At 47.8% G+C, this 44,900-nt stretch carries 40 protein-coding genes (1 of these 40 only partly in view); 24 read left to right on the top strand and 16 right to left on the bottom strand.

Annotation, left to right across the window (positions count from 1 at the left end; all coding sequences use genetic code 11):
* Positions 1–190 precede the first annotated feature (190 nt).
* From tsaC to aroE, 3 genes are read left to right on the top strand one after another with little or no spacing between them, the layout of a single operon-like run.
* Positions 191–751 (top strand): L-threonylcarbamoyladenylate synthase type 1 TsaC, encoded by a 561-nt coding sequence (gene tsaC, locus B067_RS0103405; protein ID WP_019528650.1) that lies wholly within the window; start codon positions 191–193, stop codon positions 749–751.
* An 18-nt stretch (positions 752–769) separates the two neighbouring features.
* Positions 770–1,675, top strand: a complete 906-nt coding sequence (gene hemF / locus B067_RS0103400; RefSeq protein ID WP_019528649.1) for an oxygen-dependent coproporphyrinogen oxidase — start codon at positions 770–772, stop codon at positions 1,673–1,675.
* 16 nt (positions 1,676–1,691) lie between these two features.
* A complete protein-coding gene (gene aroE / locus B067_RS0103395) occupies positions 1,692–2,525 on the top strand; it encodes a shikimate dehydrogenase (RefSeq protein ID WP_019528648.1) in 834 nt (277 codons plus the stop codon).
* A gap of 147 nt (positions 2,526–2,672) precedes the next feature.
* Here the strand turns inward: aroE and B067_RS19575 are convergent, their stop codons facing one another.
* Positions 2,673–4,259, bottom strand: a complete 1,587-nt coding sequence (locus B067_RS19575) for a methyl-accepting chemotaxis protein (protein WP_083921349.1) — start codon at positions 4,257–4,259, stop codon at positions 2,673–2,675.
* Positions 4,260–4,313: 54 nt separating this feature from the next.
* Positions 4,314–6,104: a hybrid sensor histidine kinase/response regulator gene (locus B067_RS0103385; RefSeq protein ID WP_019528646.1), complete on the bottom strand. Its 1,791-nt coding sequence runs from the start codon at positions 6,102–6,104 to the stop codon at positions 4,314–4,316.
* 347 nt (positions 6,105–6,451) lie between these two features.
* On the opposite strand from B067_RS0103385, the gene B067_RS0103380 reads away from it, so the two are divergent.
* The gene (locus B067_RS0103380; protein WP_019528645.1) at positions 6,452–7,423 is read left to right on the top strand and encodes a helix-turn-helix domain-containing protein; all 972 of its coding nucleotides are present in this window, start codon (positions 6,452–6,454) and stop codon (positions 7,421–7,423) included.
* A gap of 209 nt (positions 7,424–7,632) precedes the next feature.
* On the opposite strand, the gene B067_RS0103375 is transcribed toward B067_RS0103380, so the two are convergent.
* Positions 7,633–8,163: a gamma carbonic anhydrase family protein gene (locus tag B067_RS0103375; RefSeq protein WP_019528644.1), complete on the bottom strand. Its 531-nt coding sequence runs from the start codon at positions 8,161–8,163 to the stop codon at positions 7,633–7,635.
* Between the two features lie 197 nt (positions 8,164–8,360).
* Here B067_RS0103375 and prlC point away from each other — a divergent pair, with 197 nt between their 5' ends.
* The 3 genes from prlC to B067_RS0103360 all read left to right on the top strand — a co-directional run bounded on the left by prlC (position 8,361) and on the right by B067_RS0103360 (position 11,960).
* Positions 8,361–10,427: an oligopeptidase A gene (gene prlC / locus B067_RS0103370; protein WP_019528643.1), complete on the top strand. Its 2,067-nt coding sequence runs from the start codon at positions 8,361–8,363 to the stop codon at positions 10,425–10,427.
* Between the two features lie 373 nt (positions 10,428–10,800).
* Positions 10,801–11,067, top strand: a complete 267-nt coding sequence (locus B067_RS0103365) for a YheV family putative zinc ribbon protein (protein WP_019528642.1) — start codon at positions 10,801–10,803, stop codon at positions 11,065–11,067.
* A gap of 14 nt (positions 11,068–11,081) precedes the next feature.
* Positions 11,082–11,960, top strand: coding sequence for an urea transporter (locus B067_RS0103360; RefSeq protein ID WP_019528641.1), 879 nt, complete (start codon positions 11,082–11,084; stop codon positions 11,958–11,960).
* Between the two features lie 25 nt (positions 11,961–11,985).
* On the opposite strand, the gene B067_RS0103355 is transcribed toward B067_RS0103360, so the two are convergent.
* Together B067_RS0103355 and B067_RS0103350 are read right to left on the bottom strand one after the other, a co-directional pair.
* Positions 11,986–12,636, bottom strand: coding sequence for a hypothetical protein (locus B067_RS0103355; protein ID WP_019528640.1), 651 nt, complete (start codon positions 12,634–12,636; stop codon positions 11,986–11,988).
* A 168-nt stretch (positions 12,637–12,804) separates the two neighbouring features.
* Complete coding sequence (locus B067_RS0103350) at positions 12,805–14,133, bottom strand: MATE family efflux transporter (RefSeq protein ID WP_019528639.1); 1,329 nt, start codon at positions 14,131–14,133, stop codon at positions 12,805–12,807.
* 375 nt (positions 14,134–14,508) lie between these two features.
* Here B067_RS0103350 and coxB point away from each other — a divergent pair, with 375 nt between their 5' ends.
* The 4 genes from coxB to B067_RS0103330 all read left to right on the top strand — a co-directional run bounded on the left by coxB (position 14,509) and on the right by B067_RS0103330 (position 18,858).
* Complete coding sequence (gene coxB / locus B067_RS0103345; protein WP_019528638.1) at positions 14,509–15,666, top strand: cytochrome c oxidase subunit II; 1,158 nt, start codon at positions 14,509–14,511, stop codon at positions 15,664–15,666.
* 9 nt (positions 15,667–15,675) lie between these two features.
* Complete coding sequence (gene ctaD / locus B067_RS0103340) at positions 15,676–17,235, top strand: cytochrome c oxidase subunit I (RefSeq protein WP_019528637.1); 1,560 nt, start codon at positions 15,676–15,678, stop codon at positions 17,233–17,235.
* 19 nt (positions 17,236–17,254) lie between these two features.
* Positions 17,255–17,815: a cytochrome c oxidase assembly protein gene (locus B067_RS0103335; RefSeq protein ID WP_019528636.1), complete on the top strand. Its 561-nt coding sequence runs from the start codon at positions 17,255–17,257 to the stop codon at positions 17,813–17,815.
* Positions 17,816–17,907: 92 nt separating this feature from the next.
* On the top strand, positions 17,908–18,858 hold the full coding sequence (locus B067_RS0103330; protein WP_019528635.1) for a cytochrome c oxidase subunit 3: 951 nt from the start codon (positions 17,908–17,910) through the stop codon (positions 18,856–18,858).
* A 596-nt stretch (positions 18,859–19,454) separates the two neighbouring features.
* On the opposite strand, the gene B067_RS0103325 is transcribed toward B067_RS0103330, so the two are convergent.
* Complete coding sequence (locus tag B067_RS0103325) at positions 19,455–19,709, bottom strand: DUF2909 domain-containing protein (protein WP_026244376.1); 255 nt, start codon at positions 19,707–19,709, stop codon at positions 19,455–19,457.
* 46 nt (positions 19,710–19,755) lie between these two features.
* On the opposite strand from B067_RS0103325, the gene B067_RS0103320 reads away from it, so the two are divergent.
* From B067_RS0103320 to B067_RS0103300, 5 genes are all read left to right on the top strand, one after another.
* Positions 19,756–20,511, top strand: a complete 756-nt coding sequence (locus tag B067_RS0103320; RefSeq protein ID WP_019528633.1) for an SURF1 family protein — start codon at positions 19,756–19,758, stop codon at positions 20,509–20,511.
* A gap of 34 nt (positions 20,512–20,545) precedes the next feature.
* Positions 20,546–21,181, top strand: coding sequence for a hypothetical protein (locus B067_RS0103315; protein WP_019528632.1), 636 nt, complete (start codon positions 20,546–20,548; stop codon positions 21,179–21,181).
* A gap of 143 nt (positions 21,182–21,324) precedes the next feature.
* Positions 21,325–22,380, top strand: coding sequence for a COX15/CtaA family protein (locus tag B067_RS0103310; protein WP_019528631.1), 1,056 nt, complete (start codon positions 21,325–21,327; stop codon positions 22,378–22,380).
* 29 nt (positions 22,381–22,409) lie between these two features.
* Positions 22,410–23,330 (top strand): heme o synthase, encoded by a 921-nt coding sequence (gene cyoE / locus B067_RS0103305; RefSeq protein WP_020700269.1) that lies wholly within the window; start codon positions 22,410–22,412, stop codon positions 23,328–23,330.
* A complete protein-coding gene (locus tag B067_RS0103300; protein ID WP_019528629.1) occupies positions 23,330–23,998 on the top strand; it encodes an SCO family protein in 669 nt (222 codons plus the stop codon). The genes cyoE and B067_RS0103300 overlap by 1 nt, the downstream gene beginning before the upstream one ends.
* A 61-nt stretch (positions 23,999–24,059) precedes the next feature.
* Here B067_RS0103300 and B067_RS0103295 read toward each other — a convergent pair whose 3' ends face one another.
* The 5 genes from B067_RS0103295 to B067_RS0103275 form a co-directional block, all read right to left on the bottom strand.
* A complete protein-coding gene (locus tag B067_RS0103295) occupies positions 24,060–25,421 on the bottom strand; it encodes a Na+/H+ antiporter NhaC family protein (protein ID WP_019528628.1) in 1,362 nt (453 codons plus the stop codon).
* A gap of 321 nt (positions 25,422–25,742) precedes the next feature.
* Complete coding sequence (locus B067_RS19570; protein ID WP_019528627.1) at positions 25,743–26,795, bottom strand: ketoacyl-ACP synthase III; 1,053 nt, start codon at positions 26,793–26,795, stop codon at positions 25,743–25,745.
* 160 nt (positions 26,796–26,955) lie between these two features.
* On the bottom strand, positions 26,956–29,295 hold the full coding sequence (locus B067_RS0103285; RefSeq protein ID WP_019528626.1) for a DUF748 domain-containing protein: 2,340 nt from the start codon (positions 29,293–29,295) through the stop codon (positions 26,956–26,958).
* 104 nt (positions 29,296–29,399) lie between these two features.
* Positions 29,400–29,846: a GFA family protein gene (locus tag B067_RS0103280; RefSeq protein WP_156820732.1), complete on the bottom strand. Its 447-nt coding sequence runs from the start codon at positions 29,844–29,846 to the stop codon at positions 29,400–29,402.
* A 57-nt stretch (positions 29,847–29,903) separates the two neighbouring features.
* Positions 29,904–30,782: a LysR family transcriptional regulator gene (locus tag B067_RS0103275; RefSeq protein ID WP_019528624.1), complete on the bottom strand. Its 879-nt coding sequence runs from the start codon at positions 30,780–30,782 to the stop codon at positions 29,904–29,906.
* 119 nt (positions 30,783–30,901) lie between these two features.
* Between B067_RS0103275 and B067_RS0103270 the strand changes: the two genes are divergently transcribed.
* On the top strand, positions 30,902–31,402 hold the full coding sequence (locus B067_RS0103270; protein ID WP_019528623.1) for a lactoylglutathione lyase family protein: 501 nt from the start codon (positions 30,902–30,904) through the stop codon (positions 31,400–31,402).
* Positions 31,403–31,516: 114 nt separating this feature from the next.
* On the opposite strand, the gene B067_RS19565 is transcribed toward B067_RS0103270, so the two are convergent.
* Together B067_RS19565 and B067_RS0103260 are read right to left on the bottom strand one after the other, a co-directional pair.
* A complete protein-coding gene (locus tag B067_RS19565) occupies positions 31,517–32,635 on the bottom strand; it encodes an arginase family protein (protein ID WP_019528622.1) in 1,119 nt (372 codons plus the stop codon).
* Positions 32,636–32,659: 24 nt separating this feature from the next.
* Positions 32,660–33,808: a M24 family metallopeptidase gene (locus tag B067_RS0103260; protein WP_476695839.1), complete on the bottom strand. Its 1,149-nt coding sequence runs from the start codon at positions 33,806–33,808 to the stop codon at positions 32,660–32,662.
* Between the two features lie 189 nt (positions 33,809–33,997).
* Here B067_RS0103260 and B067_RS0103255 point away from each other — a divergent pair, with 189 nt between their 5' ends.
* Positions 33,998–34,903 (top strand): LysR substrate-binding domain-containing protein, encoded by a 906-nt coding sequence (locus B067_RS0103255; RefSeq protein ID WP_019528620.1) that lies wholly within the window; start codon positions 33,998–34,000, stop codon positions 34,901–34,903.
* Between the two features lie 123 nt (positions 34,904–35,026).
* Here the strand turns inward: B067_RS0103255 and B067_RS0103250 are convergent, their stop codons facing one another.
* Both B067_RS0103250 and B067_RS0103245 read right to left on the bottom strand, forming a co-directional pair.
* Positions 35,027–35,617, bottom strand: coding sequence for an outer membrane beta-barrel protein (locus B067_RS0103250; protein ID WP_019528619.1), 591 nt, complete (start codon positions 35,615–35,617; stop codon positions 35,027–35,029).
* Between the two features lie 286 nt (positions 35,618–35,903).
* Complete coding sequence (locus B067_RS0103245; protein WP_019528618.1) at positions 35,904–36,821, bottom strand: LysR family transcriptional regulator; 918 nt, start codon at positions 36,819–36,821, stop codon at positions 35,904–35,906.
* Between the two features lie 153 nt (positions 36,822–36,974).
* On the opposite strand from B067_RS0103245, the gene B067_RS0103240 reads away from it, so the two are divergent.
* From B067_RS0103240 to B067_RS0103230, 3 genes are all read left to right on the top strand, one after another.
* Positions 36,975–38,000, top strand: a complete 1,026-nt coding sequence (locus B067_RS0103240) for a zinc-binding alcohol dehydrogenase family protein (protein WP_019528617.1) — start codon at positions 36,975–36,977, stop codon at positions 37,998–38,000.
* 111 nt (positions 38,001–38,111) lie between these two features.
* A complete protein-coding gene (locus B067_RS0103235) occupies positions 38,112–38,402 on the top strand; it encodes a putative quinol monooxygenase (protein WP_019528616.1) in 291 nt (96 codons plus the stop codon).
* A 251-nt stretch (positions 38,403–38,653) separates the two neighbouring features.
* On the top strand, positions 38,654–39,679 hold the full coding sequence (locus tag B067_RS0103230) for a zinc-binding alcohol dehydrogenase family protein (protein ID WP_019528615.1): 1,026 nt from the start codon (positions 38,654–38,656) through the stop codon (positions 39,677–39,679).
* A 137-nt stretch (positions 39,680–39,816) separates the two neighbouring features.
* On the opposite strand, the gene B067_RS0103225 is transcribed toward B067_RS0103230, so the two are convergent.
* A complete protein-coding gene (locus tag B067_RS0103225) occupies positions 39,817–40,764 on the bottom strand; it encodes a LysR family transcriptional regulator (RefSeq protein ID WP_019528614.1) in 948 nt (315 codons plus the stop codon).
* 137 nt (positions 40,765–40,901) lie between these two features.
* Here B067_RS0103225 and B067_RS0103220 point away from each other — a divergent pair, with 137 nt between their 5' ends.
* The 3 genes from B067_RS0103220 to B067_RS0103210 all read left to right on the top strand — a co-directional run.
* Positions 40,902–42,317, top strand: a complete 1,416-nt coding sequence (locus B067_RS0103220) for an acetyl-CoA carboxylase biotin carboxylase subunit (RefSeq protein WP_020700268.1) — start codon at positions 40,902–40,904, stop codon at positions 42,315–42,317.
* Between the two features lie 52 nt (positions 42,318–42,369).
* The gene (gene oadA / locus B067_RS0103215) at positions 42,370–44,175 is read left to right on the top strand and encodes a sodium-extruding oxaloacetate decarboxylase subunit alpha (RefSeq protein WP_019528612.1); all 1,806 of its coding nucleotides are present in this window, start codon (positions 42,370–42,372) and stop codon (positions 44,173–44,175) included.
* Positions 44,176–44,248: 73 nt separating this feature from the next.
* On the top strand, positions 44,249–44,900 hold the 5' portion of the coding sequence (locus B067_RS0103210) for a carbonic anhydrase (RefSeq protein ID WP_019528611.1). The gene runs 5 nt beyond the window's last position; only the first 652 of its 657 coding nucleotides appear in the window; it begins with the start codon at positions 44,249–44,251; its stop codon lies beyond the right edge, outside the window.

Raw genomic sequence — 44,900 nt, 5'->3', positions numbered from 1 at the left:
ACTATCGACTATCGACTATCGACTATCGACTATCGACTATCGACTATCGACTATCGACTATCGACTATCGACTATCGTTTTCTTATAACTTGAAGCTTACGGCTTGCAGCTGCCCCAAAGGGGCAGCCCCCCCTTGCATTCCCCCCCCAACTTGGGTAGTTTCGCGCTTTATTTTAGCTAAGGTTGTTCCGTGCCCTATACCCTGCAACTACAAACAGCGGTTGATGTTTTACATCGCGGTGGCGTGGTGGCTTATCCTACCGAGGCGGTATGGGGGCTGGGCTGCAATCCGTTTAATGCGCAAGCTGTTGAGCGCCTATTGCAGCTTAAGCAGCGCGACCCCGCCAAGGGCTTGATTTTGGTAGCGGCGTCTATCAAGCAATTTGAGCCTTTTTTAGAGGGCCTATCTGCGCAGCACCGCGAGACCTTAAATCAACATTGGCCCGGCCCTTATACCTATTTAGTACCTGCGAATAAGCATGTGCCTGCATTTATTAAGGGCCAGCATAGCTCCGTTGCACTAAGAGTTAGCGCTCACAAACAGGTGGTGGAGCTATGCCAGGCCTTTGGCGGCCCGGTTGTTTCTAGCTCGGCTAATATCACCGGCCAACCGGCGCCGATACATGCCTGGCAAGTGCAGGAACAACTGGGCGATGCTTTAGATTATTTGTTACCTGGGCAGGTAGGCGACGCCAGCCGCCCTAGTGAAATTAGAGACTTAATTAGCGGCCAGGTATTGCGCCAAGGCTAAGCTGCTACAGGATAAACTATGAACCCCGTCGATATCAATGCCGTAAAAACCTACCTGCTAGACCTGCAAGATAGCATCTGCCAAAGCCTAGAGGCCGTAGATGGCGGTGCGAGTTTTGTTGAAGACAGTTGGCAGCGTGAGCTGGGCAGTGGCCGCTCGCGGGTGCTTACCGACGGTCTAGTGTTTGAAAAAGGTGGGGTTAACTTCTCCCATGTGCAGGGCAGTAAAATGCCCGCCTCGGCCACTGCTAATCGCCCCGAACTGGCAGGCCGCAGCTATCAGGCCATGGGGGTATCGCTGGTGATGCATCCCAACAACCCCATGGTGCCTACCAGCCACGCCAACGTACGCTTTTTTATCGCCGAAAAAGAAGGTGAAGAGCCAGTGTGGTGGTTTGGTGGCGGCTATGACCTTACCCCCTATTACGGTTTTGATGAGGACTGCCAGCACTGGCACCAAACCGCCAAAGCCGCCTGCCAGCCCTTTGGCGAAGCGCTATACCCCAAGTATAAAAAGTGGTGTGATGACTACTTTTACCTGCCCCACCGCGACGAGCAGCGCGGCATAGGAGGCTTGTTTTTTGACGACCTCAACGATGGCGATTTCGCCCATAACTTTGCTTTTATGCAGGCCGTGGGCAACTCCTATGTAGCGGCTTACCAGCCCATAGTCGAGCGCCGGCAAGCACTACCTTTTAACGAGCAGCAGCGCGCGTTTCAACTGTATCGCCGTGGCCGCTATGTCGAATTTAATCTAGTCTACGATCGCGGCACCATCTTTGGTTTACAAAGTGGCGGCCGCACCGAGTCTATACTCATGTCGCTACCGCCCTTAGTACGCTGGGAATATCAGTGGCAGCCAGAGCCTGGCAGCCCGGAAGAGCAACTAACTAGCCACTACCTGCGCCCACATGATTGGGCCTAAATAATTAGACGATTTTATGGATATTACGGATAAGTACGCCGTTTACGGCAACCCGATTAAACACAGCAAATCACCGCAAATACACAAACTGTTCGCCGAGCAAACCGGTGAGCACATGGTGTATCGCAGCCATCAGGTCGAGCTGGGTAAATTTTCCGACGCGGCGCAAAGTTTTTTTGATAATGGCGGCAAAGGTTTAAACATCACCCTGCCCTTTAAGCTGGATGCTTACGAATTTGCTCAACAGCTTAGCGACAGAGCGCGTTTGGCGGGTGCGGTAAACACATTGGCATTGCAAGGCGATGGTAAAATCTATGGCGACAACACCGACGGCGCCGGCATGGTGCGCGACATGCAGCACAACCTAGGTTGGCAAATAGAAGGTAAGCGCATTTTATTATTAGGTGCCGGTGGTGCCGTGCGCGGCGTGATAGAGCCACTCGCCAAACAAAAACCGTCGTTAATAGTTGTTGCCAATCGCACCGTAGGCAAAGCTCAAAAACTGGCCCAAGACTTTGCCGAATACGGCGACATACGCGGTTGCAGTTACGAAGCCCTGCACGGCAATCAATTCGATTTAATTATCAACGGCACTAGCGCCAGCTTAGCGGGCGAGTTACCGCCCTTAGAAACCAACGTACTCAGCGACGGGGCCTGCTGCTACGACATGATGTACAGCGCCGAGCCCACCACCTTCATGCACTGGGCCGCCGAAAATATGGCCTGGGCTGTGGCCGATGGTTTAGGCATGCTGGTAGAGCAAGCCGCGGAGTCGTTTTGCATCTGGCGCGGAGTGAGGCCTAAAACGCGGGAAGTGATAGACGCTATACGGGCGCAGTTGGAGGGCTAAAAGTCGCTAGGCATTAGTGGTTAGTCGCTAGAAAGGTAGGAGTCACTGTTTACAATGCGCATACTGCAGAGAGCATCGTCGGCAATTTTATTTTGTCAACTGTCTACGATTAAAATGTTCCCAACAAAGTTTAAACTGGTGGGTGATTCAGCCCCGCCGATTAGACCAAAATTGATCGCCTAAGCGAATGAGTTGATCGATATAAGCGCCGGTAGTACAGCATAGTCGGTCACTATTTTTTGAACTTTCCATCACTGCGTCGGCGTAATCTTTAACCCTGACAATATTTTGGTTGATATCTTCAGATACCATCCCTTGCTCTTCAACAGCAGCGGCGATTTGTGTGCTCATATCACTAATTTGGGTAATCTTGCCATTAATTTTTTCAATGGCATCGGCGGCTTGTTGTGCATGGTCAGATCCGGTAACCGCTCGGTCAGAAGCCTTTTGCATGCAGCTAACGGCTTTTCTTGCTCCGCTTTGCAGAGCTTCGATGGTATTCATGATCTCCTCGGTCGATTCATGAGTGCGGTTAGCTAAAGAGCGCACCTCATCAGCTACCACGGCAAAACCGCGACCTTGCTCACCAGCACGGGCCGCTTCAATGGCTGCATTAAGCGCCAGTAAGTTGGTTTGTTCGGCCACAGAGCGAATCACATCAATAACGCCGGTGATGGCTTCGCTGCTGGCCTCAACTTGCTGAATAACAGCGCTGGCATTGGCAACCTCCTCAGATAAATCGGCAATGACCTCGGCGGTGGTATTGACGATCGCCTTGCTGTGATCGGCCCCTTCCTTTGCTTCATTGGCCGCATCAGACGTATTTTGCGCATTTCGTGCAACCTCCATTATTGTTGCCGACATTTCGTGCACCGCCGTCGCGACTTGGTCAGTTTCGTTATACATTTTTTGTATTTCAGTAACATTATTGCGCACAGCTTTGATCATTTCGCAGGTGTTGCCGGAGAGCTGCTGTGAATAGTTGGCGATTCGGCCAATAACGGCACCTGCTTCTGATTCTAAGGATTTCATTGCTAGCAATACCTGACCGGCCTCGTCGTGCCTACCGGTGTAAATATGCATAGCAAGAGGATCATCGGTAATAGCGCGAGCACGAGCGAAAACTTGTTGCAAAGGAGATAACAAGCAAAGTAAACCTGCACTGGTCAGCGTAGAGGCTACAGTGGCTATTACTAACGATAAAATCATGCCGCTTTCAAAAAATAGAATTAATACCGCCGCACTTAAAAAATAGCTGGAAAATATAGCCAGTATTACCTTGATGCGTAAATCCAGATACTTTCGCTTTAGAAACGAAGGGGCTTGGTTGCTGTTGATTTTATCATAGAGTTTTGAGGCCCTATCGACATAGGCTCGGTCAGGAAGTGTTCTTACTGATTGATACTCAATGGCAACACCCTGTTCCATAATAGGGGTAGCATATGCATCCACCCAATAATGATCTCCATTTTTGCAACGGTTTTTAACCAAGCCCATCCAGGATCTGCCTTTAGTTAGATTGACCCAGAGGTCACTAAATGCAGCAGAGGGCATAGAAGGATGGCGGATAATATTATGGGGTTTGGTTAGTAGTTCGTCTTCAGGAAATCCACTGATATCAACAAAATCTTCACTAATATAAGAGATATTACTTTTGATGTCTGTCGTTGAAAGAATGTTGGCACTTGCACCAAACCGTCTTTCAATATTAGTGATCGTTGGATTTCTCGGCATTGATAGCTCCTGATTTTTTAATGATAAAATTGATGGCTAGGGTTTTTATTATGCTTAAGCGTTTTGTTTTTGTATGGCAGAGTCACTAGCTTTTTGTAGTGCTAGGTATAACTCTTCAGATTTAAATGGCTTTCCAATTACATCGAAAAAAATGTCTCTGGCATTGTTCATTTCATCAATTGAAGCACTGACGGCTAGAATCGGTGTATGAGTAAAATCACTCATTGCTAGAATTTTTTTAGCCGCAGTATGTCCGCAATCACCTGGCAGATTAATGTCCATTAAAATAATATTGGGTTTATGTGATTCTAAGTATTGGTAGGCAAGTTCAGCACTTTGAACCGCGTTAATATTGACACCGATACGGGACAACATCCTCTCCATAAGCCTAATGTTGACGTTATTGTCTTCAATATAGAGGACGTCTAGATGATCCCATTCAATTTTCCTGAGGGATTGTTTTAGCGGAATTTCAATGATGGGGTTTTTGGCAAGAGGTATCTTAATATAAAATATTGAGCCGCCTAGTGGGTTGTTTTGATAGCTGATTTCGCCGTTCATTTTTTCGATCAAATTCTTACTTAAAGATAGCCCGATACCGCTACCATCAATGTGAATATTAAGGTCATGTAGGCGGCTGAAGGGTTCGAACAAATCAGTAATCCTATTTTCAGAAATCCCCATTCCGGTATCAGCAATACTGATAATCACGTATTGTTTGTTTTCTATACTTACATCAACAGTGACTAGTCCACGTTCTTTATTAAATTTAATAGCATTGGAAATAATATTTATTATGACCTGTTTAAGTCTGACTCGGTCCGCATAAGCCCATAGAGAGTCTTTACAGCACAATTTTAATTTGAGCTTATGTTCGCTGATAGCAGCAGAATGCATACGCAGGCATTCTTGGAGTACTTCTCTAACCTCAACTTTATCAATTATAAGTTTCATTTTTTTACTATCGATCTTGGCATAGTCCAGTACATCATTAACTAACTGTAGTAACAGTTTAGCGCTGCTATAAATATCTTGAACGTAGCTGAAATGATCATCATCTGAAATAATTTTCTTATCTTTTGATAGTATCTCAGAAAATCCCAAAATTGCATTCAAGGGTGTGCGTAACTCGTGACTCGCTGAAGAAAGCAGACGATTTTTGGCTTCGTTAGCCAGCTCCGCATCTTGTAAGGCAGTAACTAAATTATTTCGTTCAACTGCTAAATGTGAAATGTCACGAACAACGCCAACATACTTTTTTTTATTATTTTCTTCATAGCTATTGAGTGTTACTTCTAGGGGTATTGGGGCTCCTGACTTGTGTCTTCCGTAGAGTTGACGGGATCTATGTAAATATTTAATGCCTGTTAAGGAGGCCTTTTTTAAGTACGTTTTATGCTGGTTTTTTTCTTCATCAAGGATGATTACACTAATATCTTTGCCTATAACTTCGCAGCTATCATAACCAAATATTTTACTCGCTCCTAGACTGAAGCTTTCGATGACGCCGTGATTATCAATGCTGATAATACCGTCATGACTACCATCAAGAATAGCCTGTAAATGGCGCTCACTTTTTTTAAGTAAATCGCCAATGTGGCCTTCTTCGGAGTCTCTTAAAATTAAACGACGCTTAGTTTTAGTGTGGTTATAAATTAAAAATAAAATCAGCAGTGTATAAATAATAATAAAAATACTTCCAAAAATAATGGTACTTTTTATTTGTAGAGCAAGCTCTGGGGGAGGGTTAAATCCTTGCTTATCTAAAGCTTGTGCAGTCTTATAAAATTGATGAGATGAATATCCTGCAAAAATAACCAAGACGATGAATGAAATTAAAATCATGCTTTTTCTCATAAATTAGACATCAATCGGATGGGGTCTAGCAAGTAAGTTTCTGGATATAACATGATGATTTAATTCCACTTTGTAAAAAACCTCTCGCTATGTTAGCGAATAAGTAAGTTGTCGCTATCAAAAAGACGAACTTAAAACTTATTAATGGCGTTTAATTGCTAAGCCGAAGAGAACTTGGTGGAAGTTCGCTTTTTTGATAGGAGGGGCTCAATAGTTTTGTTATGATCAAATACACGCATAAAATGTAGGGATTTAACGGTGAGTGCTTAATTGTTCATTATTTGTTGCTATAAAATTTATTTTTCCGAGTAGTAATTGGTATTATGTGCAAGCTTATGGAAGATGACGGCCTGTTTAGCAGCGACCAAAAGTTCGTAGATATTGATCAGTACATGGAAACCCTCAAAGGCTGGGATCTCGAAGTAGGACAATTGTCGGCTGGGCAGTGGCGGGGGCGACAACAGGTGATCTCTACAGATGATTATGAGTATTTATTTTTTTCGCACTCACTTAAATGTTTGCATCATGCAGTGCTATGCAAGCCTGGGTTTTCATTTTTTATTCCGTTGACGCCTGAGCACGTAACCTACTTATTCTACAAGACAGATAGGGCGGCTATTTCTTCGACTCCTTTTGGGGAAACGCTCAGCCTGATTACCCCTGATGAATTTGAAGGGGTAACTCTAACTATCAGTTATGAGCGATATCATTATTTGCTTGAACATCGTTATAACAGCCCGGTATGCTGCCCTACTCGGCATAAGACTACGATCTATTACCCTTCGGAAGAACAGTTACACACTTTGCAAAAAGAACTTCTTCAAATTAGAAGTGCGTTTTCTAAAGAAACGATTATACAATTACAGCCTATGCAATGGCTGCAGTATATAAGCGATACGGTAGTCGCTCCTTTGCTGGTATCAATCATGGCCAATGAGACTAATACCCTATTACAAGGAAGGATCTCACCGTTATTACAAGCCTTGGATATTATTGCTGAGAATTTGGACTCACCACCGACTGTGCTGGAATTATCGGAGCGTTTAAATTTGACGCCACGTTATTTACAGCTACTGTTTAAGAAAAACCTGAATTTATCACCGAAACAATTTATTCGTTTTTGCCGATTAAATCGTGCCCGATCTTATTTATATAAATCCAAGCTCCAAAAGGGAAGTATTTCTGATGTGGCAAATGAGCTGGGTTACTGGCATATGAGTAATTTTTCTCAAGAGTTTAAGTTGGTGTTTGGTGCAACTCCAACGGAGTTTGTAAAAAATAACAGGAAAGTGGATTTGATTAGCTAATTGAAATTTCTGTCTATGGCAAGAGTACTTATAGATTGGGAAAATAATTAAAAATCTCATCTGGATATAGAGAAGAAATGGCCATCAAAATAAGATGGCTTTATAGTCGCTATACACAGCAGTTACACAAAAATAGTTACAGGCTAGCTCGTAGAGCCCTATGAGCAGAACAGGTGCTCAGCGTGGCCCACAACGCGTATGGCCAGCACCTAAGACGCATACTCCCCCTTCAGCGCCACATAATCCCCTGCCGTGCGGGTAAACAATTCCCTCTCGCCATCTTTTAACGGCCGTATTTTTTTCGCCGGTGTGCCCATATACAAATAACCACTCTCTAAGCGCTTACCCTGGGTAACCATGCTGCCCGCGCCTACTAGCACTTCATCTTCTATCACCGCGCCATCTAAAATAATCGCGCCCATGCCGATTAACACGTTGTTGCCTATGGTGCAGCCGTGCAGCATCACTTTGTGGCCTATGCTGACGTTATTACCCAAAATAGTGGGGTAGCCATTGGGGTTGCTGGGGCGGGTGCGGGACAGGTGTATGACGCTGCCGTCTTGTATATTGCAGCGCTCGCCTATACGGCAGTGGTTGACGTCGCCGCGTATCACGGTAAGTGGCCATACAGAGCTGTCTTTGCCTATGTGCACATCGCCAATAATCACGGCGCTTTCGTCTATGTATACGCCTTCAGCTAAAACCGGGTGTATACCTTTATAGGGGCGTATGTTGCTCATAGTTAACCTGCGTATGTTAGAGGGTGCTTGCTGGATGGCTTGTGTTAGTGGCTCAGTCTATCAGTCATTAAACGACTCACATAGCGCTGCTGCGGGGGTCTAGTCAGCTTGCTAGTGTGAGCAATTTGCCCCTATAGTAATTGCGGTGGCTGGCGTAGAATAGCGGCCTTAGTTTTAGCAATCAATGAGAGTGAACCGTGCCCCAGTCTACACCTGCCTATCATGCCCTATTAGCGCAAAGCGCCCTACCTAGCTTTTCTGATTTTGCCGTTGAGCTGATAGAGCCTGCCTTGGATGAGTTGCTAAGCCGCAACCGCAAAAACATTGCTGAACTACTGGCAAACTTTGAACAGCAAACGCCAACCTGGCAAACGTTAATTGCACCTATGGAAGAGTGGGATGATGCGCTGAATAACTTTTGGTCACCGGTTAGCCACTTAAACGGCGTTAAAAACTCCGATGCCTTGCGCGATGTGTATAACGCCTGCCTGCCCAAGCTCACCGAATACAGCACCGAGATGGGGCAAAACCAAGCCTTGTTTGCAGCCTACCAGCAACTGGCCAACAGCGAGCAGTTTGCCAGCCTTAACACCGCCCAACAAAAAACCATCAACAACGCCCTGCGCGACTTTACCTTGTCGGGCATAGCACTAGAGGGCGAGGCCAAGCAACGCTTTGCCGCGATTAAAAAACGCCAGGCTGACTTGGGCACCCAGTTTTCCAATAATGTGTTGGACGCCACTCATGGTTGGTACAAACACATAGAAGATGTCAGCGAGCTAGCGGGTGTACCTGATACCGCTTTGGCTATGTATCAACAACTGGCTGAGGCAAAAGAGCTAAGCGGTTATGTGATTAGCTTGGATATACCCGCCTATTTACCCGCCATGCAATACGCCGACAATGCCGCATTGCGCGAAGAGCTATATCGCGCTTACAACACCCGCGCCTCCGAGTTAGGCATGGCTTTAACGGGCGATGGTAAGCAGTGGGATAATAGCGCTTTAATCGACGAAACCTTAAAGCTGCGGCAAGAGCTGGCGCAGCTATTAGGTTTTAATAACTATGCCGAACGCTCACTGGCCACCAAAATGGCCGAGAGCTGTGAGCAAGTGTTAGGTTTTTTAAACGACTTAGCCGAACACTCTTTTGGCGTTGCACAACAGGATTTTGCCGAGCTACAGGCCTTTGCTAAGCAGCAAGGTGCGGCACAAGTTAATGCTTGGGATGTACCCTACTACAGCGAAAAACTGCGTTTAGCCAAATACGATTTATCGCAAGAGCAGCTGCGCCCTTACTTTCCCGCCGATAAAGTGATCGCCGGTATGTTTGCCACAGTTAAACGCTTATTCGCCATAGATATAGAAGAGCAGCAAAGTTTTGATAGCTGGCACGACGATGCGCGTTTATTTAGCATTAAAAAAGATGGCCAGTTAATCGCCCAATTTTATTTAGATATTTTTGCCCGTCAGCACAAACGCGGCGGTGCCTGGATGGCCGACTGCCGAGTACGTAGAATTAAACAAAATGGCGAGCTGCAATTGCCGGTGGCGTTTTTAACTTGCAACTTTAGCCAGCCCACCGCCGATACTCCTTCGCTATTAACCCATAACGAAGTCACTACCTTATTCCACGAGTTTGGCCACGGCTTGCACCATATGCTCACCCAAATTGATTGCGCCAGTGTGTCAGGTATAAATGGCGTAGCTTGGGATGCGGTAGAACTACCCAGCCAATTTTTAGAAAACTGGTGTTGGGAAAAAGAAGCCATAGCGATTATCTCTGGCCATTACCAAACGGGTGATACGCTACCCGATGAATTGTTAGAAAAAATGCTAGCAGCTAGAAATTTTCAATCCGGTATGCAAATGATGCGGCAAATAGAGTTCTCGCTATTTGATTTTAGCCTGCACATGCAAAGCGATAATAGCCAATCGGCGCAAGAAGTGTTGAGCCAAGTGCGTAAAAAAACGGCGGTATACCCTACTCCCGAATTCAATCGCTTCCAAAACGGCTTTAGCCACATCTTTGCCGGTGGTTATGCCGCGGGTTATTACAGCTACAAATGGGCAGAAGTATTATCGGCCGATGCCTTTTCGCGTTTTGAAGAAGAAGGTATTTTTAATACCGAAACGGGTGAGTCCTTTTTGGCGAATATTTTGACTATGGGTGGCTCTAAAGAACCCATGGAGTTGTTCGAGGCTTTTCGTGGACGTAAACCTACAACCGATGCCTTGTTGCGACACAGTGGCATAGTAGCGTAGCTGGTTTGTCGTACCCAATGGCCAAAGCACTGCGTGGGCCACGCTGAGCACTCGCGATGCTCGCGGGGTAGGCTCTGCCGGCCTTGAGCCGGCACCAAAAATCTACGGAGTCAGTGGTTGCCAGCAAAGAAAGACCGAAATAATACGGCTTTATAGTGCGATTAATTCCTTAACTAAAAATTGGACCAGTAGCAGTTTTAATCGGGCGCCATTAAGGGTTTAAGTTGGCATCTAAGTAGTTATTAGTTGTGTACCATAGTTTTATTTTTGATACGAAATTTCTATATACATGAGAGTGAGGAAAAAAGTAGCTCGCCTAGCAATGCGAAATAAATGCTGCAAAGTACTTCGATAATTAATCATAGAGAACCCCATGACAGAAAAAACCATAAAACGCTTCATTGCTGGCGCTGTCTGCCCCCGCTGTGCAGAGCTAGATAAGTTAATGATGTTTCGCAATGAAAAAGATCAACAGGTTCGCGAATGTGTACGCTGTGGTTATAGCGATGCGATGAATGAGAACGGTCAGCCGGAAGAAATATCTACCCGGGTTAATCAACCCAGAATAGGCGAGCAACCTTTATCACATGAAGATGAAATATCGGTGGTAAATATTATGGATCCTAAAAAGAAACCTTAGGCTAGTAAGCATTAATGATAAAGCTGCCGAGTTTTCGTCAAAGTACCGATGTGCTGTTAACAGGCTTTGGTCAAATCATGCTGCAGCAAAACCGCTTAACGGGTTTGTTTTTTCTTGCGGGCATTTTAGTTAATTCCCTTACCTTATTTTTAGCGGCAGTGAGTGCATCTATTATCGCCGTAGTTACCGCTTATAGTTGTGGCTTTAATCATCAGCATATTGCAAAAGGCTACTACGGTTTTAATGGCGCTTTGGTGGGCTTGGCGGTGTTTAGTTTTTTCCCGCTAACACCATTAGCGTTGGCTATGTTAGCTATAGGTAGCCTGTTAGCTACCCTACTCATGCGTTTGATGTTAGCCAGCAAAACCCTGCCCCCTTTTACCGCCCCTTTTGTGATTAGTACTTGGTTACTGTTAATTATTGCTCAGTTTGTGGGGTTGCCCTTGCTGGAGGCCAGGCCCGTAGCTAACGAGTTGGTGATTTATAAGGCGATTATTAATGGTGTGGGCCAGGTGATGTTTCAAGATCAATGGCTAGTGGGTTTGCTATTTATTTTGGGACTGGCGTTTAGCTCTCGCTTGATGGTTGTTTGGGCTTTGGTGGCGGCAATGTTGGGGGTGTTATTGGCTATGTTGTTGGGCCTTTCCCAGGAGTTAGCGGGGGCGGGGGTTTATGGTTTTAACTCGGTGCTGGCCGCTATGGCCTTAGCGGGTAGTTATAATAAAAGTATCGTGCTGCCCTTGTTAGCGGCGGTATTGGCCTTTGCCATTATGCAGTTGTTTCACGTTATGGCTGCGCCGGCATTAACGGCACCTTTTGTGTTAGCGGTGTGGCTGGTGATGGTTGGTAAAAAAATAGTCGATAAATTTTTTCATCTGCCTTATGTGGCTTAAGCTTAATCGTTTTTAAACCTCAGCTTTACGTGCCGCCAAACTGTAAACCTATAGCGAGGTTGTCGGTTAAACAGGGCCATTGTTCGCGTTCAATCAACCAGTGGTCAGCTTTGTGTTTTTTAGCATAGGTAATAAATTCAATGCTTTTATATAGGTGCTCGTTGGCCATGGATTTTTGCACCGTGTAGTCAACAGCTTCGTCTAGCTCGTTGGCAAAAGGTTCGCCTATTAAGCTGTGAATAATTAAATTAGAAGTCGTCATATCCATGGGTACTAAGGGAATCCCAGCCTTAACCATAAAGCGATCATTCACTTCTTCAATTAGCCTATGGGCTAAATACGCCTCATCCATTAACTCATCTAAGCCTATGTGGCCAGCCACAATTTCGGGGGGTTTTAAAAAGAAATTTTCAGCTACTTTAAAATAAGGCTCTGCGTATTGCCCTATATTGGCTTGCTGGGTAATGGCGCGCGCCGCCTCTAAAAAACGGGGGACATGCTCTATATAAGCGCTCACAAAGTCTAGCAAGCTTTGTTCGGGATTTTGCTGGGGTAATTTAATCGCTAGGTGTACACGTTGATGTATTTTTTCAGCTAACAGTTTTGCTAGGTGGCCGGTTTTCGCTTCGTGAGCTTTAGCCATAGCGATGGTTTCGTGTATAGCCTTAATGCTCACGGGCCCCTCTCTATGGTAATGGGAAAATTAATGAATGATATTTTAGTGCTATGGTTAAGGACTATGGTTAGGCACTATGATTTAGTTCTACGGTTTAATCCACTAAGGCTAGTACAAAACGTGGGTATGACTAGTGAAAAACGTTAGTGAATACCAAACTTTTTCATTTTAGTGCGCTGGGTACCAATAATGCTGTTTGTTATAGCGATAAAAATAGTAGCCCAGGCTTATGCCGCGAGTGAGGTTGAATGCCGCAAAGGCAAACCATAGGCCGTGGTTGCCCCAGTGTTGGCTGAAATACCAACAGGGGATATAAACGAGAAAACAAGAAAATAGCATGGAGTATTGCATGGCTTGCGATTGCGAGGCACCGATAAAAATACCGTCTAAGCAATAGCTGGCTACAGCAAGCAGGGGCAGGGCTATGACCCAGGGGAAATATTGCTTTGCACTATGGACCACGGCATCTATGTTGCTAAACAGCGGCAGTAAGTGTTCACCCAAGAAGTAAAACGCGAGGCTGAATAACAGCGCCGATAACGCCGCCCAGAAAGCACAGCCCCGGCAGCTGGCGATAAATTGGCGATGGTTGCGCTGGCCTACGGCATCACCCACTAGTGCCTCTGAGGCGTGCGCAAAACCATCCATGCCATAGGAAGATAACATCACCAGCTGCATTAAGATGGCATTGGCCGCCAGAATAATTTCACCCTGTTGTGCGCCTTGGGCGGTAAAAAAAGCAAAGCTGGCCAGCAGCGCTAAGGTGCGCACAAACAGGTGACGGTTAACCTTAAGCAGCGCTTGGTAGTTATGCCACTGCAGTAGGGGTGGCCACTGTAATGCGCCGCTCATAGGGCCTAGTTGCCGCTTAAGCGCATAGAGGGCCAAGCCGCACCCTAGATACTCAGCGATGAGGGTGGCCCAAGCAGCGCCGTCACTGTTGAGTTTTAGGCCTATAACAAACCACAGGTCTAACAGGATATTGCTGGCATTGGTTAGCAGCATAATCAGCAGCGGCCAGCGGGTGTTTTGATGGCCTATCAGCCAGCCGATTATGCCGTAGTTAATCAACACGGCGGGGGCACTGAAAATACGAATTTGGGTGTAGCTTAGCGCCAAGGCTTGTGCGTTGGCGGGGGCCTCTATTAACGATAAGCCCAGCTGTAATAGCCAGGGGCTGGTGAGAAGCAGGGCAATGCCGATAACCGCGCCCATCAATAAGCTTTGTGCGGCCAGTTGGCGGCTAGCTTGGTGGTTTTTTGTGCCATAGGCTTGCGCGGCAAAACCGGTAGTGCCCATGCGTAAAAACCCAAAACCCCAATATAAGAATGTTAAAACGCTGCTGCCTACCGCCACAGCGGCTAAATAGTGAGCAGAATCTAGGTGGCCCAAGATGGCGGTATCAACTAAACCCAATAACGGGATAGAAAGATTAGAAATAATTATTGGCCAAGCTAAAGCCCATATCTTGTGGTTTAGTGTTTTGTTATATGGCATATCTGTCTATTTTTAAGCCCGTTTGAATAAATATTTATCGCTTTGCATGTACTTTAATCAGATATTTGCTAGGTTTGACTTGGCCTAAGCTAAAGAAGGTCGTTATAATCGCGGCGTTTTGTCGCATTTCGGTTACTCGTGGAGCTAAGCTTCCGCGGTTACTACAGTGGTTTTTTAGTCGTCCAATAACAACAAGAAGACACTAATTTCACAAGCGATTGCAGTTTAATCTCTTAATTGGTGGTTAGTGATGCGCATAGCGTTTAGCTAACAAAGTAGCAAGGCCTAGTGTGTTTAGTGCCATAGCTATTATTTTATTGCCTATTGGTTTGGCGAGTACCGAACAATATTAACAATAAAATGGAGACACGGGAGATGCATTTACAAGCGAAGCGGCTCTCAAAGCTGGCGCTTAGTCCTGTGCTGATGATACTCAGCATGCTGGGTACAGCTGCGTGGGCTGAAGAAGCTCAGCGCTGGCAGACTAACCTCACGCCAGGCGTTACCGAACTCGGTGCAAAAATTTACGACTTACACATGACGGTTTTTTGGATCTGTGTGTGGATAGGCGTAGTGGTTTTTGGGCTGATGTTGTATTCAATACTTACTCATCGTAAATCACTGGGCGCCAAGCCTGCGGATTTCCATGAAAGCACCACGGTTGAGATAGCGTGGACCATAGTGCCTTTCATCATCCTGATAGTGATTGCCTTCCCCGCTACTACAACGTTGTTAGAGGTGTATGACACCGACGATGCCGATTTAGATGTGATGATTACAGGCTATCAGTGGAAATGGAAATACGAGTACATGGACCCTAACGGTGATAATGTCTCCTTTTTCAGTAACCTCCGCACCGGCAAAAATGAAATTTATAACGAAGATGCCAAAGGTCAGCACTACTTATTAGAAGTAGATGAGCCTATGGTGCTTCCGGTCAACAAAAAAGTGCGTTTTTTGGTGACGGCTAACGATGTTATCCACTCCTGGTGGGTACCGGCGCTAGCGGTTAAGCGCGATGCCATCCCCGGTTTTATTAACGAAACGTGGTCTAAACCTATTAAAACCGGTGTTTACCGCGGCCAGTGTGCTGAGCTATGTGGTAAAGATCACGGCTTTATGCCCATCGTGGTAAACGTGGTGGAAGAGGCCGAATACCAAACCTGGCTGAGCGAGAAAAAAGCCCAGTCCGCCGAAATCAAAGCGCTGATGAGCAAAAATTTTAGCCTGGATGAACAAATGGCAACGGGCAAAGCGGTATACGATAAAAGCTGCGCAGCTTGCCACGGTACTAATGGTGAAGGCGGTGTGGGTAAAGCCATTGCCGGCAGTGCCATAGCCACAGGCGCCTTAGCGGGTCACTTTGATGTTGCTATTAACGGCGTGCCGGGTACAGCGATGCAAGCCTTCGGCGGTCAAATAAATGATGTTGATATGGCGGCGGTTATTACCTACCAGCGTAATGCCTTCGGTAACAATATGGGCGATGTGGTACAACCCATAGACGTCTACAACTTCAAACTAGGTAAATAGGAGGCCACTATGAGTGCACATCACGGGCCTGCTAAAGGCTTTACACGTTGGATCACCACCACCAATCATAAAGACATAGGGACGATGTACCTATGGTTTAGTTTTTCCATGTTTATTCTTGGCGGTGCTTTCGCTATGATTATTCGTGCTGAGCTATTCCAGCCGGGTATACAAATTGTCGACCCTGCCTTTTTTAACCAAATGACCACCATGCACGGCTTGGTAATGGTGTTTGGCGCCATTATGCCGGCCTTTGTGGGCTTGGCTAACTGGCTAATCCCCATGATGATAGGTGCGCCTGATATGGCGCTGCCACGCATGAACAACTGGAGCTTCTGGATTTTACCGCCTACGTTCCTGATGCTGGCCTCGACCTTGTTTATGGAAGGTGGCGCGCCCAACTTCGGTTGGACCTTTTACGCACCACTATCAACCACCTATGCGCCACCTAGCGTGACCTTCTTCATTTTTGGTGTTCACTTAATGGGGCTATCTTCCATTATGGGTTCTATCAACATCATCGCAACAGTGGTGAATATGCGTGCCCCCGGCATGACCTATATGAAGATGCCATTGTTTGTGTGGACTTGGTTGATCACGGCCTTTTTATTGGTAGCAGTTATGCCAGTACTGGCGGCCTGTGTCACCATGATGCTAATGGATATACACTTCGGCACCTCGTTCTTTAGTGCGGCGGGTGGCGGTGATCCGGTATTGTTCCAGCACGTGTTCTGGTTCTTCGGTCACCCTGAGGTATACATTATTATCCTGCCGGCCTTTGGTGTGGTATCGCAAATTATCCCCACCTTTGCGCGCAAGCCGTTGTTTGGCTACGACTCCATGGTGTACGCCACCGCGTCTATCGCCTTCCTATCGTTTATCGTATGGGTACACCATATGTACACGGTGGGCGTGCCTGTAGCTGGTGAGCTATTCTTTATGTACGCCACCATGCTGATTGCGGTGCCTACGGGGGTGAAGGTGTTTAACTGGATTACCACCATGTGGCAGGGGTCTATGACCTTTGAAACGCCGATGTTGTTCTGCCTGGGTTTTGTGTTCCTGTTTACCATAGGCGGTTTCACCGGCGTTATGTTGTCTATCGCGCCAGTGGATTTCCAATACCACGACAGCTATTTCGTGGTCGCTCACTTTCACTACGTGATGGTAGCGGGTGCGGTATTTAGTATGTCGGCAGCGGTGTACTACTGGTTGCCCAAGTGGACCGGCAAAATGTATGACGAAGGCATGGGTAAAGCCCATTTCTGGATCTCATTTATAGGCTTTAACTTAACCTTCTTCCCTCAGCACTTCCTAGGGTTGGCAGGTATGCCGCGTCGTATCCCCGACTATGCTTTACAGTTTTCTGACTTCAACATGATGTCGTCTATAGGCGCCTTTATTTACGGTGCCTCGCAGATACTGTTTTTGTTTAACGTGCTGCGTACGATATTAGCGGGTAAGCCAGCGCCAGAAGAGAAAGCATGGGAAGGTGCTGAAGGTTTAGAGTGGACGCTGCCCTCGCCTGCGCCCTACCACACCTTTACCACACCACCCAATGTGAAATAAGGCAAAAGGTAAAACGAAAATGGCCGAAAAAGAGCAAACATCTATCAAAAAAACCGTTATCAAATTGGTAGCTACGGTAGTGGTTATGCTCTTTTTTGTGCCCTTTGTGATGGTGCCCTTGTATGACGTGCTGTGCGAGCAGCTAGGCATCAATGGCAAAACAGGTGGTCGTTATGAAGTGGTGGATGCCGGTATTGATACCAGCCGCACGATAACCGTGCAGTTTGTCGCCACTATTAACGACCAAATGCCCTGGCAGTTTCGCCCCTCGGTAACCGAACTTAAAGTTCACCCCGGGGCGATAAACAGTACCGTGTTTTATGCGAAAAACCCGCGCGACTACCGCATGGTGGCACAAGCTATACCTAGCCTAAGTCCCGGTAGAGCAACTGAGTATTTTCATAAAACCGAATGTTTTTGCTTTAACCAACAGCCTTTGGCTGCCGGTGCCGAAGCAGACATGCCCTTGCAGTTTATCGTCGATAGGGATTTACCCGCCGACATTAAAACCATCACTTTGTCGTACACCATATTTGATGTTACCGAGATGGCAAAACAATCGCCGGTGGCATCGCGATAGTTTTATTAATGACAATAATAAGGGTCTTTTTTGTTAGCGGCTTCTAAATAGTAAAAAAGCGGTAACGAGAAAAGAAAAAACGGAGAAATAAAATGGCAGGTCAAAGCAATAACGGTCACGAGGCCTATTACGTGCCAGAGAGCAGCCCACTGGCATTTCTCGCCAGTATCAGTTTGTTCCTGACTTTGTTCGGCGCAGCCAGCATGATCAACGACATGACATGGGGCGATCCGGAGGTAGCAACTCATTCTACAACCTACTTTACCGTGGGGCTGATTGCATTTGCGGCGGTATTATTTTGGTGGTTTCGCACTACCATCATAGAAAACCGCGCGGGCATGAACAGCGCACAGCTAAAGCGCTCCTATGCTATAGGTATGCAATGGTTTATTTTTTCAGAAGTCATGTTCTTCTTTGTGTTGTTCGGCACCTTGTTTTACGTGCGCAACTTGGTCGGCCCATGGCTGGGTGGTGAAGGTGAAGGCGGTCGCATGAACGGTTTATTGTGGCCGGGCTTTGAATACAACTGGCCCATGAACACCACGCCACAAGATGCAGTAGGTATAGGCAGCCAAGTTATCGCTAACAACGGTACCTTTAAGGGCGCTACTGGCACCGTTGATTGGACACACATACCCTTAATCAACACGATTCTACTATTAAGCTCATCGGTAACTTTGCATTTTGCGCATCACGCGTTAAAAGAAGAGCAGCGCGGCAAATTTAACCTATGGCTAGGTATTACCTTAGTGTTGGGTTTTGTGTTTGTTGGTTTCCAAGTACTGGAATATAAAGAAGCGATGCATGAGCTAGGCCTCACTTTGGGCGCAGGCATATACGGCACCACCTTCTTCTTCCTCACCGGCTTTCACGGTTTCCACGTTTGTATGGGGGCCTTTATGCTTACCGTGCAATGGTTACGTTCTATGAAGTCTGGCCACTTTACCAAAGACGATCACTTCGGTTTTGAAGCCTCGGCGTGGTATTGGCACTTTGTTGATGTGGTGTGGATATTCTTGATGTTGTTTGTTTATATTCTTTAGGGGCTTAGCTGTAAGTTACAAGCGATAAGCCACAAGAGAAAAGAAAAACGGCTGTGATGAAAATTACAGCCGTTTTTTTATGGCTGCTCTGTATCAATGGGGGGATTAGTGGGTATTTGGATTCCGGCTTTCGCCGGAATGACAGTGGCTAGGTCTAGGCCAGCTGCTCATGTTGATTGAGCTTGGCTCACCTATAATATTTGTCATACCCAAGACGCTCCTGACAGTCGCGGGGTAGGCTCTGCCGGGATTGATCTGGCATCCAAAGGTTATTTTTAATTATCGATTGATATTGGTGTGATGATTTCGCCCCTCTGGGCGAGTTCATTTTCTTTGCTTGCACAAAGAAAACAGAACCAAAAGAAATGCACCCCTGTCGGCCGTTTGCTACGCAAATTCCCTGCGCTACTCAGAAAATAGCGGCCGGTCGGGAACTCGCATTTTGAAGATATTTAATCTTCAAAATACTCAGACATCCCTCCCTGCTGCGCGCCGCTATTTTCTTCCGTTGCTCGGCGGCCTCTAAGGGGAAATTGGGTGCTTCGTAGATGGATATCAAAGATTTAGATGCCAGCAAAGCTTAAATAACAATAGAGTTATTCAACAACAGGCTGAGCCGCCTGCGGCACTGGCATCTTACCCCATGGCGCTTGCGACTTTAATTGCCCGGTAGTCACGCCATAAGTGACAAAACCCATCAATAAAACCGCAATTATTAGTCTAACACTGATAGAATTCCACAGGCCGTCTTGCTGTTTGTCGCCCTTGTCTTTAACTAGAAAGCCAAGGCCGGTAAACAGGCTAATGACTAGAGCAATAAATAAAATAATTATGACAACTTTTAACCACATTTTTTGTTCTCCGTTATAAGTTTGTCCAGAGTATACCGCATCTCCCATGGCTACAGCTGAACCTAAGCAGACATTTAACGTAACAATAAACTGGCCGGCAACGCTGCTGGCTTTGATGTTGTTGCCTGCTTTGTTGTGGCTGGGTTTTTGGCAGCTGGATAGAGCCGAGCAAAAGCGAGAGCTAAACGCCTTATACAGCCAGCGTGCGGCCAGCGCCCCTATCCCCATCGCGCAACTAGGCCCGCCAGAGCAGAGTCGTTACCAGCCCCTGAGCATCACGGGGACCTACCTGCCGCAATGGACCCTGTTATTGGATAATAGAGTTTACCGTGGCCGTTTTGGTTATGAAGTGATCACTGCTTTCGAACGCAGTGACAAGGCGCAATGGTTGTGGGTCAATCGCGGCTGGATTAAGGGCGATGCAGCGCGTTTAACACTGCCAGCGATACCACCACCACCCAGCGGCCAGCAACAGCTAATAGCCGAGCTCTATATCCCGCAGGGGGCCATGTTACAGCTAGGGCAGGATAACAACAGGCAGTGGCCCAGAGTGATACAGGCTTTAGATATTAAGCCCTTGCAACAAGAATTACAGCAGGCTATGTTTCCCTACTCAGTGCGCTTAGCCGCCGACTCAGCCGGCTTGTTAGAGCGCAATTGGCTGGTAGTGAATATAGAACCCAGCAAGCATACCGGCTATGCTGTGCAGTGGTTTAGCCTAGCGGCCATGGCGGTGATTATTCTGCTCTTGGCTAATACCAATATTTGGGCTTTGTATAAGCAACGTAAAGTACAACCTTAATAACATTAAGCAAGACAATAAAAGAGATAGCAGCGTGACAGAATCAACAGTAGCCCCACAAAGCAAATCAGGCGGCGGCCGGAAAGTACTCTATGCAATCGTCGCCATACCCGTGGCAGTGTTGCTGTTCTCAACCGTGCTGTACTACATGGCCGACAATAAAGTGTTAAACCTAGGCACGGTTAATAACGGCACCTTAATTACGCCACCAATACAGCTGGCCGATCTGCCTTTAACGCACAGCAATGGTGAGGCCTATGATTACCATCAGCCTGAATCGAAGTGGAGCTTTGTGGTTATAGGCGGCGGTGAATGTAATGCCCGCTGCGAACGTATGCTCTACCTTAGCCGCCAAGCCCATCACTCTCTAGAGCGCCGCATGTTACAAGTGCAACGTTTATATTTAAATTACGATCAAACGATAAGCGAACCCTTGCAAGCATTGTTTGCCGAAGACTATGCCACCACCGAAATGCTCTATGTCGATAAAACAAAGCTACAGAAATTAATAGCAGGCTCAGCGGCTGCAGATTTAGCCGATAACCGTTTCTACGTGGTAGACCACAACGGCTGGCTAATGATGTATTACAGCGCTGAAGATCTTGAGCAAACCACCCTTAATGACTTGGGTAAAGCCGTCATTAAAGATATGAAGCGGTTAATAAAATAAGGCAGCAGTCGCTAGTTTATAGTCGCTAGTCTCTAGAGAAAATCAGTTGACAGTAGTGTGTGCGAGAGAAAAATTTTTAGCGACTGACAACTGTCATACCGGCGCAGGCCGGTAGAATAATAATTAAAAATTAAGTTGAGCCCATGAACCTATTTGATCATGCAGAAAAAAGAAAACCCGGATTTAAGCTGGCCTTAATAGGCACGGTGTTGGCTGTTTTTGTTTTAGGCTTAGGGGCGTTTACCCGCTTGGCGGATGCCGGTTTAGGCTGCCCGGATTGGCCGGGCTGTTATGGCCATATGTTTTGGCCCGATAGCGCTAGCGATGTAGAAAAAGCCAATCAGCTATTCCCCGACACGCCAGTAGAGCACGACAAAACCTGGCCCGAAATGGTGCACCGCTATTTTGCCATGACCCTAGGTTTTATTAGCGTTATGTTAGTGGCGCTAGCTGTTAAATATCGCAGCCCTACTCAGCCATTAAAACTGCCAATATTTATGTTGGGGTTTATTATTTTACAGGGCATGTTTGGCATGTGGACGGTAACACTTAAGCTGTGGCCGCAAATTGTTACCGCGCATTTGCTGGGGGGCTTTGCCACCTTTAGTTTATATTGGTTACTCACGTTGCGCTTAAGTAATCAACACTGGCAGCTACCCGCCGATATTTTTGAAAAAGTCAGCGCCTTAAAAAAATGGGCACTATTAGGCTTAGTGATAGTCGCTGGCCAAGTGGCGTTGGGTGGTTGGACTACATCGAATTACGCAGCGGTGGCTTGCCCCGACTTGCCTACCTGCCAAAACCAATGGTTGCCTGTCATGAACTTTGCCCAAGGCTTCGATATTTTTCAGGCCATAGGCCCCAATTATTTGGGTGGCACTATGGAAAATGAATCGCGTATTGCCATACACTTTAGCCATCGCATAGGGGCAATCATCACCACGATTTATATGGTGCTGTTAGCCTTTATGCTATTGCGTGTTGGGCCACACAGCGCTACCCAGCGCATGGCAAAAATATTGCTAATTATGTTAAGCCTGCAAGTGTTACTAGGCTTGGGTAATATTCTTTTAAAATTCCCCTTGGCCATTGCGGTGGCACATAACTTGGGCGGCGCCTTTTTATTGTTAGTGTTAGTCACTTTAAACTACAAGCTGCAAACCAGTCGCTGCTTAGCTACTAGCCCTACTAGCCACTAGCTCGTAATAGAGATAATAAAACCAACACGATGACAAATACTATGCAACCAACCGATAACAGCAAACATTGCTGGGCCGATTATTACGAGTTAACCAAACCCAATGTGGTCTATTTAATGCTACTTACCTCGGTAATCGGCATGTTTATGGCTACCCCCGGCAGTGTGCCTTGGCAGATATTATTGTGGGGTAATATTGGTATAGGTTTGTGCGCGGCAGCCGGCGCAGTGATAAATCACTTAGTCGACCAGCGTATCGATATTATTATGGCGCGCACCCACAATCGGCCTGTGGCGCAGGGCCGGGTTAGCCGTAACGGGGCCGCTATTTTTGCCGCAGTGTTGGCCGTAACGGGCATGGGCATATTATTAACCCAAATCAATCAGCTTACCGCCTGGTTAACTTTTTTCTCACTGGTAGGTTATGCCGGCGTTTATACCCTGTGGTTAAAACGGGCCACGCCACAAAATATTGTGATAGGGGGCTTGCCCGGTGCGGCACCACCACTGCTAGGTTGGGTGGCAGTAACCAATAGTGTGGATGGCCACGGTTTATTATTAATGTTAATTGTTTTTGCTTGGACGCCGCCGCACTTTTGGGCGCTGGCCATACATAGGCGTGATGATTATGCTAAAGCAGGCATACCCATGTTGCCGGTTACCCACGGTATCAAATACACCGCCTATCATATTATGTTGTATACCCTGGTATTAATTGCGGCCACATTATTGCCCTTTGCTACCGGCATGTGCGGGCCATTATATTTACTAGGGGCGAGCGTGTTAGGGCTAATATTTTTATATTGGGCTATACAAATTATGCGCGAAAAACCTAATGCGCCCATGGCAACCTTTAAGTTTTCTATTTTGTATTTAATGATGCTGTATCTGATTATGCTGGCTGATCATTATTTGTTTCCGGTAACGAGAGTGGTAGAGGTGGTATTGTAATGTCGGATAATAATATAAATCGCCAACAACTGCGTGGCATCCAAATAACCATAGCGGCAGTGATAGGTTTTATTGCCATTGTGTTATTTGTTTTTATCCAAGGCTTGTCTCGCACGCCAATATTAAGCAAAGAAGAAATAAAAAATAACGGCGCTTACCTCTTTGAAAAAGCACGTGCCTTAGAGGATTTTAGTTTAATCAAAGGCGACAACAGCCCTTTTACCCCAGCGGATTTGCAAGGTAAGTGGTCACTGGTGTTTTTTGGTTTTACCTTCTGCCCGGATATTTGCCCCACCACTATGGCGCAGCTAAAGCAGTTTTACGATAAACAAGAAGGTAGCGAATTTGCCGACGATACCCAGGTGATACTGGTGTCGGTAGACCCAGGCCGCGATACCCCCGAAAAAATGCAGCAATACGTAAAATTCTTTCACTCGGATTTTACTGGCGTCACCGGTGAGTTTTTAGATATACACCGCTTTGCTACCCAGCTAAATATTCCCTTTGCAAAAGTGCCTGGCGGTGGTGAAAACTACATGGTAGATCACAGTGGTAATGTGGCGATTATTAATCCGGCGGGGCATTACGTGGGCTTCTTCCGTTCACCCTTAAACGTCACTATGATGAACAAGGCTTACGGTTCTATACGTTATTGGTTTGAAGATTAATAAATCTTTAAACCTACGGCCTCAATTACCGGGAGGCCGTAGGCTAAAGCTAAGCGCTGTTTCAGAGCATGAGCAGTATATAACCTAGCGAGGTAATGGCTGCGGCAATTAAGGCATAAGGCAGCTGCGTATAGGCATGTTGAAACGGTGTACAACCACTGGCCTGAGCGGTTAACACGGTGGCATCAGAGTAGAAACAGGCATGGCTACCAAAGGTACTGGCAGATAAGGTGGCACCTATCACCAACGCCATATCAGCGTTTAAAGAATTACCCAGAGCCGCGACTATAGGCAGAATAATAACAAAAACGCCCCAGTTGGAACCGGTAGCAAAAGAAACTAAACCCATAGTTAGAAAAATAGCCAAGGGTAATATCTGGGCAGTCATATAGGGCTGCAAGCTCTCAATAATGTATTGGGTTAAACCCAAGCCATCATTCACTTCTTTCAACAAAAACGCAGCAACTAATACCGCCAGTGGCTCTATCATCGTTTTGAAACCATCGATGATGGTATCAAAGGCCTCATGGGCGGTTAGCGTGCGTTGGATAACAATGAGTATCACCGTCAGCGCTAAGGTAACGTATATGCCTTTTAGCAGGTCTATATCGTAATGCCAGGTGAAAGCCACTAACGCCACCATGGGTAAAACAAACTGCCAAAGGTTGGCTTTTACACCCGGCTTTTCGGTAATGGATTGGTTGGCCAGCTCTATGTGCTCGGCACCGGGTGGCACACATACTCCCGTTTGTTCGGCACGCATTTCGGCTTTTTTCATGGCGCCGAATAAAGGAATCTTACCCCAAATAACTAGCGGCACAATGATGGCGGCTATCCAAGCATAAAGCATATAAGGTATGGATTGAATATAAACCCATACGCCTTGGCCGTTTGCGGCCAGGCCATTATCTTCTAGCAATGCACCAAAAAAAACGGCCCAGGTTGATATAGGAATTAAGACACTAATCGGCGCGGCGGTGGAGTCAACAACGTAAGAAAGCATCTCGCGGGACGTTTTATAATGGTCGGTGACCTTGCGCATGGCAGAGCCTACCGCCAAAGAATTTAAATAGTCATCCACAAAAAGAAAGAGGCCCAAAATCCAAGTGACAAAGAGGGCGGATTTTTTGCCTTTAATAAGATGGGTCAGGCTGTTGGTAAAGGCGGTGGCGGCACCGGTTTTAATTAACAGCGCAATCAAGCTCCCCATTAAGCCACAGACCAGTATTACCCATGCGACATCTTCATCGGTTACTACGGCTATGGATTTGTCGCGCAGTAAGCCTATCGGGTCGCTGGGCGAGATCATCAGTATGCCTACAACAGAGCCCGCTATTAGCGCTTCAATACTGCGCTTGGTGTAAATGGCAAGTACCAGTACGACGAGGGTGGGGATAAGGGTAAGTGCACCTAAATGCTCCATAATAATATCCTGAACTGAATTGTTATTAGTCTAAAACTGCAAACATTGGGGCGTTAGCGCCACCAGGGCAGTGCTTATTATTTGTGTAGTTGACGCTGTAGTCTACACCTATTTAATTTATGGGTGAGCAATATAGCATTAGCTGTTTAGCAAAAGATATGGGGAAAATACGAGGGGAAATTACCAATACGAGCCGAAAAAGCTGTGTAATTGTCAGAAAGGCCGCTCTACTTTTTATAGTAGATTGCGGCGCCTTGGCTTATGGATAATGGCTTTGAATAATATTTTTAAGCTACAAGCTACAAGCTACAAGGCGAAAGCTTAGTCTGGGGTAATCAGTTCTAAAGCGGTTTTATCACAGGGCGGCAGCTGCATCTCGGATTCACCTAGGCTGTGCGTGCGCTCACCCCAGCGTAGTAGATGAGCCGACCAGGTAAGTCCACCGCCAAAGGCGGGCATAAGCACTAACTTGCCGGGGCTAACTCTGCCCTCTTCTATGGCTTCTACTAGTGCCACCGGTGCAGTAGCGGCCGACATATTGCCGTAGCGCTGTATATTGATAAACACTTTGTCGCGATCTAACTTCAAGCGTTTTGTTAAGGTGTCGATAATGCGTAAGTTAGCTTGATGCGGCACCACTAAGCTAATATCCGCCGCGTCCACACCCGATTTAGCCAGCACTTTTTGGCAAGCTTGATCCATGCCACTAACCGCTTTCTTAAAAATTTCTTGGCCTTCAAAAGCCCAATGTATGTCGCTGTGTAATAGTCCATTACTAGCATTTTTTAGGCCCCAGCCATTCACCGCTAGTATCTCGCGGGATTCGCCATAGCAGCCCAATGATTCAGCGATAACGCCGGATTCTTGTTCCTCGGCCTGTAAATAAAACGCCCCGGCGCCATCGCCAAATAGCACCGCCACATTACGGTTGTTCCAATCCATTACCGTAGAGATAACCTCAGCGCCGATCACGATGGCGTTATTAACCACCCCGCTTTTAATCATGGCGGTAGCCACACTTAGCGCATACATGCCGCTGGTGCAGGCGGTGTTTACATCCATGCAGGCGGCGTTGGTCGCGCCTAACTGCTTTTGCACGTTAGAGGACGCATTGGGGCACATCTCATCAAAAGTGGTGCTGCCAAAAATAATCAACTCTACATCTAGAGCCTGCTTGCCGGCACAAGCCAGCGCACGGGCGGCCGCTACAGTGGCGAGGCTGCTTACGGGTACATGGGAAATACGGCGCTCTTTCATGCCGGTGCGGGAGGTAATCCACTCATCATTGGTATCCAGCAGGCTAGATAGGTCGTTGTTACTGAGTATGGCGGGAGGTAGGCATTTGCCCCAGCCACTGATATCGGCATAACGCATAATCGTCTCAAAATGTTAGCAATAACAGGCTATGGTATGGGTTAACAGTAGACTAAAAAATGGCAATAAGCGCCATCCTGCTGGGCTTATACGTTAGCTTGGTGGCCCTCCGTTATTATCCGAAGCGAGGCCTTAGCGATAGCTAGGCGCATTACCTAGGCTACAGGCTAAGCAATACGGCGTTCTTCCCTTTGGCTTTAAAGCCCGACTGGCAAACATATAAGCGCTTGCTGGCTATGCCCTGGGCAATAAAAATACTTTTTATCGCCCTACTGCGTTGCTCGGCTAATTGTATAAGTTGAGCCTCTGCGATGTTGCTTTCATCTTTGCTGTCGCTGGCGGCTGCCAGTGCGGTTTTATCGCTGGCATTAGCACTGCCGCACAGGCTTAAACTGAGCTGGGGACGCTGCTGCATTAAGCCCACAATTTTTTGGCTATAGTCCTGCATAGTGTCTGGCAGTTGTGCTGAGCCAGGCTCAAAAACTACCGGCTGTAAGCTAATGCTGGTGGCTTTATCACCTAGGTATTCGGCCGCCATTAATATACCGCCATAGGGTTGCAGGGCATATTTCAAATAGTGGGTAGCGCCGCTCATGAGCGAGTTGCTCAGCGCATTATTAATAATATCGCTAAGGCCTACGCCTAGTTTATCCACTGGCCCTTTAATGGGGATGTTTAGCTCAATATTATTATTGCTGTCGCGCAATACATTGAGTGCCATGTCTAAGGGGATGTTGAGCTTGCGCTCTATGCCGGGGGTGCTTTGTTTTTTGGCGGCGCGTAATTCTAGCTGTCTAATATTGACTTTGTTGGTGGCCTGCACGTTATTGTCGGCTAGCGTAATATCAAACTTATGGTCTAGCTGGCCTTTACTAAAGTAGTAGCCTAAATAGGATTCGGCATAGGGCGATATGTCAGTGAGATCTACGGCTTCTATAGTCCCTTTTAAGTGTAGGCCTAAGGGTTGGGCGAAGGGCGTTAGCTGGCCATTAATCGTAATTTGTGAAAACTCACCCATAGCGGCTTGCAGCTCTACGAGCATTTTTTCACTGCTGCTGCGATTAGTCACATGCTCAACCGCTAGATTTTTTATGTACAGTTTTTGTTTAACACTGGGCTGAAAACGTTGGTCTTCAAATAATAAAAAACTATCACCGGCAAGCGTGAGCTGCTCTATGGCAAACACAAAAGGCGTTGGCTGGTCATTGCTATTTTTTGGTTTAGGGGCAGTCGTTGTTTGCTCAGCTGAACTGTCAGCCAGCTCCGCCATGAGTTCTTCGCTAAAGGCATGAATGGCTAATTCACCTTTATTGGTAATCAGGGCGTAATATTGCGTGTCATTAATCACTATCTGTTTAATGGCTAACCCTTGCGCGGGGCTGTAGTTAAAGTCTGCAAGCTTTAATAAGCCGTTAGTTAACTTGGCCGGTTCTTTATCCGGCTTAGGCAATAATACCAATTGCTCAAGGCTTAAGGCTTTGCCGCTAATAGCTAGGGTTTCATCGACGTGTAAATCATCTAGTTGTAAGTGTTGTAACTGCACTAAGCGCTGTTGGATTTTGTTGCTATCGAGTTGTAGAGCGGTAAGGCTAAGCTGGTTGCTGGCGCTATAGCGTAGGGTTTCACCCTGTTGGGAAAACGTGGTGCTGCCCTGCCATTGCAACTGCTCAGCGTTGAGCGCCAAGGTTTTATAGGTGGCCTGTATTTGCTCTAGGTTTAGGCTGCCGTTTAGCTCGCCACTGATTGCGCCTTGCTGGTTACGTTTGCCGTTAAAGGTAAGTTGTAACTGGCTAAGGGCGGCCATGTCTTGGCCTAGTAATGGGGCAAAGTCGCTGGCCTGAAACTGTTGCACGTTTAGCGTGCCGGCGAGGTTTTGTTGCTGCTCTAGTAGCTGGCCCTGCAAGGCAAGAGTGATAGTAGCTTTATTCCAGTTGGCCTCTAGCTGCAGTTGTAAGGGCTGTTGTTGCACCGTGCTAAAGTGTTGCAACTGTAACTGCGCTATCTGTAGCTCGCCGTTTAAGGCGGGGCTGCGTATCAGTAAGCGGCTATTGCTAAGGGTGAATTGGTTTAGGGTAAATGCAGGCAAGAAGCCGTCAGTGGTTTTATCGGCTGGCTGCTCATCAGGGTTGCTGCTGGGTAATGCCATCAGCAACTGCCATTGGCCGTTGGCGTTTTGCACTATGGGTAGTTGCAGGCCATCAATATCTATGTTTTCTACGGTGGGCTCATCGTTAAGGCTACGCCACCAAGTTACGTCTATACGCAGCCCTGCTACGTCTAAAACCGGCTCACCTTGTTGCTTAAGAACAAGTTGCTCAAACTCCAGCTGGCCGTTAAACAGGTTAAGGTTAATATCGGCCAGGCTCAGCTCACCAAAGCCCATGCGAGGGCTAGCTTGTATTAGGGCAAAGCGCAGCACCTCAGGTAACAGCGCTAACAAGATAATGAAAGCGGCGGTAAATTTAACAAGCTTGCTACGTAGCGCGGCAGATAAAGTCATAAACTCAGCAAATAATGTGGGGGTTTAAAGTGTTAGTACAGATAAAAAATAGTTGCTGGCTATGATAAAGCAATTAATGCGGGCTAGGGCAATAAATGTGTTGGCTAGCCTAGGCCGGTAATTTCAACGGGGCTGCACCAGCTTTGCTGCCAGCGCTGTTGTTTTTGCTGTGGGGTTTGCGCACTAAAATCGAGTTTAACGGGCTGAGCTAAATACGCTTTTTGCGTAATCAACATGGCATTAACCGCGCCGTAAAGTCTGCCGGCTATCTCGGCGGTAACAAACACCACTTGATCACAATAACTGCATTCATGAAAGTGGGCGCTATTAGAGCCATGTTGTACAACGCTATGCAGCGCGCTGTTATTAATGCTTACCGTTAGCCTAGTGTTTGTTTGAGTGGCATAAGCAGCCCCTTTGCTGAGGCAGTAATGACACTGACAGGCCCTGGGGATAATGGTGTCATCGGGCTTATGCCAAATGTAGCTAATGTTATGGCAGTTACAGCTACCTGTGATAGTGATGGTTGAGTGATCGGTTTTTTTATTCACGACGCTGTTCATCTTCTTCGTGTAGTTTATTTATTTGCTTACAGCCATTAGTTACATTTAGCTAATGCCAAGGCTCTTTTCTATTTCAGCAATAACGGTTTTTACTCTATTAGCCGTAAATGTATGGGCATAGCTACCGATATACAGCGTTTCACTGACTTTATTCGCCAGCTTGTGAATTTTTACTTTTGCAGACGCTTTAAACGCGGCAGCAGCGTGGCTAGGTAAAACGGTAAAGCCCAGCCCCATACTTACGGGTTCTAAAATTAAATTAATTTGGTTTGAAAATCCCGAGCGTTTAAATTGCTGACTATTTTGAAACTCTGGAAAATTAACACTCAGTAACTGGCCCGCATGATAAGCACCGTCGGGGTGGTCAATAAATCCTAGCGCCGTTAATTGCTCCCAGCTAGGTTTTGCAATGCCCGCCGGTGTAATCAATAACAGCTCTTCTTCGGCTATAGGCTTAACATTTACTTCACGCATGGTTGCTGGGCAGGTCATCAGGCCTATATCCACTTTATGCTCGGCAATTAATCGCTCTACGTCACTATTCGGGGCAAATCGGTATTCGATCACTAGCTTGGGGTAATGTTTTTGCAGCGCCAATAAATGCGGGTAAAGCTTAAGGCCTATGCTGCCTGGTGAGGCTAGCTTCACTATGCCCTCATGGGCTGGGTCTAGGCCCACCCGATTTTCAAGGTCGGTAAATGAAACAATGAGCTGCTGGCCCTCTTGATATAAGCGCTCGCCGGCACCGGTCAGGGTGAAGCCCTTGCCCTGCCGAATAAGCAGCTGTTGGCCTAGATACTCCTCCAGCTTACGCACCTGCTGGCTCACGCCAGACTGGGTCATGTGTAGGGTTTCAGCCGTACGGGTGAAATGGCCCACCTCAACAAGGGTGCAAAAGCTGCGTAGCCAAACAGGATTTATCATTACGTTTTGTACTCATCTATGTATTAAATGATACTTTCACTTAATACTGCCTGTTTTGTAAGCTACTAACAATATCAACATAAACGTCAACAACAACATCAACAACAGGGCAATAAATTATGAGCACCACATACCCACGTAATTTCTCACATATAGGCATATCCGTGCCCGACCTAGAGGCCGCCGTTAAATTTTACACAGAGGTGATGGGTTGGTATTTGATTATGAAACCCACCGAAGTGGTAGAAGACGACAGCCCCATAGGTGAAATGTGTACCGATGTCTTTGGCAGTAACTGGGATAAGTTTCGAATTGCCCACCTATCAACCGGTGATCGCATAGGCGTTGAGCTATTCGAGTTTAAAGGCCAGGTTAACCCCGAGAACAATTTTGAATACTGGAAAACCGGCGTGTTTCACTTTTGTGTGCAAGATCCAAACGTCGAAGAATTAGCCGAAAAAATAGTGGCTGCCGGCGGTAAAAAGCGTATGGCCAAACCTCGCTATTACTACCCAGGTAAAAAGCCCTACCGCATGATCTATATGGAAGATCCCTTTGGTAATATTTTAGAAATTTACAGCCATAGTTACGAACTTACCTATAGCGAAGGTGCGTATTAGTGTGTAATTAAGCCCTGTAACGAAGGACAGAGAAAATTTTTGTAAGCCTATCGTCGAAAGCGCAACGAAAATTTCTCTGACCTCCCTTTGTTTTTTTGCTCTTACTCACGTAATTCAGCTATCTAATGACCACAAGCCTTTTTCATTCAACAACGGGTGCCGCGTAATCAGCTCGGCAACAATCTGTTGGGCGCGCTCTAGGTTATCCGGGTAATACGCCAGCGGGTCATCCAAATCTAAAGCTTTACTCGCAAAACCTAAAGCTGAGCCGTAAGCGCAAAAGCCAACATAAGCGACGTTGTAACCGCCCTCTTGTACGATGAGTAATTTACCCTCACAAAGCGTGTCTGCCGCTTCAGCAATCGTTTTTGCCATGGCGTGAAAACCGGCCATGGTAATGGCTTGTCTACCATTAGGGTCAAACTGGCTGGCATCGTGGCCGTTGCTAACGATGATGAGTTCGGGGGAAAATTGGCTGAGGGTGGGCAGCACAATTTGCTTAAGGGTTTCTATATAGGTGGCATCACCCACGCCCATGGGTAAAGGCAAGTTTACGTTATAGCCTGTGCCCGGCCCTTCCCCTATTTCATCCACGCCGCCGGTCTCGGGGTGGCTTGGCCCCCAGGCGCCGTGATCCATATGCATGGAGATGGTGAGTACATCCTCGCAATGATAAAAACCGGTTTGGGTACCGTTGCCGTGGTGCACATCCCAATCCAATATGGCGATGCGTTTAACGCCCTGCGCTTTGGCGGCTTGCACGGCCATGCCAACGTTGTTAAGCAAACAGTAGCCATCGACCACATCGGGTGCGGCATGGTGGGACGGTGGGCGAACCAGTGCGTAAGCTTTTGTAACGTCACCGCTTATTATGGCCTCTAGCGCTTTCAATGTAGTGCCTGCGCCTGCGCGCACGCCTTGCAAGCCACCCTTAGGTAAATAGGTGGTGCCGGTGGCCCAGTGGCCTAGTTGATCCCACGCTTTTAAGCGCGATAAATAAGCAGGCGTGTGAAAACGCAAAATTTCTTCATCGCTAGCGTGGCGGCCATCATGCCAGCTAAATTGATTCGCCGAGGGCGCACGTTCTAAAACCGATTTAATATTTTCTATGCGCTCTGGCCCTTCGGTAAACATGACTTGGTGCTTGAGTAAGGGTGACGCTGGGCGCTCAAATAAACCATCGGGGGTTTTAAAAGCAACCACGTCGGGATGAAAATAAATAGGCAAGGTCATTAACAAATCCTTAAATAGCGGCCATTAAATGGTAACCAGTGTGCGGGGTAATGTAGACATCACTTCCAAACCGGTTTCCGTCACGATGAGGGAGTCGATATAGGCAAAACCAGAGCCACCTGCCCAGCAGTCTTTATCATCAAACTGGCCTTCAAAATTAAACACCATGCCGGGTTTAAGCTCGCGGTCGTCTACCCCTTGGCGCGGATCTATCCAATATTCGCCTACCCAATCGGGCGGCATGGCTATGCCCTGCGCATAGCCACCCACAAACCACACGTTGTTGCGCAAGCCATTGGCATCGGTGTATTGGTCGCCTACTTGCTGCACCTTGGTCCAGGCATCACCGGGTTTTACTTGGGCGATGATGGCCTCAATAGTGCCGTTGGCGCGAGCCGACAAATCGTGCCAACGCGGGTCTACTTCGCCCAGTGCGTAAGTGCGGTTGAGGTTAACGTGGTAACGATGCAGCGAAGAGCAAAAATCGATAAACACCATCTCATTAGTTTGAATGGCGCGATGCTGTGCGGGGCTGTGATGCGTACCAGCCCTTGGGCCGCTGCCTATCATGCAGCGTATGGCGGGGNCGCCGCCGCCAGCCATTAACATGCTGTGCATAATAGTGGCGTGCAGCTCGGTTTCCATTACGCCGGGGGCAATAAGATCGCGGCCGGCCACCATGGCGTTGTCGGCAATGCTGGCGGCTTGGCGCATCACGGCCACTTCGGCATCGCTTTTATAGAGGCGAGTTTCTTCAACGATCAGCGAGCCATCGTCGGTAGCCATGCCCGCCGATTCAAGAGTTTGCACTAATACATCCATAACCGTTTTATGCGGGTTGTAGCCCCAAGGTTGCAGGGCGACACGCTTACCTTTTAGCCCCGCTTTTACCATGCCGTGGGCAATAGTTTTAGCATCGTGCTCAGGGGTTTCGCGAGTCATCCAGGTGATGTGTTTAATCTCAGGGGTGGTTTCAACCAGCGTGGTGTGGCCGGGGTAATCAAAAAATAGCACCTCCGCAGCATCGGCGGTGAGCACGCAGCTGGTTAAAAAGCGCCAATGAAACCAAATCATATCGTAGCCGGTAAGGTAATAAAGGTCGGCCGGGCTGGTAACCAGCATGGCATCAAAGCCCTGTTTCTCTAGGCGTTGGGCCACCTGCTTGCGGCGCATCGCGTATTCATCAGGGCTAAAGGCTTGTGGCCAATCGGCTTGCGGTTTAACTGCGCGTGAAAAGGGTTGAATACTCATAGCAGGCTCCAGATGTTTATTATTTATGCAGTGTATCTAGAATTAAATTTGTGTATATCGCGAAATATTTGTATATATTACAAATTAAATTCACATAACTTATGAGTGAACATGAAGCGTAAACTGCCACCACTAAACAGCTTGCTGACCTTTGAAGCCGTGGGCCGCAACCGCAGCTTGGGTAAGGCAGCAGCAGAGCTGTTTGTTACCCATAGCGCGGTTAGCCATCAAATTCGAAACTTGGAAGATCGCCTCAACACGCAACTATTTGCTGAAAAGGGCAAAAACACTACCCTCACGCCACAGGGGAGGCTGCTGTTAGAGAGCTTAACGGCATCCTTCAATAATATTCAAAAAACCATTAGCAGCTTCAGCGACAGCGAGGCACCGCAGCATTTAAGAATTGCCACCTCTACGGCTATCGCCAGCTCCTCCATCCCTATGTACGCCGCCGAGTTTATACGCGAGCAAAAGCTAAGCGACTTTAGCTGGATGGCGATAGAGGATTTAGACGATGAAGAAGTGGATTTGGTGATTTCATGGAAAAACGTACACATCCCCGGTGAAGTGGATGTGACCCAAATTCCCATCAATTACTTTTTAATTTGCAGCCCCGAGTTATTAAATGGCTTACCGCCGCCACAAACCTTAGCGGATTTAAAAAACCACACACTCATCCACGGCGATAAAGACGGTGCAGAATGGCAGCGCTTTTTAAGTCTATTGGGCAGTGAAGACATCACCCCGCAAGCCAATTTATTTTTAGGCAATACCTTTGTGGCACACCAAGCGGCACGTAATGGCTGTGGCATAGCGCTGGGTGATGAAATTATGGTGGATCAAGATTTGCGTACCGGCGCGTTAATTTGCCCCTTACCGCATCTGGTTCCGGCCCCCGCACCCATAAAAATCATTACGCCCTTTCACAGCCGCAATAATGAAGTAGCGCAGGAGTTTAAAGAATGGTTTATTCGCAAGGTGAGTTTATTAACGAAAGATTTGAAAGCAAAAAGATAGAGCGTTTAGTTAACGCTATAGGTGACGTGTCGGTTAAGTTAATCGGGGCCAGCGTAAATTTTTGTAAACTATCCAGCGGATGTTAACTAAAATTTACACTGGCCCCAGTTATAGCTGTTTTATCTAAAGATCAAAACGCACATCAAGAGAAAGCGTGTCTATATCATCGGCTGAGCCATAGCCCAAGCCTATAGATAGTTTAGGTGCTGCAAAAACGCGTGCATATAATGTGTAACCCGCTTCGCCATCATCTTCGATATCGGCATAATTGATGGCTGCGCCAAATTCTAATATGTCTGTTGGCTTAGCGCGTATCCCTGCGTTAATGAGATAACCGTTACCATCAGCCTTGTTGCCAAGATATTTAATTTCAGCATCGGCATAGGAAAGTGATGCTACGAAATCTATATTTTTAGCAACCGGTGTATGAAAGCCCACACCCAAATCAAACTGGGTTACTTCAATATCATCTGAACGAAACCCAACATGGTATTTATCGTCTGAGGTAAGATCGCTGTAATGACCAATTAAAAAAACCGATTCATTGAGTGCAACGCTACCACTAACGCCAAAGCCGCTAAAATCTTCATTTAAAACCTCCCCTGTTTGATAAGCTAGGCCGACGTAAGTGTACGATAGGTCAGAGTCTTCGGCATGGGCATTAAATGCCGCAGCTGTAGCGATAGCGCCAATCATTAGCTTTTTAGTAAACATGTTGAATCCTTGTTATAAATCACCCTAATTAATGTTGTCGGTTAGGCCGGGTGAATAAAGCCTAACCGGTTGTTCTTTTGGATAATTCCCTGCATGTGCTTTTAGCCAGGCACGCCTTAATAAACAAAGTCAGTATTGGTTAATGCTGCCAAATAAAGAAAAACGGTATGGCGAGAGCGGCAATAAAGGGACTGCTTAGACGTTATTATTGTTAGGCCCACACTAGTACTCGCGATGATTGTTATCCAGATTAAAGCAAAACGCTAGCCTTTGTAGTTGTTAATGCTCAGCCTGTGCTTTGTTCGATAAGTTGAGCAAATTTATCCCGAAAAATATCACGCAGTAGTAACACGGCCGGGGTAATGTGTTTGCGGTTGGGGCAAATCAGGTTTAGCTGGGCCGGGCGCAATGAGTAGTCGGTTAACAGGCTCACTACGCGGCCGGCGCGCAGGTCTTGGTCCATATCAAAACGGGATTTATAGGCGATACCTTTACCGGCAACGGCCCAGCGGCGCACCACTTCGCTGTCGTTGCTGCTGCGGTCACCGGCTACTCGCACTTTAATAGGCTCGCTGCCGCTATCGCCGTTGCCGGTAAATTCCCACACATCATGTAGGCGGCTATTGCGCTGATAAAGCAGGCAGTTGTGCTGGCTTAAATCGCTGGGCTGTTGCGGCGTGCCGTGGCTGGCCAAATAGGCTGGCGACGCGCATAACAAGCCCTCGGTGCTGGCCAGCGGAAAGGCCACCATGGAGGAATCTTCCAGCGCGCCATAGCGTATGGCTAGGTCTATACGGTTGAGATAAAAATCGGTGATGGAATCGCCCAAGCTGAGGCTAATCGATAAATCGCTGTGCTGGGCCATGATTTCATCTATCCAGCCCAATAACAGGTTGCGGCCCAAGTCGGAGGGTGCCGATATGCGCAGCTCACCGGCCACCTTACCCTGCAGCGCATGCAGCGAGGCTTTACCGGCATCCAACTGGCTGAGGGCGGCGCGGCAATACACCAAAAAACGTTCGCCTGCGGCGGTGATGCGCAAACGCCGAGTAGAGCGAATAAACAGCTGCACCTCTAGTTGGCTTTCTAGCCGTTTGAGCGCGGCACTGGCGGCAGCGGTGGTGATATCCAGCTGCTCGGCAGCCCGCGAAATGCTGGCGCTATCGGCAATATGGATAAAAAGGCTGAGGTCATTTGTATTCATTGTCAAAAATAATTTGATTATGTGTCTGCTATAGCCCCCTTTATAGCATGTAATACTTGGCGAATAATAGCCTCATGCCGTTACCAAGCGCCAAGCCAGTGACTAGCTATGGCAGGCCGGCCCACACACATACCCGTTACCAGAGGACACACCATGAAAGCCGTTGCATTTACCCAATCACTAGCCATTACCAACCCCGAAGCCCTAGTGGATATAGAGCTACCACAGCCCGTAGCCAGCGGCCGCGACCTGCTTATTAAAGTGCAAGCCATAGCCGTAAACCCAGTAGATTACAAAGTACGCTTGAATATGCCCCCCGCCGAAGGCGAGCACAAAGTGATGGGCTGGGATGCCGTGGGTGTAGTGCAAGCTGTCGGTGAAGCTGTTAGCCAATTTAAGCCCGGCGACAGTGTGTTTTATGCGGGTGATCTTACTCGCCCAGGCAGCAATGCCGAATATCAATTAGTGGACGAGCGCATAGTGGGCCACAAGCCCAAAAGCCTGTCCAACGCCGAAGCTGCGGCGCTGCCATTAACCGCCATTACCGCCTGGGAAATTTTGTTTGAGCACCTAGCCATACAGCAGCAAGCAGCTGGCACCCACGAAAAATCGAAAGAGGTCATCCTAATGGTAGGTGCCGCCGGTGGCGTAGGCTCTATATTGATACAAATCGCCAAGGCTATAACCGGTGCAACCATCATTGCCACCGCCTCACGGCAAAGCTCTAGCGCCTGGGTAAAAAAATTAGGCGCCGATTATGTAGTGGACCACAGCAAACCACTGCCCGCACAAATCGAAGCCTTAAACATAGGCCCGCTAACCCATGTTGCCAGCTTAAACAGCACCGAAACGTATTTTGATAGCTACATAGACATGCTGGCCCCTTTCGGCAAAATCGCCTTAATCGATGACCTGAAAAATTTGGAGATAGGCAAAATTAAAATGAAAAGCCTGTCACTGCACTGGGAGTTTATGTTTGCCCGCTCTATGTTTAATGCCGCCGACATGGACGAACAAAGCCGCTTACTCAACCGCGTGTCAGAGCTAATCGACCTAGGCCAGATAAAAACCACCGTAGGCAAAAACCTAGGCACTATTAATGCCGCTAATCTTAGGGCTGCCCACCAAGAGCTGGAACAAGGCCGATCTATAGGAAAAATAGTGTTAGAGGGCTTTTAAGCGTCTAGTCTTACTACTAAGTCTCGCTGGGCTGGCCATCAATTCATAGCCAGCCCAGTCTAATTTTAAACCAGTGCCGGCGTAGTGAGTACAAACTTAAGAGGCAGCACCATGAGCGCATTAACTATAGTGGCTACTATCAAAGCAAAAAATCAGCACATTGCCTTGCTAAAAAGCGAACTAGAAAAATTGCTAGTGGCTACGCGTACCGAGCAAGGCTGCATTAACTACAACCTGCACCAAGATAACCAAAATCCGGCCCATTTTTTCATGTATGAAAACTGGCAAAACCGAGCGGCTTGGCGTGCCCATAAGCAGGCACCCCACTTTGAAGAGTTTGTAACAAATACCGATGGTGCCGTGGATGCTTTTATTGTTAACGAGATGACCAAGTTGGCTTAGTGTTAAGGCGTGTGGCCATGAGCCACAAGTATCGACTTCCTTGAATAGAGAGGTGTTATACAGCTACTTAGCAGCCCGTAAAATTCGGGCGCTATAAGCAATATAGCTAACAAAATTTAGGCCTTTAGTGTTTCAGTAAAAAATGTTTTGCGCTTGCACCTTGTATAGCACTCTTTCATAGCATGTAATGCTCGGCTAACCCGTAGCTGTATAGCGTTTACTAGGCAGCTCTGCCGATAATAGGTCTCACCATGAAAGCCGTTGCTTGCACAAAATCATTAGCCATTACCAACCCCGAATCCTTAGTAGATATAGAGCTGTCACAGCCCGTAGCTACGGGCCACGACTTACTCATCAAAGTGCAAGCCATAGCGGTTAACCCGGTGGATTACAAAATGCGGCTATATTACCCGCCGGCCGAAGGCGAGCACGCGGTGTTGGGCTGGGACGCTGTGGGTGTAGTGCAAGCCGTTGGTGATGCGGTTAACCAATTTAAGCCCGGCGACAGTGTTTTTTATGCGGGCGACCTTACCCGTTCAGGCTGCAATGCCGAATATCAATTAGTGGACCAGCGCTTGGTAGGCCGCAAGCCCAAAAATCTGTCCAACACCGAAGCTGCAGCACTGCCGTTAACCGCCATTACCGCCTGGGAAATTTTATTTGAGCACCTAGCCATAAAGCAGCAAGCAGTTGGCAGCAACGAAAAATCGAAAGAGGTCATCTTAGTGGTGGGTGCCGCCGGTGGCGTAGGCTCTATATTGATACAAATCGCCAAGGCCATAACCGGTGCAACCCTTATTGCCACCGCCTCACGGCAAAGCTCTGGCGCTTGGGTAAAAAAACTAGGGGCCGATTATGTGGTGGACCACAGCAAACCACTGCCCGCGCAAATTGAAGCCTTGAACATAGGCCCACTAAGCCATGTTGCCAGCCTAAACAGCACCGATAGCTATTTTGATAGCTATGTAGAAATGTTGGCACCTTTTGGCAAAATCGCCTTAACAGATGATCCAAAAAATATAGATATAGGCAAGATGAAATTAAAAAGCCTATCACTACATGTCGAGTGTATGTCTGCACGCGCTATGTTTCAGGCCGCCGATATGGACGAACAAAGCCGCATACTCAACCGTGTGTCGGAGTTAACTGACTTAGGGTTTATACAAACCACCGTAGGCAAAAACCTAGGTACTATAAATGCCGCCAACCTAAGGGCCGCACACCAAGAGTTGGAGCAAGGCCAATCTATAGGCAAGATAGTATTAGAGGGTTTTTAATCCCTAACATTATAATTTAGCGGCGCAGCTATACTGTTTTATTATTGTGAAATAAGCTCGTGAACAAACAATTTTTATACCATTTATAATAAAAACAAACATCCCAGGTGATATTTTCATGCCCACACTATTTATTATTAATTACCTTGGTTTATAAAAATATGTTCAAACTGTTTAATATTTTGCTGAATATAATCTAGAAAGGCTTGCATACTGGGGGTTAAATGTTTGGCCTGTGGGTGCACCACACACCAGCTGCGGCGCAGGGGGAAACCGGTAATAGGGGGGATGATTAATTTACCCAGTTGCAGCTCGGGTAAAATACTCAGCTTGGGTAACACCGCAACGCCTAGCCCGGCCATCACTGCGTGTTTAATCGCATCATTAGAGCCCAGCTCCATGCTGCTTTTTATGTGCAGGCGTTGTTGTTGGCAGTGCATTTCCAGCGCCAATCTATTACCCGAGCCAGGCTCGCGCATAAGCAGTTGGCTGCTTAAAAAATCTTGCGGGCTAATGCTGGCTTGCTGCAACAGGGGGTGGCCAGCGGGCACCACAGGCACCAGCTCGTTATCTAAAAAGGGCAGTGACGTTAACGGCTTGTCGGCGGGTACCATCGCCATAATCACCAAGTCGTCAGTATTGTCGTTTAGCCGTTGTAAGGCGGTGGCGCGGTTTACCACTTTCACACTCACGCTCACTTGCGGGTGCAAATTCAGAAAAGCGCGCAACATATAGGGCACCACATATTGGGCGGTGTTAACCGCCACCAAGCGCAGTTCACCAGCCACTTGGCCTTTAAGCGCAGCGATATCGGTTTGCAGGTCGCTTAGCTCGGCAAAAATATGGCTAATGCTTTCGGCTAGGCGCTCACCCGCGGCGGTATAAAACAAGCGCCGCCCCACATACTCAAACAAGCGCTGCTCTAGGGCTTGCTCTAATTGGCGAATTTGGCTGCTCACCGCAGGCTGGGTAAGCCCCAGCATATCCCCCGCTTTACTGTAGCTTTTTAGCTCGTAAACGGCTTTGAATACCTGTAGCTGCCTAAAAGTTAGGCGGCCGATTAAGTTTTGTATTGATAGTGGCATAAGAAAGCGTATTTGAGTTTATCTATAAGTAATACCTTATACATAAGCTAAGAAATATCAATTTTTACTTATCGTATTGGCCAGTTAGCATCTCCGCAATCCTGATGGCACAGAGCCAAAAGGTTGAGGAGACGATAATGTTAAAAAAAGTGCTAATTGCCAATCGCGGCGAGATTGCCGTGCGCATCGTGCGCGCCTGTGCCGAGATGGGCATACGCTCGCTGGCTATTTACACCGAGCCCGATCGCTACGCCCTGCATGTAAAACGTGCCGACGAAGCCTACTCGCTGGGTGAAGACCCCCTAGCGGGCTACCTAGATCCACTGCGTATCGTTAACCTCGCCCTAGAAACCGGCTGTGACGCCATCCATCCCGGTTATGGCTTCCTGTCAGAAAACGCTGAATTTGCCCGCCTATGTGAGCAAGCCGGCATTACCTTTATAGGCCCTAGCGCCGCCGTGATTCAAAAAATGGGTGACAAAACCCAAGCCAGGGATGCCATGCGCGCAGCTGGCGTGCCCATTACACCGGGCTCTGCGGGTAACCTTGCTGATGTAGACGAGGCCCTAAGCCTAGCCCAGCAAATAGGCTACCCGGTAATGATTAAGGCAACCTCCGGCGGTGGTGGCCGTGGCATACGCCGCTGCGATAGCGCCGAAGAGTTAAAGCTGCAATACCCGCGGGTGATCTCCGAGGCCACCAAGGCCTTTGGCTCTGCCGAAGTGTTTATGGAAAAGTGCATACTGCATCCGCGCCATATAGAGGTGCAAATACTCGCCGACAGCCACGGCAACGTAGTGCACCTGTATGAGCGCGACTGCTCTATTCAGCGCCGCAACCAAAAGCTAATAGAGATAGCCCCCAGCCCCCAGCTCACCCCAGAGCAGCGCCTATACATGGGCGACTTGGCGGTGAAAGCCGCCGCCGCAGTGGGCTATACCAATGCCGGCACGGTGGAGTTTTTGTTAGCGGGTAACGAAGTCTATTTCATGGAGATGAACACCCGCGTACAGGTAGAGCACACCATTAGCGAGCAGATAACCGGCGTGGACATCGTGCGCGAGCAGCTGCGCATAGCGGGCGGCTTAACGCTTAGCTACCGGCAAGAGGATATTAGCTATCGCGGCTATGCCCTGCAGTTTCGTATTAATGCCGAAGATCCAAAAAACGACTTTTTACCCAGCTTTGGCCGCATCTCCCATTACTACGCGCCGGGCGGCCCGGGGGTGCGGGTAGATACTGCTATCTATACCGGCTATGAAATCCCCCCCTATTACGACTCCATGTGCCTCAAGTTAGTGGTGTGGGCCTTAACCTGGGAAGAGGCCGTTGCCCGCGGCCAGCGTGCGCTGGACGATATGCGCTTGCACGGCATAAAAACAACAGCGGCGTACTACCAGCAAATTTTAAAACATCCCGATTTTCAACAAGCCCATTTCAATACCAGCTTTGTGCCCGAACACCCAGAGTTACTGGACTACTCCGATAAACGCCACCCCAGTGAAACGGCCTTGGCCTTAGCCGCTGCGATTGCGGCCTACGCAGGCTGGTAAACACCCAAATAAATAGCTAGCCGCAGGTCACGCCCGCGCAGGAGAAGTAATCATGAATAAGCCCCAAAAAATTGCCGTCACCGATGTGATACTGCGTGATGCCCACCAATCACTTATCGCCACCCGCATGCGCACCGAAGACATGTTGCCCATATGCGAAAAGTTAGACCAAGTAGGCTATTGGTCGCTAGAAGTGTGGGGCGGTGCAACCTTTGATGCCTGCGTGCGTTTTTTAAAAGAAGACCCATGGCAGCGTTTACGGCAGCTGCGTGCTGCCCTGCCCAACACCCGTTTGCAAATGTTACTGCGCGGCCAAAACCTACTGGGTTACCGCCATTATGCCGATGATGTAGTCGAGGCCTTTGTGGCTAAAGCCGCGCAAAATGGCATAGACGTCTTCCGCATATTCGACGCCCTCAACGATGTGCGCAACCTAGAAACCGCCATGAAAGCGGTAAAAAAAGCCGGCAAACATGCACAGGGCACTATTTGTTACACCACCAGCCCGGTGCACACGCCCGAATTATTTGTGCAACAAGCTAAGGCTATGTGCGAAATGGGTGCTGATTCTATAGCAATTAAAGATATGGCGGGCCTGCTTACCCCCTACGCAACCTATGACTTGGTTAAAGCCTTAACCGCCGAGATCGACGTGCCGGTGGTATTACACAGCCACTCCACCGCAGGCCTAGCGCCGTTGTGCCAGCTAAAAGCCATAGAGGCCGGTGCCAGCCATATAGACACCGCGATATCGGCCTTTGCCAATGGCACTAGCCACCCGGCTACCGAAGCGCAAGTGGCCGCCTTAAAAGACAGCCCCTACGATACTGGTTTGGACCTAACGCTGCTCAGTGAAATTGCGGAATACTTTAGAGAGGTGCGCAAAAAATATCACCAATTCGAAAGTGAATTTACCCGTGAAGACATCGCCGTGCAGATTAACCAAGTGCCCGGCGGCATGATGTCTAACCTCGCCAACCAGCTCAAAGAGCAAAACGCGTTGGATAAAATTCAGCAGGTATTTACCGAAATCCCTCAGGTGCGTAAAGACCTAGGCTACCCGCCGCTGGTAACACCCACCTCGCAAATAGTAGGCACCCAAGCGGTTTACAATGTGCTGGCAGGTAAGCGCTACAAAACCATTACCAACGAAGTGAAGCGCTATTTGCAGGGTGGCTATGGTGCCGCGCCCGGCGAGGTTAATGAAGAGCTACTCAAACAAGCCATAGGTAACGAAAGCGTTAATGTAGGCCGCCCCGCCGACTTACTCAGCCCCGAGCTTAATAACCTGCGTGCCGACATAGGCGACTTGGCTAAGTCAGAAGAGGACGTGCTCACCTATGCCATGTTCCCCGACCTAGGCCGTGAGTTTTTACAGCAGCGTGCCGATGGCAGCTTAAGCCCCGAAGCGTTGTTACCGCTAGAGGCCGTAAAAGATAACAGGCTAAAACAAACCCCTGCCTCGGAATTTAAAATTGCGGTACACGGTGAAGTCTATGATATTGCTATCACGGGCGTGGGCGATCACGGTGGCGGCAAGCGCAAACTGTATTTATCCATGGATGGCATGCCCGAAGAAGTCATCTTCGAGCCGTTAAACGAATACCAGCATCAAGGGGGCGATAGCCGCAAGCTTGCCAGTGAGCCCGGCGACGTCACCACCGCTATGCCTGGCAACGTGGTAGAGGTGCTGGTGAAAGAAGGCGACAGCGTTAGCGCGGGGCAATCGGTGCTGGTGGCCGAAGCCATGAAAATGGAAATGGAGATACACGCCAATATCGCCGGCACTGTCACCGCCATATACGTAGCCAAAGGCGATAGAATAACACCCGGTGAAGTATTAATAGCAATAGCGTAAGGATTTACGCTATTGCATGTAAACTGCATGCCTTCAAGGCAAAATGTACCGCTAGAAACAGAGAGCAATCACAGTGGAAAAAATAATTAAAGGTGTACTCAACTTTCGCAAAAATGTGTATCCCGAAAACAAAGACCTATTTGGCAGCTTGGCGGATGGCCAAAACCCGGACGTATTATTTATTACCTGTTCCGACTCCCGCATAGACCCCAACATGCTCACCGGCTCTGACCCCGGTGACTTATTTATTTGCCGCAATGCGGGCAATATTATCCCGCCCCATAGCAACGAAACCGGTGGTATGACCGCCTCTATAGAATACGCAGTGGCGCTGTTGGGGGTGAGGCATATAATTATTTGCGGCCACACCGATTGTGGCGCAATAAAAGGGGCGCTAGATTTAAACGCGCTTAACGGCTTGCCGCACGTTAAAGAATGGCTAGGCCACTGCCGCTCAGCCATGGAGATAGTGCGCGAACGTCACAGTATCCCCTATGACCAGTGCATAGATGCCGAACACATGACCGAAGCCATAGAAGAAAACGTATTACAGCAAGTGCAACACATACGCACCCATCCCGCCGTAGCTGCCAAACTGGCCACCGGCAAATTACATATTCACGGTTGGATATACAACATCAAAAAAGGCGGCATACGCTGCTGCCAACACAACGACAACAGCTTTGGAAAATTTGACGAGGTGTATGCGGATATTATTAAAGACT

This window comes from Dasania marina DSM 21967, from assembly GCF_000373485.1.
Classification (GTDB): Bacteria; Pseudomonadota; Gammaproteobacteria; order Pseudomonadales; family Dasaniaceae; genus Dasania; species Dasania marina.
The sequence above is the reverse complement of the archived record's forward strand: the minus strand, read 5'-3'. Positions and strand labels throughout refer to the sequence as shown.

What these genes read in the sequence shown, in the direction of transcription:
- hemF (WP_019528649.1), top strand. Translation starts at nt 770, where the DNA reads ATGAACCCCGTCGATATCAATGCCGTAAAAACCTACCTGCTAGACCTG.
- aroE (WP_019528648.1), top strand. Translation starts at nt 1,692, where the DNA reads ATGGATATTACGGATAAGTACGCCGTTTACGGCAACCCGATTAAACAC.
- B067_RS19575 (WP_083921349.1), bottom strand. Translation starts at nt 4,259, where the DNA reads ATGCCGAGAAATCCAACGATCACTAATATTGAAAGACGGTTTGGTGCA.
- B067_RS0103385 (WP_019528646.1), bottom strand. Translation starts at nt 6,104, where the DNA reads ATGATTTTAATTTCATTCATCGTCTTGGTTATTTTTGCAGGATATTCA.
- B067_RS0103380 (WP_019528645.1), top strand. Translation starts at nt 6,452, where the DNA reads ATGGAAGATGACGGCCTGTTTAGCAGCGACCAAAAGTTCGTAGATATT.
- B067_RS0103375 (WP_019528644.1), bottom strand. Translation starts at nt 8,163, where the DNA reads ATGAGCAACATACGCCCCTATAAAGGTATACACCCGGTTTTAGCTGAA.
- B067_RS0103365 (WP_019528642.1), top strand. Translation starts at nt 10,801, where the DNA reads ATGACAGAAAAAACCATAAAACGCTTCATTGCTGGCGCTGTCTGCCCC.
- B067_RS0103360 (WP_019528641.1), top strand. Translation starts at nt 11,082, where the DNA reads ATGATAAAGCTGCCGAGTTTTCGTCAAAGTACCGATGTGCTGTTAACA.
- B067_RS0103350 (WP_019528639.1), bottom strand. Translation starts at nt 14,133, where the DNA reads ATGCCATATAACAAAACACTAAACCACAAGATATGGGCTTTAGCTTGG.
- coxB (WP_019528638.1), top strand. Translation starts at nt 14,509, where the DNA reads ATGCATTTACAAGCGAAGCGGCTCTCAAAGCTGGCGCTTAGTCCTGTG.
- ctaD (WP_019528637.1), top strand. Translation starts at nt 15,676, where the DNA reads ATGAGTGCACATCACGGGCCTGCTAAAGGCTTTACACGTTGGATCACC.
- B067_RS0103335 (WP_019528636.1), top strand. Translation starts at nt 17,255, where the DNA reads ATGGCCGAAAAAGAGCAAACATCTATCAAAAAAACCGTTATCAAATTG.
- B067_RS0103330 (WP_019528635.1), top strand. Translation starts at nt 17,908, where the DNA reads ATGGCAGGTCAAAGCAATAACGGTCACGAGGCCTATTACGTGCCAGAG.
- B067_RS0103325 (WP_026244376.1), bottom strand. Translation starts at nt 19,709, where the DNA reads ATGTGGTTAAAAGTTGTCATAATTATTTTATTTATTGCTCTAGTCATT.
- B067_RS0103320 (WP_019528633.1), top strand. Translation starts at nt 19,756, where the DNA reads ATGGCTACAGCTGAACCTAAGCAGACATTTAACGTAACAATAAACTGG.
- B067_RS0103310 (WP_019528631.1), top strand. Translation starts at nt 21,325, where the DNA reads ATGAACCTATTTGATCATGCAGAAAAAAGAAAACCCGGATTTAAGCTG.
- cyoE (WP_020700269.1), top strand. Translation starts at nt 22,410, where the DNA reads ATGACAAATACTATGCAACCAACCGATAACAGCAAACATTGCTGGGCC.
- B067_RS0103300 (WP_019528629.1), top strand. Translation starts at nt 23,330, where the DNA reads ATGTCGGATAATAATATAAATCGCCAACAACTGCGTGGCATCCAAATA.
- B067_RS0103295 (WP_019528628.1), bottom strand. Translation starts at nt 25,421, where the DNA reads ATGGAGCATTTAGGTGCACTTACCCTTATCCCCACCCTCGTCGTACTG.
- B067_RS19570 (WP_019528627.1), bottom strand. Translation starts at nt 26,795, where the DNA reads ATGCGTTATGCCGATATCAGTGGCTGGGGCAAATGCCTACCTCCCGCC.
- B067_RS0103285 (WP_019528626.1), bottom strand. Translation starts at nt 29,295, where the DNA reads ATGACTTTATCTGCCGCGCTACGTAGCAAGCTTGTTAAATTTACCGCC.
- B067_RS0103275 (WP_019528624.1), bottom strand. Translation starts at nt 30,782, where the DNA reads ATGATAAATCCTGTTTGGCTACGCAGCTTTTGCACCCTTGTTGAGGTG.
- B067_RS0103270 (WP_019528623.1), top strand. Translation starts at nt 30,902, where the DNA reads ATGAGCACCACATACCCACGTAATTTCTCACATATAGGCATATCCGTG.
- B067_RS19565 (WP_019528622.1), bottom strand. Translation starts at nt 32,635, where the DNA reads ATGACCTTGCCTATTTATTTTCATCCCGACGTGGTTGCTTTTAAAACC.
- B067_RS0103255 (WP_019528620.1), top strand. Translation starts at nt 33,998, where the DNA reads ATGAAGCGTAAACTGCCACCACTAAACAGCTTGCTGACCTTTGAAGCC.
- B067_RS0103250 (WP_019528619.1), bottom strand. Translation starts at nt 35,617, where the DNA reads ATGTTTACTAAAAAGCTAATGATTGGCGCTATCGCTACAGCTGCGGCA.
- B067_RS0103245 (WP_019528618.1), bottom strand. Translation starts at nt 36,821, where the DNA reads ATGAATACAAATGACCTCAGCCTTTTTATCCATATTGCCGATAGCGCC.
- B067_RS0103240 (WP_019528617.1), top strand. Translation starts at nt 36,975, where the DNA reads ATGAAAGCCGTTGCATTTACCCAATCACTAGCCATTACCAACCCCGAA.
- B067_RS0103235 (WP_019528616.1), top strand. Translation starts at nt 38,112, where the DNA reads ATGAGCGCATTAACTATAGTGGCTACTATCAAAGCAAAAAATCAGCAC.
- B067_RS0103230 (WP_019528615.1), top strand. Translation starts at nt 38,654, where the DNA reads ATGAAAGCCGTTGCTTGCACAAAATCATTAGCCATTACCAACCCCGAA.
- B067_RS0103225 (WP_019528614.1), bottom strand. Translation starts at nt 40,764, where the DNA reads ATGCCACTATCAATACAAAACTTAATCGGCCGCCTAACTTTTAGGCAG.
- B067_RS0103220 (WP_020700268.1), top strand. Translation starts at nt 40,902, where the DNA reads ATGTTAAAAAAAGTGCTAATTGCCAATCGCGGCGAGATTGCCGTGCGC.
- oadA (WP_019528612.1), top strand. Translation starts at nt 42,370, where the DNA reads ATGAATAAGCCCCAAAAAATTGCCGTCACCGATGTGATACTGCGTGAT.